Here is a 57,671-nt window from a genome sequence, read left to right as displayed (position 1 = left end):
CGCCACCCGCCTCCGCGCCCCGGCGTCGTACAGAGCCGTCCTCATCTCCCGACCTTGAGCACCCATCAACCATTCGGGGGCGCCAAAAACGACTGATCCGTGCTCAAGGTCAGCGATACTCCCCGATCGCAAGCACCAGGGCTGCGGTGAAGCAGGAGACGTTCACCTCCTGCTTCACCGGGGTCCGATGCCAACTACAAACCGAGCTGCCCCAGCCGGACGCTGATGCGGGGGTCGGTGGAGATTACTGGGGACTCCGAATGCACCCAGGGGTCGCCGTCGAAGTAGGTCTGGAAGATCTTCTCGGCTGTGCGGGTGGCCAGTGCCTGGGAGGTGAGGGTCGGGTTGGGGCCGCCGAGGCCGTTGGGGAGGGCTGAGTTGTCGGCGATGAAGAGGCGCTTCACCGCGCGCGACTCGCCGCGGGGGTCGAGGACCGAGTTGTTCTCGGATTCGCCCATCCGCATCGAGGACTGGACGTGCAGGATGAGCGGGGCCCAGTCGATGCGGTAGACCTTCTTGGCGCCGGCGCCGCGTAGGAGCTCGGCGGCCTTGCGGGCCATGAACTCGCGGTTCTTCAGGGTCCGCTTGGTGCGCTGACGCTGCTTGAAGGTGACCTTCGGGATCGGGCCGTTCTCGTCGGCGGGCAGCGCCGAGAGGGTGACGCGGTTCTGCGCCTCGACGTCGTCGTCGGTGATCACCAGCACGGTCAGCAGCTTGTCGATGCCACCGCTGAGCAGCTCCTTCAGCTCCGGCCCGGCCACGCGCCCGGCCGGTCCGTCCCACGGCCCGGTCGCGCCCCGGCCGTTCTTGTACTGTCCGCGGATCCCGCTGTCCGACAGCGAGGCCGAGAAGGCGCTCAGCGCCGGCGGCAGCCCGACGTTCTCCAGACCCCCGTACGGCGGGTAGTCCAGCCGCGCGCTCGATCCGACGCCCTTCGGGTTGCCGGTGTAGTCGTCGAACGACCCGATCATCCAGTCGAAGAAGTGATCGGTGTAGCCGCGGCCGACCCAGTCGTTCGGGTTCGGCAGGCCGCTGTTGAACCAGAGCCGCGGGTTCTCGGTGCAGCCACCGGCCATCACGACGACCTTCGCGTCCTCGCGATGCTCGTCACCGGTCACGTTGTCCCGCCACGTCACCCCCGACGCGGTCAGTACGCCGTTGCGCTTCTCGGCGTGCACGCGGGTCACATAGGCATCCGCGATCAGCTCGGCCGGGCGGCCACCAGTCGCCCAGACCTCGGCGGTCAGTGCCATCGGCACATAACTGTTGTCGGTCGACCGCTTCGCGAACTGGTTGCGCGGGGCCCCATTCGGCCGCATGCAGCCCTGGAAGCAGTAGCCGCAGAACGTGCAGCCCTTGGCCTGCGGGAAGTTCAGCAGGTTCTTGTCCGAGGTCTTCCCAGCCGTGCCCTGCGGCTGCAGGATCGCGTTCTCCTGCGGCCGGTACGACGGCCGGTGCGTGGTCTTCGTGGTCTGAACCGGGAGCCCCATCGTCTCGGCGCCCTTGAAGAACATCTGCTCCTTGTGGCCCATCGCCGCCGTCTGGACCGGCATCAGCGCCTCGACCCATTCGAAGTACGGAACCATTTCCTTGTACGTGAACGGGAACCGGTGCTTCACGTCGTACTCGTTGCGGTCGGCACCGTCGTACCCCTTGAACACTCCGGGGTAGGCGCGCGGGTAATTGCCGTAGAAGTGCTGCGTGGTGCCGCCGACACCGGACAGCTGCCAGACGAACGAGTTCTGCGGCCACTCCCGATACCAAGCGGGCTTCGACCGGTCGGTCGGGCCGAGCCGGAAGTAGCCGCTCAGCGGGTTGTTCGCGTCGTTCTCGAAGGTCGTCCACTCGTCCCGCGGCTTCGCGTGCCGAGGCCCGGCCTCCAGCACCAGTACGTCGAGCCCCTTCGCCGCGAGCTCCTTGGCGACCACGGGTCCACCACCGCCGGCCCCGATCACAATGACATCGCGCATCAGTCGTGCACCTCCGTACGCCCTTGGTAGTAGCCGATGAAGTCGTCCCAGCCCTCGACCGGACCGTCCGGCTGGTAGCCGGACAGCTGCCAGGAGACCGGCCGCTTCTTCAGCGTCCGGGTCTTCGGATCGAAGACGGCATACTCGCTGTAGGCGCCGAAGGTGCCGAACTCGATCAGCGCACCACCGACGAACTTCAGCAGCCCGGAGACCGATGCCTTCAACGGCTCGGGGAACTGCACGTCCAGCAACGCGACCAGATCCGCGTCGGTCTTCTCGATCAGCTCAAAAGCAGACGCCTTCTCGGCGTACGTCAGCCGCGCGAACGGCGACAGGTGCGGACCGTTCACTGCGAGTGGGTTGACCTGCGTCGCCATCAGGTTGAGCAGCATGGCGATCGGGAGCGACAGCGGAAGCGCCTCGTCGCTCTGCAGAACCGCTGCGAGCGCCTGGTCGAGCTTCCGGAGCTCCGGAGGCAGCAATTCCAGCCCGGGCAGCACGATCCCGGTGTCGGCCAGGCCGGTCACCATCGCCGCGCCGATCGGCTGCGCCAGCGCATCCGGGAACGGGACGAAGTTGTCCAGGGACTCGATGATGAAGTCGGTCGCGCCGGACTCCATCGCGCCGGGAGTCTTGCTGACCGTGCCCTGCGTGCGTGAATAAGCATCCGGGCCGGGCTGGCAGAAGACCGTCAACCCGTTCATGGTGTCGCGGGCGAGCGCCGCGAGGACGGGGCGGAGAAGATCCACCGTGGGCGGAAGAAGGGGATTCGTGGCGGCGTCGGCGGGGTTGAGCAGGCTGCGTGTCAGCAGCCCGCCTCCGCCCAGCGCCGCGCCCAGAATCCCGATCCGGGCGAGGAACGCCCTTCGGGCAAGAGGAACTGCTGTAGGCATACGGGTCCTTCGGCAGATGGGGGCCACGCCGGAGATCCCGCAGGGGGTGGAACCACCGGCACCACTGGTCCTACAACGACCAGTGGTGCCGACAGGTCACTCGTTTGTTGAAACCGGTACGGCTATCGGTCGCAGCCGGGCCCACAGGACGAACACGGCCGTGAACACCAGCATCCCGATTCCGCCCCACAGGTTGATGTTCAGCCCGTCGGCCTTGTCCACCTCGGCCGGGTCGGCGATCACCCCGAGGATCGTCAGCACGACGCCGTAGATCCCGATCAGGGCCGCGATCACGATCCGGATGTCGAACGCGCCTGGCTTCTTTTCGACAGGCACTGCTTTCTTCTCTGCCATCTCGAGCCTCTCCCGGTCAGCCGAAGACGATGTTCAGGACGATGACCATGGCCAACGAGATGCCGGCCAGCACGGTCGGCTTGCGGTACCAGCCGTGATCGCCCGCCTGCGCGGTCTCGGTCCGATCCTCCTTCGGGGTCAGCGAATACACCAGCCCCTTCAGCTCCGCGTCCGTCTTCGGGCGGGTCAACGCACTGACCAGGAGGCTCACCAGGATGTCGACCACGAAGGCCGCACCCGCTCCGACGAAGCTCGCGCCCTGCCCTGGCAGGTTGATCACCCCGGTCTCGGACAGGATGAACACCAGCACGGCTGTCGACGTACCGCTGACCAGACCGATCCAGCCGGCCGCGGCCGTCATCCGCTTCCAGAACATACCGAGGATGAACGTGGCGAACAGCGGCGCGTTGAAGAACGAGAACAGCTGCTGCAGGTAATCCATCAGGTTGCTGTAGCCGGACGCGATCGCCGCCGTACCGATCGCGACGATGGTGCCGCCGACGGTCAGCCAGCGACCGGTCCGCAGGTAGAACGCGTCGTCGCGGTCCTTGATGATGTACCGCTCGATCAGGTCGTACGTGACGACCGTGTTGAACGAGCTCAGGTTCGCCGCCATACCGGCCATGAACGAGGCCAGCAGACCCGTGATCGCCAACCCCAGCATGCCGTTCGGCAACAGGTCGCGCATCAGCAGCAGCAACGCGTCGTTGTAGGTCACCGACCCACTGCCGGTCTTCTTCAGCTCTTGCAGCTCCGGTACGGCGACCGCCGCGATGATGCCCGGGATGATCACGATGAACGGGATGAACATCTTCGGGAACGAACCGATGATCGGGGTCCGCCGGGCCGCCGACATGTTCTTCGAGGCCAGCGCTCGCTGCACCTCGACGAAGTTCGTCGTCCAGTAACCGAAGGACAGCACGAAGCCGAGACCGAAGACCAGACCGATCACCGACAGGAAGCTGTTGTTGAACCCACTCAGCTCGTTACCCGGCCAGGCGCTCAACTGCTCGGCGCCGCCAGGCGAGGCCGTGACCTTGTCGACCAGACCCTGCCAGCCGCCGACCTTGTGCAGGCCGATCAGTGTCAGCGGCAACAATGCCGCCACGATCACGAAGAACTGCAGGACCTCGTTGTAGATCGCCGCCGACAGACCGCCCAGCGTGATGTAGCTGAGCACGATCGCGGCCGCGATGATCAGCGAGAGCCAGATCGGCCAGCCGAGCAGCACGTTGACGATGGTGGCCAGCAGGAACAGGTTCACGCCCGCGATCAGCACCTGCGCGACGGCGAAGCTGATCGCGTTCACCAGGTGCGCGGGTTTGCCGAACCGGCGCAGCATGAACTCGGGAACGCTACGGACCTTGGAGCCGTAGTAGAACGGCATCATCACGACGCCGAGGAACAGCATCGCCGGGATCGCGCCGATCCAGAAGTAGTGCACGGTCGGCATGCCGTACTGCGCGCCGTTCGCGGACATCCCCATGATCTCGATCGCGCCGAGGTTGGCCGAGATGAAGGCCAGGCCGGTCACCCAGGCGGGCAGCGAGCGGCCGGACAGGAAGAAGTCCAGACTGCTCGAGACCGCGCGTTTGGCCAGGTAGCCGATGCCCAGCACGAAGGCGAAGTACGTCGCGATGATGACGTAGTCGACCGCGTTCGCATCGAGTCTCAGGACGGAGTCAAGTGGCAGCATCGGCCCTCCGGGTCAGTATGTGACGCACAGTGTTGTTACCGATTGGGAACGTTACTCCTACTTTCAATCACCAGGGACCTCGACCCGCGTCTCCACCCGGATCTCCACCCGTGGACGGTCCTGCCGCAGAGGGGTACCCACTTAGCGTCGGAGCATGTCCTTCGGAACCCTTCCCAACGCTCTCGTCATGATCGCGATCGTGGTCGCGGTCGTCGTCCGCCGACTCTCCTGGTCGGAGCTGAAGAACTCCGACGCCGACGCCTGGCGCGGTCCGCTGATCATGTGCGGCATCGGCATCTACCAGATGTACGGCAAACACCTCCAGCTCGGCCTGATCGACCTGGTTCTGCTGATCATCGGCGTCGCGGTCGCGCTGGTCGCCGGCTACGCCTCCGGCATGGTCGCTCAGGTCGAGCGGCGCGCCGAGAAGGTCTTCTTCCGGCTCGGCCTGCCCGGACTCGGCATCATGGTGGCGTACCTGGTCATCCGCCTCGGTCTGGCAGGCGTCGGGCACCTGCTCGGTGCGGCGGCTACCGTCGGCGGCGGTGCGCTGCTGCTGAGCATCGGCGCCAACCTGCTGACCCAGTCGCTGGTGATCCAGGGCAAGGCACACCGCCAGGCAGAGGAGTACAGCGTCAGTTGAGCACCTTACGGCGTCGGTTGGGCTTGAAGGCCCGGCTCCCGGGCGGCATGCACGGGGACAGCGGCTGGCTGGGCCGGGTGATGACGGCGGCGGTCGCCATCGGAGTCCTCGGTACGGCGCGGCCCGCGGAACGCTGGGTGTGGTTCGCCCTCGGCGCCGGGCTGGTCGTGTTCCTGGCCGGCACCCTGCTGATGACGGCGCGGCCGCGGCTCGCGCTCGCGCTGCTCAGCACGGTCGCGCTCGCGAACTCGCTGATCGCCGGTGTGCGGGACGCGAACGCCCTGGTGCTGGTCCTGGTCGCGATCACCACCATCGTGGTCGTCGACCTGAGCCGTTCGGGGATCCGGCCGATCCTTGCCGTCGGCATCGGTGTGGCGATCGGGTTCGCGCTCTCGGCCTGGTGGTTCGACCGGACCGGCAACTGGCTGCTGACCCAGTACATGTGGGCCGCGATCCTGATCGCCTTCGGCCTGAACCGCCGGCAGTACGAGGTCCAGGTCCGGCAGACCCGCGAACTGCTCGTCCAGACCCGCCTCGCCCAGAGCGAGCAGGCACGCGCCGCGGCCCTCGACGAACGCGGCCGGATCGCCCGCGACCTGCACGACGTCCTCGCCCACTCACTCGGTGCGCTGAGCGTCCAGCTCGAGGTCGCAGAGGCCCTCCTGTCCGAACGCCGCGACGTGGACGGCGCCTTGGAGCGGGTACGGCGCTCCCGCCGCCTCGCCGTACAAGGCCTGGACGAAGCGCGAAACGCAGTAGCCGCCCTCCGCGCAGACAACGTCCCGGAGCTGGCAGAGGCGCTACAGGCCCTCGCGAACCAACACGAAGCCGACCATGCCGCATCAGCCCATCTGACCGTCGCGGGCGCTCCCGTCAAACTCGACTCCGGCGTGACCGTCGCCTTGCTGAACGCGGCCCGCGAAGCACTCACGAACGCCGCGAAGCACGCCCCCGGCCAACCGATCGACATCGGCCTCGCCTACGGGCAACCGCTCGAGCACAACGGAGACGGCGAAGGCCGCAGCGGCGGTGACGGCAACTGGGTTCGGCTCGAGGTTCGTAATGCGGGCCCGACCAGGGGTGAGGGGTTTGGGCTTACTGGGATGCGGGAGCGGTTGGCCCTCGTGGGTGGGACGCTGACGGCTGGAGCTGATGGGGACGACTGGCTTGTGATTGCGGAGGTGCCTGGTGAGTGAGCGCATTCGCGTGATCGTGGCTGACGACCAGCAGGTTGTTCGGGAAGGGCTGGTGGCGCTGCTTGAGCTGCTCGAGGGGATCGAGGTAACCGGCGCTGCGGCGAACGGTGCCGAGGCGGTAGAGCTGGTTGCTCAGGGCAACGTCGATGTCGTGCTGATGGATCTTCGGATGCCGGTTCTCGACGGGGTCGGTGCGACCGCTCGGATCACCGCTGAGTACCCGGAGGTCGCCGTACTGGTGCTGACCACGTACGCCGATGACGCGTCGATCGCGACCGCGCTCAAAGCCGGAGCGCGCGGCTACCTGACCAAGGACGCCGGCCGGGTCGAGATCGGCGCGGCGCTGAGATCGACGGCTGCCGGCCAGTCCACCTTCGACCCCGAGGTAACCAAACGGTTGGTCGCCGGGCTAACCCCCGAGCCCGCGACCAACGACGGCCTGACCACCCGTGAAACCGAGGTCCTACGGCTGATCGCGCGCGGCCTCAGCAATCCGGAGATCGCGGCGCAGCTCTTCATCAGCGAGGCGACGGTGAAGACGCACATCAACAACACCTTCGCCAAGATCGGCGCCCGGCACCGCGCGGAGGCGGTCCGCTACGCCTACCGCCAAGGCATAGCTTCAGATCTTTAGCTCGGCAACAACCGGCCGGTGATCACTACCGGTGGAGTCCATCACCCAGGCCTTCGTCGGCTGGACCCCGCGAACCAGGATGTGGTCGATCCGCGCCATCGGGAACGTCGACGGCCAGGTGAACCCGAACCCGTGCCCGGCCGCACCCTGCGCCGAGCGCAGACCGGCGGTCAACGGCGCCAGGCTGCGGTCGGTCGCCGTACCGTTGAAGTCACCCATCACGATCACCCCGCCCAGCTTCTCGTCGGCGATCTGCCGCCCGAGAGCCCGGATCGTCTTGTTCCGCTGGTCCGAGGTGAATCCGCTGGTGCCGAACCGCACCGAGGCCAGGTGAGCGACGTACACCGCGACCTTGCCCTTCGGGGTATCCACCTCTGCCCGCAAGGCCCGGGTCCAGGCGAAGCCGACGTCGACCGACTCGCTCTCCTCGACCGGGTACTTCGACCAGAGCGCGACGGTGTCCCGCGTTACCTGATACGGATACTTCTTGGCGAAGGCAGCTTTGTAAATCTTGAGGTCCGCCGCGGTCAGCTCTTCCAGCGCGACGATGTCCGCGTTGGCCGCCAGCAGATCTGCGGCTGTCCGCTCCGGATCCGGGTTCGCCGCGTCCACGTTGTGCGACAGCACCCGCAGGTCGTAGGCACCACCGGTCGACTGCGGGATCAGTTGGTTGCCGAACATCCCGCCCCACACCACCGCGGGCAGCAACACAGCCACCCCAGCGATCGCGGAACGTCGTACCAGCGCGGCAAGAGCAAGCACCGGTACGGCGATGCCCACCCAGGGCAGGAAGGTGTCGAGCAGACTGCCCATGTTGCCGAACGAATTCGGCACCCAGCGGTGGAAGAGCAGCGGCATGGCGGACAGAACCGCCAGCACGGCTATGAACCAGCCGCGACGCCACTTGCCGTTCTTCCGCGCACGACGGGCGGCAACCCGTTGCGGCGGCCGTTTGGGCGCGAGTGTCGCGGTGCTGTTGGACATGAGCCGATTGTTGCGGACTCTCAGGCTCTGCCAAAGTCCGCACAGGCTTCTCTGCGGGGATTTCATCCTTGCGGACGACCGATCGGCGCCGAAGTGATTAGACATGTGTGAGAGCTCTGGTGCCTTGGGGGGATAACACTGACAATGCGGGGTATGCCGCCTGATCAAAGTGTGGAGCCGTTCGTCGTCAAGCGACATGGGCTGGGCACCACCAAGACGATGCTGCTGTTCTGCGCGCTGCTGGTCGGCGCCGAGATCCTGATCACGGTGCTCGCCGTGGTGATCGCGCGTGCTCAGGGCGACTCGGTGCGCGACGGCCTGGAGACGATCTGGCTGTCGTGGGGCGGCAGTCCGCTGATCTTCGCGCTGGGGATGCCGTTCCTGCTGCTGATCGGCGCGATCACCGCGCTGGAGGAGCGCCAGCAGGCCGACGAGGACGACGTACTGCTGTCCATCGACTCGGTCGGTGTCCACCTCGGCGGTACGCAACCGCGCACGGTCGGCTGGGCCGAGGTGCGCGGCATCTGCCGGATCGAGCGCCCGTTCGGGAGCGCCGAGGACGAGGAGTGGGAGCCCTATCTCGTCGTGCTGCTGCACGCCGACGAAGCACTCCCCCGCAGCTCCAAGGCCTGGGGCCCGTCACGACCCTGGCCAGGCTCACACGAGGTCATCGGACGTGCCATGCCGTACGACGACCTGGTGGCCGCCGTCGCCCGGTATGCACCGGACGTCCCGGTGACCGACCGCGGCCGCGTACCGGACTGACCCACTTCAGGTTTCACCTACGTCAGGTTTCACCCAGCGTTGAAACGGTGGTGGTCACCAGCCGCTCCCCTGACGATGTGCGTATGCGTCTCGCCCGAGTGGTCCTCGTCGCACTGTTGCTGGCCGGCCAGTTCGCTCTCCCTGCCCGCGCCGCCGAGCCCGCCGGTACCTGGAATCCGCAGGCCGCGCCGAATGCCGGCGTACCGGTTCCGCCTGGCGACGGGTCGTACTACATGTACGCACCTTCGGTCGTGCAACTCTCACCGACCGAGCGAATGGTCTACACCTGTGCCAATCGGGTGTCCGGCCAGACCTGGGACCACGTCGGCATGAACTACGGCACCCGCCGCACCGACGGCACCTACTCCTGGGGAGCCGTCCAGTTCCCCCTCGACCCGCAGGCGCCGGACACACCGTTCTGGGCGTCGAACCACATCTGCGATCCCGAGGTGGTGCGCGGCTCCTTCCGGTACGGCGGCCACACGTATCCCTGGGCGATGTTCGTCCTGGGCTATCCGGACCTCGGCAAGTACCCGAACGCGGACCCGGTCAACGTGATCGGTGTCGCGTACGCCGACCAGCCACAGGGGCCGTGGAAACTCAGCCGCAAGGCACTGCTCGACCGAGCGACCGACGGCCCGCTGAGCAGCTGGGGAGTCGGTCAGCCGAGTGTCACATCGATCGACGGCGCCGGCCGGTTGCTCGTGTTCTACAGCGGTGTGGCCAATGTGGTGCGGCGTGAGATCGACCTCAGCGACGCCGACAACCCGAAGATCGGCTCACGCGTCGAGCTCCCCACCGATGGCCTGACCCCGGAGCCCAACGGCGCGCCGTGGCTGCACAACGCGTCGTTCGTGTACGACGCGGCGCGGGACGAGTTCCTGGTGTCCCGCGACACCGGAGGCTTCAACGAGCGGGTCCAGTCGGACACCGAGATCAACCGGATCGCCGGCTCCGCAATCTGGTCCGGGACCGGCGCCTGGAGCGTGGTCGGCCGGCTGAACGAGTGCCAGAGTGGGTTCAGGTACAACCACAACTCGGGCATCGTGCGGAACGCGTACGGCATGATCGCGGACGGCTCCGAGATCGACGTCTACTTCGCGACCGAACCGCCCGGCGGCAACTACTGGGCGTACCGGCTGTCGCACGCGCAGGCTCCGCTCGCTTTCACCAGTGGGGCCAAGCCGGAACTGGTCACGCAGGAGAACGGCCGGCTGACCGTGCTCGGTCACACCGCCAGCCGGTGTGAGGCGAATGTGTGGAGTTCGACCGCGGCCGGACCGTGGACCAAGTTCGGCGCGAGCCCGGCCGGGCGACCGGTCGCGGCACGGCAGCCCGACGGCCGGGTCGCGCTGTTCTCCCGCGCGAACGACGGGTCGGTCTGGTCGAGCCTGCAATCGACACCGAACGGTAGCCAGCTCGGCTGGAGTCAGCTGGCCGGGTCGGCCAGTGCCGCCGACCCGATCGCCGGGCGGACGGCAGATGGCCGGCTGGTCGTCGTCACTCGGCGCAACGAAGCACCGGGCTCCCGGGTCTACGTGACCACCCAGCAGGTGCCCAATGGCGCCTTCGCGAGCAACTGGCAGGACCTCGGCGCCAGCCCGGCAGGTCAGCCCGTGATCGGTACGAACCAGGACGGGTCACTGGTGCTGTTCGCCCGGGCGGCAAAAGAGGCAGGAGGCCAGGTCTGGTTCAATCAGCAGACCGGTACCTCGTGGGCAGGCTGGCAGGTCGTGGGAGGCTCCCCCTCCTTCGACGGCGGACCATCCGTCGCCCGCCAAGCTGACGGCCGGCTGGTGCTCGTAGCGCGCCGCTGGGAGGGCCCGCTCTCCGTCGTCTACCGGTCCGTCCAGACAGCCACCGGCTTCACCCCGTGGACCAGCCTAGGCGCCGGGCCGGCCAACGACGCCGTACTGGTTGAGCAGGCCGGACGTCGCCTGGCCATGTTCGCCCGTGCGGCCGACGGCAGCATCTGGTGGACTCAGCAGGAAACCGACAACGGCGCCTTCGCCGCCTGGTCGTCCCTCGCCGGGTCGGCAGCAGACGACCCGGTGGCCCAGCTCCGCGCCGACAACCGTCTGGACCTGGTCATTCGCCAGCCCGACGGCCGCATCCTCCACCGCGTCCAGTCAGTCCCAGGAGCGACCACCTTCGACGATTGGCAGCCGATCAGATGAGGCTATGTTCGGAGGCATGACTGACATCAACAGCCCCGAAGAGCAGGCCCGGTACGAGCGAGGGCTCGCCGTCATGAGCACCATCGACGGCGGCGACGCCCCCGCGGTGATGGAGAGCCTGGGCGACATCGCGCCGGCGCTCGCCCATCACATCGTCGCCTTCGGCTTCGGCGACATCTACGCGCGCCCGCAACTCGAGCCAAAACAACGCCAGCTGGTCACCCTCGGCATCCTGACCGCCCTCGGCGGCTGCGAGCCCCAACTGGAGGTCCACATCAAGACCTCCCTCAACGTAGGACTCACCCCCACCGAGATCGTCGAAGCATTCACCCACGCCGCCGGCTACGCCGGCTTCCCACGAGCCCTCAACGCCATCACTGTCGCCAAACGCGTCTTCGCCGACCGCGGCCTCCTCCCCGTCACCCCCTAACGTCCGAAGATCCGGAGACCCCACCTACGGTTCCTTCGGACGTTACGCGCGCCCCTTCAACAACGTCCGAAGATCCGGAGACCACGCCTGCGGTTCTTTCGGACGTTAGCTCTGGGTGGTGAGGAGGGATTCGAGGTCGGTGAGGGTGGCCATGGCGCCGATGGGGCCGAGGCCGAGGAACCAGACCTCGTCGTTGACGCGCTTGGCGTGACCGGCCTTGACCGCCGGGAGCGCCTTCCAGAGGTTGCCGTTGACGACCTGGGACTCCTTGGTCCCGGTGATCGGGCCGAAGCTGGAGTAGAAGATCCAGTCGCCGTCGGCCTGGCCGATGTTCTCCTCGGAGACCTCGACCGCGAGGTCCTGGACGTCCTGCACCTTCGGCCGCGGCAGGCCGATGTCCTTCAGGATCACGCCGATGAACGACAGGTTCCCGTACAGCCGGATCTCGGCCGGACGGAACCGGACCAGCGAGATCGTCGGCGGCCCCTGGACCTTGCCCTTCACCTCGTCGGCGCGCTTCTGGTAGTCGTTCAGGATCTGGGTGGCCTTGGTCTCCTCGCCGACCGAGTCCGCGACCAGCAGGAAGTTCTCCTTCCAGGGGAACCCGGGCCGGATGCTCATCACCGTCGGCGCGATCGCGTTCAGCTTGGAGTAGAGGGTGGCGGCGCGCAGCTTGCTGCCCAGGATCAGGTCCGGCTTCAGGGCCGCGATCGCCTCGAGGTTCAGCTCGCTGACCCCACCGACGGTCTTGATCCCCTGCGCCTTGTCCGCCAGGTACGACGGGACGCCGTTCTGCCCGGTGTTGGTCGCCATCCCGACCGGCGTGATACCGAGCGCGAGCACATCGTCCAGCTCACCGCTGTCCAGCACCACGACCCGCTCGGGCTTCTTGTCCAGCTTGGCCTCGCCGAGCGCGTGCTTGACGGTCCGCGGGAACACTCCCGGCTGGGCGTCCGAGCCGAGCTTCGCGGTCTCGGCGTCGGCGGTCTTGAACAGCCGCCCGCCGGTCGCGACCTCGGTGTCACCGGCGCCGGTGTTCGCACTCTTCGTGTCACTTCCGCCACAGCCGGCCAGCGCCAGAACGGCGGCCGCCACGACGACTCCCATGAGTTTCTTCACGAACATTGAGACTACAACAAGTTTGGTTAGCCTCACCTCATCAGGTCCACCGGCCGCCCTGCTGCGAGGTCTACAACGATTTCCTTGTCCGGCAAGGCGATCCGGTGCAGTCCGGTGCGCGAGGCAACGACCGAGGCGGCGGTCAACTGTCCGCCCTGCCAGCTGACGTCGAGAACCAGGCCGCCGCGAGCGCGCAACCCGCGGAACGACCCGTCCGGCCACGCAGCAGGCAGTGCCGGCAGCAGCCGGATCACGTCGGTGTGGCTCTGGATCAGCAGCTCCGGGATACAGCCGGTCATGCCGAAGTTCGCGTCGATCTGGAAGATGTCGCCGTCACGGTGCAACAGGTTGTCCGACACCAGCCGAGCCAGGTAGTCCTGGATGACCTCCGACGCCTTCTCCGCCTCGAACAGCCTGGCCCACAACGCCACCAGCCAGGCCGCGGTCCAGCCGCCGTTGGTCGCGCCATCGGTCCGGACCGTCAGCGATCGCCGCGCGGCTTCCGCCCATTCCGGCGTACGGGCTGGGTCGATCTCTGCGCCGGGGTGCAGGCCGTAGAGGTGCGATTGGTGTCGGTGGTTGATCTCGGACGGCGTCCAGTCGGTCGGCCACTCGTGCAGCCGGCCGTCGGGCGTGATCCCGATCTCCGGCAACCGCTCCCGCGCCGCTTGGGCGCGCTTCTGAAGCTCGGAGCTCAACCCCAGCGCGGTTTCGGCCTCGGCGAGGTTGGCGAACAGCTCACGGATCAGCCAGATGTCGAACGTCGAGGTCAGGTCGACCGAGGCCTTCTCCCCCGACGGCAGGACGAAATGATGTTCGGGCGCTGTCGACGGAACGAACTGCAGTCGACCATCACCGTCCTCCACGAGCATCGACAGCACGAACTCCGCCGCACCCGCGATCAGCGGATAGGACCGATCCCGCAGCAGCTCCAGGTCCTGACCGAAGCGGTAGTGCTCCATCAGGTGCGCAGCCATCCAGACCCCACAGGTCGCACACATCGCCCAGACCGGATCATCACCTCCCGCACCAACCGGCCAGGTCGCACGCCAGATGTCGGAGTTGTGATGCGACACCCACCCAGGGGCGTCGTACAGGATGCGTGCCGTGTCGGCACCCGACCCGGCCAGGCCCTCAAGGAGGTCGATGAACGGCTCGAAGCATTCGCCCAGCCCGGTCACGTCCGCGGGCCAGTAGTTCATCTGGGTGTTGATGTTGTTGGTCCAGTCGCTGGCCCACATCGGCCGGCGATCCTCGTTCCAAATGCCTTGCAGGTTGGCCGCCTGCGTCCCGGGTCGCGAGGACGCGATCAACAGGTAGCGGCCGAAGTTGAAGGTGAGCGCGACCAGGTCCGGATCGTTGCCACCGGCAGCGACCGCCTTGATCCGCTCATCGGTGGGCAGCTCGCCAGCTGCCCCGAGCTGCAGTTCAGCCCGCTGGTAAAGGCTTTGATGATCCTCGACATGCCGCTCCCGCAGCTTGTCCAGCTCAACCGCAGCCAGTACGTCGGTTGCCGCGCGCAACGCCGTCCGCGGATCGCGACCGGGCGGAACCGACCACCCGGCGAACGTGCTCGCAGCGGCCAGCAACACCGTCACACTGCTGGATCCACGCACGGATATCCCGTCGTCCGACAGCGTGACTTCACCGCCGTCATGATGCACCTGCAACGCGATCCCGAATCCGATCCCATGACCGTCGTGGTACTGGATCGGATCCGGGCTCTCGCGATACTCGATCGTCAGCTCCGACGGTGCGCGACCGACAGCACCATAGATGCCGTCAGCAACGAAAGCGCTGATCGGATGCTGACTCTCCAGGCCGAGGTCCAGATCGACAGCTCCGGCCCGGTCGGCCGTGATCGTCCAGACCAGCACCTGGTCCGGCGCGGACACATAGGTCTCGCGCCGGAACCGCGTCCCCGCCACTGTGTAGTCGACCCCGACCACGCCGGTCCGCAGGTCGAGGCTCCGGCGATAGTCGCAGGCCTCCCCGACCGTGCGGATCAACAGGTCGGCGAGCGGCTGGTACGACTCGACCAGCGGACCCTGCAGATCCCGGGTCCGCTCGGTCGCTGCCAACCGATCACCGTCGGACAGCAACAACCGCCGTACGTCGGCCAACGCCTCCGGACCGCCCGTCACCTCGAGCTCGCGCGGCCCGTCGCCGGACCACACGTCGTCGAGATTCAGGGCGATCCGCTCCGCACCGACCCGGCCGAACACCTTCGCTCCGAGGTGCCCGTTGCCCACCGGCAACGCCTCGAACCAGTCCGGCGCGGGGGTACGGAACCACAGTTCGTGGGACATGAGTGCTACTTGCTCCCGGACTTGTACTTGTCGTAGGCCTGCTGGTTGATCTCCAGGTAGCGCGGCATCCCGGTGCTGTCGAGACCCTTCACGAACGCGTCCCAGTCGGTGTCGATGTTCTTCGACCCGGTGATGAAGGCGAGCTGGTTCTGGGTGACGTAGGTGCCCAGGTTCGTCTGCAGGGTGGCCAGCTCACCGCTCAGGCTGGGGTCCGGCCAGACCGAGGTCTGCGGGAACCACAGCGACTTGTCCTCGTGACCGACGTACTTCTTGGTCGTCTCCTGGTAGAGCCGCCGCTCGAGGCCCGCGTCGGAGTAGACGTCGGCCGGCACGGCCTGCTGGTTGCGGTAGTTCAGCGTGACGTTGTACTGCGCCATCGCGTCCCACGAGATGTTCTTCTTGTGCTCGGACTCGGTGAAGCGGTAGTAGTCGACCTTGGTCTTGTCGTCGAGCGCGATGTCACCAGGACGCGGCGCCGAGTAGCCGACCCCTTCGGGGCCCATGATGGCGATCTTGCGACCCTCGTCGCTGTAGATGTAGTCGAGCATCTTGATCGCGGCGACCTGTGCCTCCTTGCTGGCCTTGTTGGTCAGCATGAAGGTGTAGCCGGTCGAGCTCGGGTAGTTGTAGCCCGTGTAGCTCTTGCCGTCAGGCCCGGTCAGCGGCGGCACCGCGTCGTACTGCTTGTCGCGACCGTCCTTGGAGCCGAGCTGGACGAAGATGCCCGGGTAGAGCACCGGGACCGACCCGAGGACGACGGCCTTCGGGTTGTTGCCCTGGGCCTGCAGCGCCTGCGCGTTCTGGGTGAACGCGGCCTGGTCGATCAGGCCTTCCTTGAACAGCGAGTTGATGTACTTCAGGCCCTCCTTCCAGGCGTCGGTGTTGACCGGCGTGACGACCTTGTCGCCGTTCAGCGCGAGCAGCGAACGGTTACCGTTGTTGGCGCCGACCGGGTTGTAGGCGAACGCGTTCATCAGGTAGCCCATCAGGCTGCTGTCCTGAACGTCGGTGGTCAGCGGAATCTCGTCCGCCTTGCCGTTGCCGTTCGGGTCCTGGGTCTTGAACGCCTGCAGGACCTTGCGCAGGTCCTCGGTGGTCTTCGGCATCTGGAGGTTGAGCTTCTTCAGCCAGGCGCTGTTGATCCACAGCTTGTCCGGGTAGGTGCAGTGCACACAGTCCGACCACTGCGGCAGCGCGTAGATGTGACCGTCGGGCGCGGTCGACATCTCCTTGAGCGTCTTGTTCGAGTCGAGCTGCTTCTGGATGTTCGGGGCGTTGTCCTTGATCAGCTGCTCGAGCGGCTGCGCGACGCCCTGGGTGCCCAGCTTGAGGACCTCGGCCTGCGAGAAGCCGTCGACCCACGGGATCAGCATGAACAGGTCGGGGTAGTCGCCACTGGCCAGCGCGATCTGACGTTTCTCCTTGGCCGCGCCGGCGTCGTACGTCGTGGTCTGCCAGCGGAACTGGATCTTGAACTTGTCGCTCATGATCTTGCTGACCGGGTTGGTGTCCCAGTTGTCGTCCGGACCCTGCGGGCCGAACGTGTCGATGACGACCTTGCCGTCGGCAGAGGTCTCGTTCGCCGCCCCTTCGGTCTTGTCCGAGCTGCACGCCACGAGGGCGAGCAGGGCGGCCGCGGTCAGGGCCGCGACCTTGCTCACGGATGAGCGCATTGCTGTGTTCCTTTCTCAGGGGGCTGTATCAGCCCTTGACCGCGCCGACCATCACGCCCTTGGTGAAGTGGCGGGCGACGAACGGGTAAATGATCAGTACGGGCAGTGTCGAGACGACGATCAGCGCGTACTTGAGGACGTTCGCGAGCTGCTGACGTTCCAGGTTCTGGGCGATGTCGGCCGCGGACCCGGTGGTCGAGTTGAGGATGAGGATGTTCCTCAGGATGATCTGCAGCGGGTAGAGTCCCGGGTCCTTGAGGTAGATGAGGGCGTCGAAGTAGCTGTTCCACTGGAAGATCACGTACATCAGCGCGATCACCGCGATCACCGGCTTCGACAGCGGCAGCACGATCGACCACAGGAACCGCAGGTCGCTCGCCCCGTCGATGGTGGCCGCCTCGTGCAGCTCGTCCGGAATGGTCGAGCGGAAGAACGTGCGCGCGATGATCACCTGCCAGACCCCGATCGCGCTCGGGATCACCATCGCCCACCGGGTGTTCAGCATGCCCAGGTCCTGCACCACCAGGTACGTCGGAATCAGGCCGCCGGAGAACAGCATGGTGAAGATCAGCAGACTCATGATCACGTTGCGCCCGTAGAAGGTGCGGCGCGAGAGCGGATACGCGATCGCGATCGTCAGCGTGACACTGATCAACGTGCCACCGACCGCGTAGATCAACGAGTTCATGTACCCGCGCATGATCTGCGGGTCGGCGAACACGGTCTGGTACGCCTTGATCCCCGGCTCGATGGGCCAGAGCAGCACCCGCCCGCTGCTCACCGCGGCCGGGCTGCTGAACGAGTTGGACACGATGTAGATCAGCGGCACCGCGACCACGATCAACGCCAGCCAGAGCATGATCTTGACGCCGACCAGGAAGATCTTGTCGCCGCGCGTCTCCTCGATCGCCGTCCGCTTGGACGTGCTCGACGGCTGCTTCGCCGTACGGCGGAATCCTTGCAACGTGATGCTCATGACCAGAGTCCGTTTCCGGTGATCCGCTTGGCGACGAAGTTCACGACGACCAGCAGGACGAGGTTGACGACGGAGTTGAACAGCCCGATCGCGGTCGCCATGCTGAAGTCGGCGTTCAGCAGGCCGGTCTTGTACACGTACGTCGCGATGATCTCGGACTGCGCGGTGTTCAGCGGGTTCTGCAGGAGGAACGCCTTCTCGAACCCGATCGACATGATGTTGCCGACGCCGAGGACCAGGATGATCACCGCGGTCGGCATGATGCCGGGCAGGTCGACGTTCCGGATCCGCTGCAGCCGGCTCGCGCCGTCGATCCGGGCCGACTCGTGCAGTGCCGGGTCGATCCCGGACAGCGCCGCCAGGTAGATGACCGCGGAGTACCCGGTCGTCTGCCACACGTCGGACCAGACGTAGATGTGCCGGAAGTAGTCCGGCTTGCCGAGGAAGTCGACCGCCGGGACCCCGAACAACCCGATCGCGTCGTTCACGAACCCGAGCCGCGGCGACAGCACCAGGATCGTCATCGACACCACGACCACGGTCGAGATGAAGTACGGCGCGTACGTCACCAGCTGCACCGTCTTCTTGAACACCCCGACCCGGATCTCGTTCAGCGCGATGGCCAGGATGATCGGGATCGGGAAGCTCGCCAGCACGGTGTAGCCGGCGAGAAAGAACGTGTTCTTCACCAGGGACAAGAACACGGGGTTCTGGAACAGCAGCTCGAAGTTGTGGAATCCGACCCACGGGCTGCCCCACGCGCCCTTGATCGGGCTGAAGTCCTTGAACGCGATCACCGCGTTGCTGATCGGGATGTACTTGAAGATCACGAAGTACGCGAGCGGCACGACGATCAGCAGGTAGAGCTGCCAGTGCCGGCGCAGACTTCGGCGGGCCTGCGTCCACTGACTCGGCCTGGCCAGACGGGTGGGCTTCACCGCCTTCGCCGGAGCCGGCGCGGGCGGCGCCGCCGACTCGTTGTCCCGCACCTCGTACGTTGCACTCACTCCGCATCCTTTCCGTCACCGATCGGAGTGAAACCGATATCCGATAGGATTTCGCCTCACTCACCGGGAGGATGACACAGAACGACCGCCGGCGGAAGAGTCACCGACGGTGTCGATACCCGACCTTGACCGAAAAGGTCTGATCTCTTGCAGGCAAGGGAAAACCCGCGTTGCCCGAGGCAACCAACAAGGAAAACACCAGCAGGCCCGACGGCGAATTCCCATCGGACCGGGGCACCACTTCGGGCCACCCGGGGTCGCTCTGAGCCACCGACACCGGACCGCACCAGTATTTATTACCCTTGTGAACTATCTCGCAGTCAATCGTGTTCCCCGACCCATGTCAAGACTTGGCGGACGCCAACTACCGTCGGCGCGCGGAGGGTGGTCAGCGGTCGTCGAACGGCAGCTCTGCTACCGGAGGACCTTCTGACGACAAGACCTGACCCGACCATCACGGGGGAACGGCCGGGCCAGGCACTTTCGATACTACTCCGGTTCGGAGCATCGGGCCGGGTAAATGCGAGGCGGACGCGCCGGAAATCCGGCTACGATCCCGTCATGCGATCTCGCTCCTGAAAGCGCACCTCCGTAGCCGCCATCGCGGGACCGGTTTGGTCCGGACCCCTTGGCAGGCAGCCGTTGTGCGTCACGCCGCGATCGGCCCAGTCCCGGGCCGTGCCCCGTCACGCTCAGGAGCGACCACTTCATGCGCACTACTTATCGTTCGGCCGATCCGGTCCGGACCTATCGCACCTACAAGACCGTCTGGGCGTTCTGCGCCGCGCTCTGCTTCACGCTCAGCGCGGTCTACTACGTCCGGGATGCGGGCCTCAGCCCGCTCCAACTCGTCCTGGTCGGGACGACCCTCGAGCTCGCCTGCTTCCTGTTCGAGATCCCGACCGGCATCGTCGCCGACCTCTACAGCCGGCGACTCTCGATCGTCATCGGCGTAGCGCTGATCGGCTGCGGATTCCTGCTGCAGGGGCTGTCGCCGACGTTCCTGGCGATCCTCGGGGCGCAAGTGCTCTGGGGAATCGGGTACACGTTCACCTCGGGCGCCGATCAGGCCTGGCTGGCCGACGAGGTCGGCGCCGACCAGGTGGCCGGCGTACTGGTTCGCACGCAGCAGCTCAGCCTCGGCGGAACGATCCTCGGCACCATCTCCGCCGGAGCGCTCGGCCTGCTCGACCTGTCGCTGCCGATCAAGCTGTCCGGGATCGGGATGATCGTGCTCGCCGTCCTGCTCGCGGTGTTCATGCGGGAGGTCAACTTCCATCGAACGCCGGCCAGTGAGCGGGAGACGTTCAAGCAGATGGCCGACACGTTCAAGCACGGCTTCGCGGTCGCGCGGAAGCGTCCGGTCGTCCGCACGCTGGTGCTGATCAGCCTGATCTCCGGGCTGTCCAGTGAGGCGTTCGACCGGTTGTGGCAGGTGAAGATCCTCAGTTTCCAGTTCCCAACCGTGTTCGGGACCTCGGATCCGGCGTTCTGGTTCACCGTGCTCGGGCTGATCGGCACACTGCTCACCCTGATCAGCTCACTCATCCTGAACCGGCTTTCGCCCGAGCGCCTGACCGCCGCCCACCCGAACGGCGTACTGGCACTGCTCGCGCTGTTCCAGGTCATCGGCGTACTGGCCTTTGCCCTGCTCGGCAACCTGTGGCTCGCGCTGGCGGCTGTCTGGCTCCGAAGCATCGCGGACGCCCTGTCCTGGCCCGTCGAGTCCGCCTGGCTGAACCGCAACGTCGAGTCGCGTTCGCGGGCCACCGTGATCTCGTTCGTCTCGCAGGCGAACGCGATCGGCCAGGTCGCCGGCGGTCCCCCGCTCGGTGCCCTCGCCGGCCGAGCCGGCCTCCGCACCGCGCTAGTCGCCTCCGGCCTGCTCCTAGCCCCCATCCCAGCCCTCTTCGCCCGCCTCCGGACACCGGCGCCGGACCTGGATCGCGTCTGACCCGGACCGCCACCACTGACTAACCTCGCCCGCCCGGGCGGCCTACCGCTCGCGGGAGCGTGGCCCGGGACCTCCGGCCGGAGTTAGTCAGTGGTGCAGGTCCGCTCAGTCTTCGATCTTGATCTTCACCGGGACGCGGCGGGCGTCGTACGACGACTTGATCAGGCTGGCGACCGTGGTGACGAACAGGGTTGCGGCGATGAAGCTCAGCGAGGTGATGATGCCGATGTGCGGCAGGTGGATCGCGCCGATGTCGTCGATGTGCGAACCGTGCAACGCTTCCACGATCAGCTTCACCCCGATGAACGCGAGGATCACCGACAGGCCGACGTTCAGGTAGACGATCCGCTCCAGCAGGCCGCCGATCAGGAAGTAGAGCTGGCGCAGACCCATCAGGGCGAACGCGTTCGCGGTCAGCACGATGTAGGCGTCCTGGGTGAGCCCGAAGATGGCCGGGATCGAGTCGAGCGCGAAGATCACGTTCGCCATCCCGATCGCGGAGATCACGATCACCAGCGGGGTCAGCAGCCGCTTGCCGGTCTTCTCGTCGCGGGTCGCCAGCTTCGCGCCGTCGTAGTCGTGACCGAGCGGGAGGATCCGGCGCATGCCGCGCAGGACGGCGTTCTCCTGGAAGTCACCCTCGTCGTTCTCGCCCTCGATCGCGAGCTTGATCGCGGTGTAGACCAGGAACGCGCCGAAGATGTAGAACACCCAGCTGGCCGCGGAGATCGCGGCCGCACCGGCCAGGATGAAGACCGCGCGCAGCAGCATCGACACCACGATGCCGATGTACAGCACCTTGTCCTGCGCCAGCGCCGGCACGCTGAACCGCGCCATGATGATGACGAAGACGAACAGGTTGTCGACGCTCAGGCTGTATTCGGTGATGTAGCCCGCGACGAACTCGCCGCCGGTCTTCCCACCGCTGAACACGAACAGCCCGATCGCGAACAGCGCGGCCAGCCCGACGTAGAACAGCACCCACCGGGTCGCGTCCTTGATCGTCACGGTGTGATTCCGGCGCGCGATCACGATCAGATCGAACGCGACGATCGCGAGCAGACCGGCGATCGTGAGCACCCAGACAAGTGGGGGCATGACAGAAACCATGAGTGATCCTCCGGACGCGTGAGACTACATTGGTCCGGAGGTCTCTTCCGCCTGGATCTCTCCAGGCCGGCAGCACCGGTTCGGCCGCCCAGGCCTCCCGTGATGACGACACTGCCGTTGCGGAATACTCCCCTCCACAAACACGCCGACTCTATCCGATACCGATGCTTTCCACCGTGCACCAGGTCACAACCGGCGCGCTCTCAGTGATCGTATACCGCATACAGTCCTCAATACCAGTCCTGGTCTTCCAGGATTTAGTCACCTATGATGACTATCATGAACTTTGACCATCAGGCGATCATCGTCCAGGCGTGGAGTGCTCCGGAGACGACGTCGGTAGAGTTGCCGCCGGTGCGGGTGAACGAGGTGCTGCGTGCGCGGTACGACGTACAGCCCGCGTTCTCGTACACCGGAGCCGAGCTGTGGGACATGGAAACCCGGAAAGCCGCGGCCCCGGATCAGTACATTCCGACTGTGGTGCGGCCTTCGAGTGCGGAGAAGTTTCCGAGCACGTGGCACGGTCAGATCGAGGAGTTCACCCGGGTGTCGGATCAGCGGTTGTGGGCGGATCCGGCGCAGTTCGTGACCGTGATCGAGCACGTCCGGCTGGACCACGCGAACCGGCGTGCGTTCTTCGTCGGGGCCGAGCGGTTCGAGACGCCGGACGGGCGGATCCTCACGGCCGGCCAGGGGCAGCCGATCTTTCACGTCGAGCACTCGGTCGCCGGGCCCGAGGACGATCCGCTCAACCTCTGGCGGATCATCCATCTCACCGAAGCGCCCGACGACAAGCTGGCGGATGCGTTCGCCGACCTGGCAAAAGACCCTTACCTGCGCGTGTTCATCGAGGTACATCTGCGCGACGTCCTCGGACGCGACCTCACCCGTCGCTGACATCCGGTCTTGTAGGGTTCCCATCCAACCAATCGAGGAGGCAGTGGTGGAGCGCAGGGATGCGTCGACCGATCTGGGCGTCCTCGCGGGCCGACTCCTGTTCTCCGTACAGGGAGAACTGTTTCGCCGCCTGCACGAGCAGGGCTTCGACGACATCTCTCCGCGGCACGGCGCCGTACTCGCATATCTGCGCGCGGACGGGATCCGGGCGACCGAGCTGTCCCGGCTGTCCGGTCAGCACAAGCAGGTGATCGGCAAGAACCTCGACGAGCTCGAGGCTCTCGGGTACGTCGAGCGTCGCCCCGACCCTGAGGACCGGCGCGCCAAGCTCATCTTCCCGACCGACCGCGGCCGCGCCGAAGCGCTGGCCGCGGACCGGATCATGGCCGAGATCGGCGAACGCCACCGGCAGTCGCTCGGCCCGAAGGCCTACGACCGGTTCCTCGCGGACTTCCGCTTCGTGGTCGAGGCCCAGCGCACCGCCACCTGAAGAGCTTGCCCCTGCTGACCTTCATCACCTGGTCGGCATCAGCACGAAGACGGTCGGCGTCGCCCCGTTGTACCGGAGCAGCCGCTCACGCACGATCTTCAACCCCCGAACGCCGGCCACGGACTCACGAAACAACCGCTTGTCCTCGGTCAGCAGAACCGCCCGACCGTCCTCGGTGAGCACGCGCGCGATCTCACCGAGAGCGGCCGGATACAGCCGTTGATTGTCCCGGTGACTCCCGACCCGTTTCCCGAACGGCAGATTCGAGACCACCCGATGCACGCTTCCAGCCGGGTGCCGCAACTCCTCGGCGAGCCCGACGCTCAAGCTCGCGCTGCCGAGATTGCGCCGAGCCAGCTCGACCGACCCAGCGACACAATCCGAACCAATGACCTGTACGCCGTGCGCGTGCCTGCTCGCCGCCACCAGCAACGTTCCCGAGCCGCAGAACGGATCCAGCACCCGCTGGCCGTCCCGGATCTTCGCCAGCCGCACCATCACCTCCGCCACCACCGGATTAGTAGCCCAAGGCAACCTCTCCGACCGCCCGAACCGCTGCGGCCAATGCAACGGCCCGAGCTCCGCAACCCACCCCTGCTCGGAGTCGGTCACGTTCACGGTCCAGCCGCGCGGATCGTTCTTCCACCCCAGCCGCCGCTCGATCAACTCCACGAGTTCACGCTCGAACGGCGCCACCCGAAACCCCAACGCCCCCTCCCCCGCCAGCAGCCCGGACTCCTGCAGGGGCACGAGAAAGTCCACATCCCCGGGCCGGCCAGGCAGCCGGATCGCCGCCGACGAGTACAGCCGGCAGTCATAAATCTCCTGCAGACCGCCCCGAACCCGGCAGTCGACAGACGCCCGATGGGAACGAACATCCCGCACCGAGGCGAAGCCGCCGAGCTCAGCGGCCAGAAGGTCAACAGCTCCCTCCACACAACGAAGAGTGAGCTCCTCGTCGACCGAAGCGGACAGGTCGAACCGAGGCTCCCCCACCACGACCGCGACCCCATAGTTTGTCGATCAGCGGGGATCTACTGCCTCTGAGCGGCAGCAGATCCCCGCAAAAGCCGCTCCGACCTGCCTCGATCGCCGGCAGCTCGCTTTGTGGAACATCGTGGTCGCTGGGTGGACCTGGGTTCCACAAAGGCGGATCGCCCGCCTCCGGCGGCCGCTGAAGCCGTCGGGCGCGGCAGGGCGGTGGCTGAGGGGGATGGTGCGGTCGGCGATCGCGTTCACCTTGCCTGGGGCTGACGGGCTATGGCCGGGGCCGCAGCACCGTCCGCGATCAAGGTTCCCGTTGCTGGTGATCGTGGGCTGCGGGCGGCTGGGGGTTGGTGGTGCGAGCTGGGCCGGGGAGTCCTACTGGTCGATTTCGGGCGGTTCCGCTCCCCAGCCCGACAATGGGTTCACTCGCCACGGCCACAAGTTGGGGATGTGAACACTCAGCGGAGGGCGTGGACAGGTCATACCTTGTTCAAGGCCACTGGTTCTTGTTCAAGCCCCCGGATTGTGGCCGGGATCGGTCGCCGGGTGCTGCCGGCGGGCAGCGGTGGACCGGGGGCGCAGGCAGCAACCACCGCGACGGGTCAGGTACCAAGCCTCCTGATCGTCGGGAGCAACCACAACCCACAAGCCCAAGCAACCACAACCTCGGCCACCGGCCTCGCCATCCCCCTCAGCCGAAGACCACCTCAGCCACCCGTCTCAGTCGAACCGGCCGCAGCGGGGACCAGCCACCGGCCGCCCCCATTCCCCCACCGACCGCGCGCATGCGCTCGACTGCGGTCGGCGATCGCATTGACCTTGTTCGGGCTGTCGGGCTGTGTTTCGGGTCGCCTCAGTACCGTTAGGCAAAAAGTTTCCGTTTCTCACGAGGTCTGGGAGATTTCTGATCTGAGGAGTACAAAGAGGTCCTGTAGGTCTTACCGCCCCTAGACCTGGAGGACGTTATGGATGTGCAGTACGGACTTGTCGGCGAAGCATCATGGTTCTGTTGCGGGAACGCATGGGGACCCTGCGCGAGTACCGGGACCGGTGCTTGTGGGACGTGTCATTCGGGGAACTTCCAGCATGCGTGGACGAACACGTCGGACGCTTGCTACGCGATCACGCGGCCGGACAACTGTGGGGTTACTGGGGTATCCCGCAGGACGTGTGGGTTCCGGCACGCGACGACCAACCTGTGCAACGGCTCACGGGTGGTCACGTCGATCGCGGACTGTGGGCCGCGGACGCGGTCGTTCTGTGGTGAGCGCGCTTGCTGCGGAGGGACGTGTGCGTCCAACCGGGTGGTCGATCTGACCCCGGCGGCGTTCACGCGGATCGCCAGTCTCAACGCCGGGTTGATCCCGGCCGGCATCGATGTGGGATGAGGTGAGCTGAGATGACGACAACGATGGATCGACGCGCTCTGCTCACCCGTGCGGCGCTCGGCGCGACCGGTCTGGTCGCGGCGAGCGCGATGGGGTCACTGGCTCCGGAGGCCGCGTTCGCGGCATCCGCGCAGGTGCCGGATCCGGGCGCTCCGGACCCCAACTTCGCGGAAGGACTGATCACCGGACGCACCAAGGATCTCCTGCAGGTACAGGGATCCGACGGTCGGCAGCACAAGATCCAGCTGACCGGAGTGACGAGCGTCTGGAAGCTCCAGCCGACCACGATCGACCAGGCCATGATCGGCGACGGCCTGTACGCGCGCGGCGTCAAACTGCCGGACGGCGTACTGGCCGCAGAGTCGGTCTGGATCAACATCGTCAACCTGGACGTGATGATCAACTCGATCGGCCGCAGCGGACTCAACCTGGATCACTTCGGCCAGAAGGTCTTCGGCCACGTGCAGCCGGGGATCACCGCGGCCGTTTACAACGGCACACCGGCGATCTCGGACCTGTCGTTGCTGCGGGTCGGCCGGCACGTCCAGGTGATCGGCGCCTGGCGACCCGGTACGAACGAGATCGACATCGCGACGATCTACGCGGCGAACTGACCGGGGGGCCGCGATGTTCGCACAGCAAGTGGCGGCCGCCCAGCCGCTGCTGATCGGACTACTCCTCCTCTGGTCGTCGTACGGCAAGCTGACCAACCCAGCGGAGGCCCAAAAGACCGCCCTCCCGAAACTCCTCGGTGAGAACAAGGCCACACCGGCCTATCGCGCCGTCGGCGTACTCGAGGCGGTCCTCGCGCTGGCGCTTCTGAGTCCACCCGCCTGGACTGCAGAAGCGCTGGCGGCAACAGCACTCGGACTCGGATTCACCGGCTACCTGATCTACGCCAAGATCGTCGTCCCCGAAGCTTCCTGCGGCTGCACCGGTACGTCGGCCAAACCCGTGGGCGCACGTGCGATCGGACGCGCATTGTTGCTGACAGCAACTGCCGCGGCCGCACTGACGACATCCCAAGGGTGGTGGTCGGCCGGACCGGCCACGCTCCTCCTACTCGCCGAAGCGGCCGCGTTCGTCGCACTGTCGCCCGAGCTCGACCGCTACTGGCTACTACCCCTCAGGAGACTGCGCATCCGGCTCAGTCACCCACTCGCCGGCACCGCGAGCGACGCCGTACCGCTCGCTGCCACGGAACGCCGCCTACTCCTCAGCCCCGCCTACCGCGCGGTCACCGGATTGCTCCGATCGGACGTCCGCGACTACTGGGACGAAGAGGACTGGCGGTTCGTCAGCTACACCGCCCGGTACGACGGCCGCGCGGCGACCGCCGTCTTCGCCGTACCGCATGGCGATTCCACCCCGGAGACGGTCCGCGTCGCCGTCGTGGACGAGACGTCAGGGCAAACCCTCTACCGGCCGGCGCTTCTGAGCCTGGTCGGCTAGCTACCCAAGCCCTCGCGGAACTGATCGAGCATCAGTTCCGCGGGGGCTTCCTGCTGTCCCGATCTAGCGACGAGGCCGGGATGCTCGTACGATCTGACGAATTGGGAAAGCGCATGCCGAGCACCTTGGGCCACCTGTTGTGCGGACCGGCGTTCACCGGTTGACAGCAATCCGTCACGGGTGGTCTCATGCGGGAATATGGTTAGGAAACTTTCCTAATAGGCAATGGACCACCAGTACTGGCTCCCCTGCAGCTCCTCCGCCCCGGAACACCAGGAGACCTCGATGACACCTCGCACGCTCCGGCGCAGGCTCGTGTCGAGCGCGGCCGCATTCGCCGTCGCGCTGACGCTGACCTCCGCTCCCCCATCCGCCACCGCGGCCCCGACCGACTACCAGGCCGAGACCGCGACCATCTCCCAAGGCGTGGTCGAATCGAACCACGCCGGCTACACCGGCACCGGCTTCGTCAACTACGACAACCTCGTCGGCAGCTACGTCGAGTGGACCGTGACCGCACCGGCCGGCCCGGCCGACGTGACACTGCGCTACGCCAACGGGACGGCGGCCAACCGGCCGATGGACTGGACCGTCAACGGCGTCGCCGGCGCCGTCGGCATCACCTATCCCGGCACCGGCGACTGGCCGATCTGGGCGACCAAGACCGTCCGGCTCCAGCTCGCCGCCGGTACCAACAAGATCCGCGCCCGCGCCACCACCGCCGACGGCGGACCCAACGCGGACAAGCTCACCGTCAACCCGGTCAGCGACGACGTCACCCCGCCGTCCGCCCCGAGCAACCTCGCGGTCAGCAACATCAAGTCGAACGCGGCCACCTTCACCTGGTCCGCGGCCGGCGACAACGTCGGCGTGGTTCGCTACGAGATCAATCGCGGCGGCAACGTGCTCAAGGTGGTCGACGCCAACACGTTGACCGCGACCGTGGACACACTGACGGCCAACACGGCGTACGACGTCTCGGTCGGCGCGTTCGATGCCGCCGGCAACGCTTCGCAGCAGAGCAACGTGGTTGCCTTCAGCACCCCGCCGAGCGGCGACACCCAGCCGCCGACGGCACCGGGCAACCTGCGGTCGACCGGCGTGACCGCGAACAGCGTTTCCCTTGCCTGGAACGCCTCCACCGACAACAGCGGCAGCATCGCCGGGTACGACGTCTACCAGGGCGCGACCAAGGTGGCGACGACCGGCTCGCTGACGACGACCGTGACCGGGCTGACCCCGAACACGGACTACGGCTTCACGGTCAAGGCTCGGGATCCGGACGGCAACGTCTCCGCGGCGAGCAACGCGCTGACAGTCCGTACGTCGGCCACCGGCGTCGGCGGCATTCCGGCGTACGACAAGGACATCGCGAAGCTCGACCTCGGGTGGAGTGTGGCGTTCCTGCCGGACGGGTCGGCGCTGGTGACCGAGCGGGACCGGTTCGAGGTCGTGCGGGTGACGGCGACCGGCCAGAAGACGACTCTCGGCAAGGTGCCGGGCGCGGTGACGACCACCGGTGAGGGCGGTCTGCTGGGTCTCGCGATCTCACCGAGTTTCGCCAGTGACCACTGGGTTTACTTCTACCACACGGCCGCGAACGACAACCGGATCGTGCGGATGAAGTACGAGAACGGCGTGCTCGCCACCACCTCGTCGCCGGTGCTCACCGGACTGGCGAAGAACCGGTACCACAACGGCGGCCGGATCGCGTTCGGTCCGGACGGCAAGCTGTACGCGACGGTCGGCGACGCGAAGAACTCAGGCAACTCGCAGAACAACGGCTCGCTGAACGGCAAGATCCTGCGGATGAACGCCGACGGTACGGCGCCCAGCGACAACCCGTTCTTCAGCACCGGCGGCAACGCGCGCTATGTGTGGAGCCGTGGCCACCGCAACCCGCAGGGTCTCGCGTGGGACTCGCGCGGTCAGCTGTGGGCGGCCGAGTTCGGTGAGAACAGCCAGGACGAACTCAACCTGATCCAGAAGGGCGGCAACTACGGCTGGCCCGCCTGTGAGGGAACCATCGGCGACTGCGGCGGCTACATCGCGCCGAAGCGCACCTGGTCCACCTCGCAGGCCGGACCGAGCGGCCTGGAGATCGTCAACGACTGGATCTACATCGCCGGTGTCACCGGCCGCCAGTTGTGGGTCACGCAGATCAACTCCGCCGGCAACGGCGTCGGCACCCCGCAAGCCGTCTTCTCCGGCCGCTGGGGCCGCCTGCGCAGCGTCACCAAAACCCCCGACGGCGGACTCTGGGTCACCTCCACCAACAACGACATGAACGGTGGCTCTCCAGACACCATCGACAACGTCATCGTCCGCCTCAAGTTCGGCTGACCTTTGTCGCTCTAAGAACAGGACGTATACGTCCGATCCGCCCGGCCCGCTCAGCTGCTGAGCGTGCCGGGCGGTCTACGTAGCCCTCTATGTCCTGTTCTTAGGAGCTACACAATCAGCAGCGTCTTGCCGACTGTGGCGCGGGAGTCGATGGCGGCGTGGGCCGCGGCGGCCTCGGCCAGTGGGAAGGTCTGGCCGATGAGCGGCGTGAGGCTGCGGTCGGCGAGGAGTTGGAGGGCGCGGCGCGGGAGTTCGCGCCAGGCGACCGGGTCCGGCTGGTAGATGCCGACCACGGTGACGTCGTCGCGGTGATCCGCGCCGGCGAAGTCCCCGCTGGCCGCTCCGTAGCCGAGGAACCGCCCGCCCGGGCGGGTGATCGCATACGCCGCCCGGCCGATCTCGCCACCAGCGCCGTCGAACACCACGTCCACGCCCTCCAGCCCGTCGGACCAACCGGCCACCGAGTAGTCCACGGTCTCGTGAGCGCCGAGCTCGCGCGCACGCTCGAGCTTGGCCGCTCCCCGAGCCGCCGCGACCACGGTCGCACCAGTTGCCGAGAGCAACGGAATCAGCCAGCTCCCGAGACTGCCTGCGGCCGCGGTGATCAGTACGCGCTCACCGGCCGACACCGTGGCCAGGTCCAGCTGCGACAACGCTGTAGCACCGTCGTGCAGCGCGGCCAACGCGGTGGTCAGCTCCAGTCCGCCCGGCACCGGGAACACCTCGGACGCCGGTACGACGCTCTGTTCGGCGTACCCACCTCCGTCGTAGGCCCCGACACCCGCCGTACCGGCGATCACCCGCCGCCCAACCAGCCCGCCGTCCACCCCGGCGCCAACCGAGCGCACGACACCAGCCACCCCCGCGCCCAACACGATCGGCGGTTCGAGCTTGAAGTACTCCTGTCCCCATCCGGCCCGCAGCTGGGTATCCAGGAACAGCACCTCGGCCGCCTCCACGTCGATCAGAACCTCACCCGCTCCAGCCGCGGGCTCCGGCACCTCGACCACCTCGAGCACCTCAGGACCGCCGAACCGCGCAACACGAACCGCACGCACCGTGAACCTCCTCAACTAGTCAGGCTCACAACGTTAAAACCTCAACCATGATTGAGGTCAAGCGGTCCTCGGCCGGCCGAAGTCGGCGTACTGGGGGATGCCGGACTCCAGGGCGTGCAGGGCGAGGGTCAGACGGCGGTGCATGGAGGGGCGGATCCGGGGTGCGGCTTCTTCGAGCGTGAGGAAGGCGGTGGTGCGGACCTCGGTCGGTTGGAGGACGAGTTCTTCGTCGCCGGTCAGTACGCCGCCGTCGAAGACGAAAGCCAGCGCGTCATGCCAGACACCGCGCGCCGGATCCCAGTCGACGACCAGCAGCGGGCCGATCGGCAGCTCCAGCCCGATCTCCTCCAGCACCTCCCGCCGGCAAGCGTCGTACGGCGACTCGTCGGGCTCGGCGATCCCGCCGGGGATGTCGAGCGTCGGCTTGTACGTCGGCTCGATGAACAGGATCCGTCCACCCCGATCCCGGATCAACGCACCCCCCGCCACCCGCTTCCGCGGCAACCGCTCCGCGATCCCCTCATGAAACTCGGCCTCCGGCTCCCCCTCAGCCACCAAATCATCCCGTCGACTCATACCCCCAGTCTCCCCCGCCCCACCGAGCCGGGGGGTTGCCCACCGAAACCCTCGACAGGCAACCCCCCAACCGAAGGGACAACCCCCGAAGTGGGGGGTTGCCCACTGAACATCCGAGCAGGCAACCCCCCAGCCCAGCGGGCGTCCCCTGGTCTGGGGGGTTGCCGCGCTCGGTGGGGGGTTGCCCGCTGAATTGGGGGGATGCCTCACGGAAACTCCAGGGGGCAACCCCCCTGCGGAGTGGATATCCGCCCGGGTGGGGGGTTGCCTGGCGGCGGGTGGGTGGGGCGGGTCAGGGGTTTGTGCCGGGGGTGGTCAGGCCGGATTCGTAGGCTATGTGGACCAGTTGGGCTCGGTCTCTCGCGTTGAGTTTGGTGAGGAGGCGGCTTACGTAGGTGCGGGTGGTGGCGGCGGTGAGGTAGAGGCGGGTGGCTATCTCGGTGTTGGAGCGGCCGGCGGCGATCTCGGCGAGGAGTTCGCGTTCGCGGGTGGTGAGGGATGCGAGGCGGGTGGGGTCGGTGGTACGGCGGTCCGCGGCGAACTGGGAGAGGACGCGGCGGGTGACCGACGGGGAGAGCAGGGCGTCGCCGTTGGCGACTGTGCGGACGGCGGCTCGGAGGTCGTCGGGGTCGGTGTCTTTGAGGAGGAAGCCGGCGGCACCGGCTTGGATGGCGGCGAAGATGTGTTCGTCGGTGTCGAATGTCGTGAGCATGACCACGCGGGTGTCGCGCAACTGTTCGTCGGCAACGATCCGCCGGGTCGCCTCGATCCCGTCCACGCCCGGCATCCGGATATCCATCAGGACCACCTCGGGCCGCTCGGCGCGCACGGCGGCGACCCCGGCGGCACCGTCGCCCGCCTGGCCGACCACCGTGATCTCGGCATCGCGTTCGAGCAGTGCGACCAGACCGGATCGCATCAGCTGCTGATCGTCCACGACCACGACCCGGATCACGAACCCACCGCCAAAGGCAGCGAGGCCTCGACCCGGAATCCCTGTCCTGGCTGCGAACTGAAGGACACCGAGCCCCCGATCACGCCGGCCCGCTCCCGCATTCCCACCAGTCCACGCCCGGTCGACTCGCCGATCGTCGTACCGATCCCGTCGTCGGTGACCGTGATCCCGAGACACGTCGGCTGATACTGCAGCACGATGTCCGCGCGGGTCGCCGAGGCGTGCCGGAGTGAGTTCGTCAACGACTCCTGAACGATCCGGTACGCCGTACTGTCGACGACCGCGGGCAGCGGACGCGACTCCCCCGAGGTGTGCAGTTGCACCGCCAGCCCGCTCCCAATCGTTGCCTCGATCAACAAACCCAGGTGCTCCAGCGAACCCACCGGGCTGCGGTCCGCCCCCTCGTCGAGCAGCCCGACCATCGCCCGCAGCTCGCGCACGGCCGCGTTGCTCGTGGTCCGGATCGTGCCGAGCGCCGACCGCGTCGTCTCCGGATCATCGTCAAGGGCTTCCAGCGCGACGCTCGTCTGCACCGACACCACCGCGATCGTGTGCCCGATCGCGTCGTGCAGGTCGCGCGCGATCCGCAGCCGCTCGGCCTCCACCCGACGACGGGCTTCGCTCTCCCGCTCGGCAACCGCGTGCTCCGCCGTACGGCGATGCTCCGCCCGTAGCAACCTGGTCATGCGAACCGTGGCTCCGAGGGCGATCGCACTCACCATCAGCCCGGCCGTCGAGGCGAGCTCGAACCCGATCAGGTACCCAGCGCTCTCCCCCTGCGCGAGCCGGAACGCCGTACTGACCACAACCAGCCCGACAGCAGTCGCACCAGCGATCCGAAACTTCCCAGCCTCGGCGGCCGAATACAGAGCCGCCGCGACCGGCAGCGCGAGCCCAACCGGCGGGTACCCGAGCGCGTAGTACGCCAGCAGCCCAGCCACCGTCGCCGCCAACGCCAGCACCGGGAACTGCCGCCGGAGCAGCATCAACGCACCAAGCGCCACCGCGAACAGGTACGCGATCGCATCCGGTCCGCGCTGACCGCCCAGGTCCATCGCGATCGCCACCGCCACGGCCGCCGACGTCACCAGACCGAGCACGATGTCGATCAGCAGATCCGGGGGCACCCCGATCCGCGTGCTCCCCGCTGCCTGCGCCGTACCGGTGTGGTCCACAACTTCGAGGATAGTCAGGGTTCGGGCTCTGCGCAGTCGTCGGATGTTGACGATCGGGGCGCCGGATCGACAACAGCAGCCGGCTGTCCGCGGCGCCGCCGATCCCTAGTGTCGACGGCATGAGAACTGTAGGAGTCGCCGTCCTCGGTCTGTTCCTCGGACTGCTGGCCGGTTTGATCGTTTTCGGGGAACTGATCGGCCGCATCGTTGTCGCGAACAACGGTTCGGTCGAAGCGCCCTGGACCTTGGTGATCGGGTTCGGGCAGCAAGGGTTCGCGATCGCCGGTGTGATCGCCGCCATCGTCATCGACCGCCGGCTCCGGGCCGGCACCAGCAAGTGATCCAGCGCAGGACGTTGCTACAGGCAACTGTCGGAGGGCTGCTGCTCGGTGCGAGCAGCAGCTGCTCCGCCAGCAGCGGTGGCGGCGGCAACAACGAGACCGAATCCAGTGCCGGGACGCTCCTGCGCAGTACGGCGAAGCTTCCTGAACCGTTCACCGTGCCGCTGCCGATCCCTGCCGTCCTCAAACCGAGCGGCACCGGCCGCTACGACCTCACCCAGCGAGCCACGAAGGTCGAGATCCTGACCGGGCTCAAAACCGAGATCTGGGGGTACGACGGAACCTTCCCCGGACCGACGATCGAGTCCCGCCGGGGCGCGCAGATCGTCGTCCGGCATCGCAACAACCTCGCCGTACCGGCTGTGGTCCACCTGCACGGCGGACGGACACCGGCCGACTCCGACGGCTACCCGACCGACGTGATCAAGCCGGGTGCATCACGCGACTACACCTATCCACTCGACCAGGCAGCAACCACGCTCTGGTATCACGACCACACCATGGACTACACCGGCCCGCAGGTCTATCGCGGCCTGGCCGGATTCCACCTGATCCGCGACGACGTCGAGGACGCACTTCCGCTGCCACGAGGTGAGCGCGAGATCCCGCTGATGATCACCGACCGGGCCTTCGGGGAGGACGGCGCGTTCCTCTATCCGATGATGATGGAGGGGATGCCGGGCGTCACCAGCGAATACATGAGCGGCGTCCTCGGCGACTGCATCCTGGTCAACGGTGCACCCTGGCCGGTGCTCGAGGTGAGCGCGACGCGGTACCGCTTCCGGATCCTGAACGCCTCCAACGCGCGCCGCTACAAGCTGAAGCTCGACCCGCCCGCACCGATCATCCAGATCGGCAGCGACCAGGGACTCCTGGCCGCGCCGGTCGAACACAACGACCTCACGATCGCGCAGGCCGAGCGATTCGACGTCGTCATCGACTTCTCCCGGTACGACGTCGGTCAGCAGATCACCCTGACGAATCGGCTCGGATCCGGGACGACCAAGAACGTGATGCGGTTCGTCGTTGCCCGCAAGGGATCCGACGACAGCCAGATCCCGGACAAGCTGGCCGAGATCGAGCCACTGACGCGGTCCCAGGCCGTCGTCGAGCGCAAGTTCACCTTCGAACGCAACGGGCCGTCCCATCACGGGATGACCACCTGGGCGGTCAACGGGGAGGCGTTCTCCCCGGACAAGATCCTGGCCGAGCCGGCCCTCGGCACGGTCGAACTCTGGAAGATCCGCTCGCAGAACGTCCCGCATCCGGTCCACATCCACCTCGCGCCGTTCCAGGTCCTGAACCCTGGCAAGACGGCAACCGGCTGGAAGGACACCGTCGACCTGGCCAGCGGCGACGAGGCCGAGGTCCTGCTCCGCTTCGACGGGTATCGCGGCAAGTACGTCTTCCACTGCCACAACCTGGAGCACGAGGACATGATGATGATGGCCAACTTCCGCGTGCACTGAATCAGCCGACTGTGACGCGCGTCATGTCACACGGTGCTGGGTGAGCGGTGTCCTCAGGGTTGTCGAAAGGGGACCGAAATGACACCGCACATCGTCGTACTGGGAGCCGGGTACTCCGGAATGATCGCGGCCAACCTGGCTGCTCGTGATACCAAGGGCCACGTCACGCTGGTCAACGCGCGGGACACGTTCATCGAGCGCGTCCGGATGCACGAGCTCGCGTCGGGGAAGACGTTCCGGCAACGGCCGATCGCGGAGCTGCTGGCTGGTAGCGGGGTCGAGTTCGTCGTCGACGAGGTCGTGCACATCGACGCCGAACGGCGGGTGGTGGCGTTGAGCGGGCAGGAGCTCGCATACGACGTACTGATCTATGCACTGGGGAGCCGGGCGGATCTGGATTCGGTGCCGGGGGTCAGGGAGCACGCGTACACGGTGGCGGATGTGGCGAGTGCGCGGCGGTTGCAGGAGCGGCTGCAGAGCGACGGGTCGATCGCTGTGGTGGGTGGCGGATTGACCGGGCTCGAGGCGGTGACCGAGCTGGCCGAGACGTACCCCGGGCGGAAGGTTCAGCTGGTGACCGCGGGCGCGTTGGGTGAGGCAGTGTCGGAGCGTGGGCGGCGGCATCTGCACAAGGTGTTCGGGCGGCTGGGGATCGTGAAGGTCGAGCAGGCACGGGTGGTCGCGGTCGATGGTGGCGGTCTGCAGCTTGCGGACGGCGGCCGGGTGGACGCGGACATCGTGGTCTGGACGACCGGGTTCGAGGTTTCGGACGTCGCCCGGAAGGCCGGGTTCGCGGTCGACGAGCACGGGCGGATCCTGGTCGACTCCACGTTGCGGTCGGTGTCGCATCCGGAGGTGTCGGCGATCGGTGATGCGGCGGCGGTCCGGCCGGAGGGTCAGGACGAGCTGCGGATGGCGTGTGCGACCGGGATCCCGATGGCCGGCCACGCGGTGCGGGCGCTGACCGATCGGCTGAACGGGCGCGAGCCGCGGGGGTTGAAGTTCCGGTACTTCAACCAGTGCATCAGCCTCGGTCGCCGCGACGGGCTGATCCAGTTCGTCCGGGCCGATGACTCTCCCAAGGAGCTCGTGCTCACCGGGCGGCTGGCCGCGAAGTACAAGGCGAGCATCGTGTCCGGCGCGCTCTACACGATGCGGAACCCACTGCTGGCCAAGTTCAGCTGAGGCTCAGCCCTTGCCGCTGCGGAGGATCTCGGCGAGCGATTCGACCGGCGGCGGACCGACCGGAAGCGGCGGCCGGTCCGCCGGGCGGAGGGCGTCGAGCAGCAGGGCCAGGTAGCGCCGCCACAGGTCGGGCCGGATCGTCCGGCTCATCGTGAACGCCGGTCCGAGCATCGCGAAGATCGCGGCGATGTCCTGGGCCTCGACATCCGGGCGGATCGCGCCGGCCTGGTGCGCGCGCTCGAAGAGCTCGGTGACGGCGGCAACGATCCGCGGCCAGATCCGGGCCTGTTCCTCGTCGTCACCTTGACCGGTGAGTGTCTGGTAGAGCCCGCGATCCGCGGCTTGGCGGGCTCCCGTCCGCTCGAAGAACTCGACCAGCGCCTGCCAGGGATCCTCGATCGCGAGCGCTTCCTCGGCGTCCTTCACGATCTGCTCGGTCGCCTCCCGCAGCACCTCGGCGGCGATCGCGTGCTTGTTCGGGAAGTGCCGGTACGCCGTGCCCGTGCCGAGGCCGGCCTGTCGAGCGATGTCGTCGAGCGTGGCGCCGAACCCGTGCTCCGCGAACACCTCCCGCGCCGCGACCACAAGCCGCTCCCGGTTGCGCACCGAGTCGCTGCGGGCACTGCGTGGGGCGGGGCTACTCATCTCCCCATCCTTTCACCATCAGCTTTTGACGACGCCGTGGGCGATCAGGCTCTCGGCGCACTCGACCACGGTCTGCGCGGCCGGCCGGGCCGTCCATCCCAGCACCCGCTCGGCCTTCGCCGTACTGTGCCGGCTGCGGCGACCGAGTGAGATCGTGATCGCTTTCAGCGCCGGGTCGGAGATCGACGCCAGCCGGACGACGAAGTTCGGCAGCTGACGGGTCGACACCGACTTGGCCTGGTCGCCGAGCTTGGTCTTGAGCGCCGTCGCGATGTCGCGCATCCAGGCGAACTCACCGGTCCCGAGGAACCGCTGACCACCCGCCTCCGGCGACACCATCGCGCGGATGTGCAGGTCGACCAGGTCGCGGACGTCGACCACCTCGAGCCCGATCTTCGGCGTACCGGGCATCTTGCCGGTGAGCATCCGCTGGATGATCTGCGTCGTACCGACGTTGTTCGCGGTCAGGATCGGCCCGAAGACGGCACCCGGAAGTACGGTCGTGAGCTCGGTCGGGCCGTCGTACCCGGCCATGAAGTCCCAGGCCGCCTTCTCCGCCAGCGTCTTCGAGCGCCGGTACGCCGGGAGCGACGGGTCGTCGACCGTCCACAGCGTCTCGTCGGTGACGCTGTCCTCCTTGTACGACGTCGGGCTCGCCGCGTTGGCGGCCGACGTCATCACCACCCGCTTCACCCCGGCCCGCGTTGCGGCCTTCAGCACTCGCAGCGCTCCATCTCGCGCCGGGATGATCAGGGCATCGGCGTCGGTCGAGGTCTCGTCACCGAGCGGCGACGCCACGTGCAGCACGTAGTCGACGCCCAGCATCGCGTCATCCCACCCGGCGTCCTTCGTGAGATCGGCCGCCGCGAACTCCAACCGCTCGCTCGCCCCGACCGCCGCGCGCACCGCGTCCGCCTTCTCGAGGCTCCGAACGGTTGTCCGAACGTCGTACCCCCGCTCCAGCAAGGCCACGATCGCCCAGCCGCCGACGTACCCCGTCCCGCCGGTCACCAGCACCGTCTCGCCCATCGTTCCTCCTCCGTTCTAACTGGAGAACCTCTCTCCGTTTAGAACGGTAGCACCATCCGGAGAGAAGATCTCCGGTTACGCTGCGAATGTAACCGGAGACACATTCTCCGCTTCTCCCCTCGACCCGAAGGACTGCAGGTAGTCGCCGGATCGACCCGGAAGCTGGTCGCCCGGCGCACCCCACCCCGCCCGCATCCGACCACCTGCAGTCCTTCGTGCATCCCGCCACACCGCCCACCCAACCAACCGCCCGCTCGCCCGGCACCCTCACCCACCTCCACGGCTGGCCGGGCGGCACTTAGGACTGCAGGTGGTCGTGGATGGGTGGGGACCGTGCTGGGTCCGGGCAGGCGCAGCGGGTGCGAGCAGGACCACCTGCAGTCCTTCGTGCATCCCGCCACACCGCCCACCCAACCAACCACCCGGCACCCCACCCACCTCCGCAGGTAGCCGGGCGGCACTTAGGACTGCAGGTAGTCGCGGATCGGTGGAGACAGTGCTGGGTCCGGGCAGGCGCAGCGGGTGCGAGCAGGACCACCTGCAGTCCTTCGTGCATCCCGCCACACCGCCCACCCAACCAACCACCCGGCACCCCACCCACCTCCGCAGGTGGAGTGTTCCCGCTTTTTTGGACGCCGGTTTAGGCTGCCAGTTGGTTGATTTCTCTGAACCCTAGCTCGTATTCTCGGGGTGTCAAATATCCGAGAGTGGAGTGACGGCGGATAGTGTTGAAGTAGTCATCTACCCAGTCGATTGTTGCGGCCGTGAGGGTTTTAAGGTCCGGCCAGGGCCGGGTGTGGATGAGTTCTTTCTTGTAAGTCGCGAATGTTGATTCGGATACCGCATTGTCGTAACAGATCCCGGTCCGGCCGAGCGATCTGCGGATTCCGGCTTTTGTGCAGTACCGGTCGAATTCGCTGGATGTGTATTGTGTGCCGCGGTCGGAATGGAAGATGACACCGGCCGATGGTTTCCGGTTCGCGATGGCCATGTCGAGCGCGTCGGTGACGAGGCTGGTGCGCATGTGGTCGGCGATCGCGTAGCCGATGATGGCGCGCGAATGCAGGTCGATCACGGTCGCGACGTAGGCCCAGCCGGTCCAGGTCTTGACGTAGGTGATGTCTCCGCACCACTTCTGGTTCAGTTCGTCAGCAGTGAACGAGCGGTCGATCAGGTCTGGTGCGTTGACTGGATGGTCGCCGTGGACCGTGGTTCGCTTCCAGGCCTTCGGATGCCGGCCACGCAGCCCGGCCAGCCGCATCAGACGGTAGACGCGCTTGTGCCCGACCCGGTGCCCGGCAGCGGCCAGCTCCGCGCGCATCCGCCGCACGCCAGGGTTCCCGCGCGCCTGAGCATGCAGATGCCGCAGGAGCACCATCAACGCCTCGTCGTCGGTCTGGTGCTGCGACGGGGCAGCTTTGCGCCAGGCGTAGTAGCCCGACCTGGAGACACCCAGCTCGGCGCACATGAACGCCACCGGATAAACATCGGAATCAGCCCAATCCGCGACAGCAGCGAAAATCACTGCTTTCCTTTCGCGAACCAGGTCGCTACTTTTTTCGCGAACTCGACCTGCATCTGCAGCTCGGCAATCGCGGCCTTGTCATTCTTGGCCTGTTCCCGCAACCGGATCAGCTCCAGCCGCTCGGACTCACCCAACGGGCCATCATCAGGCACCGCCGGCTCCTCGGAGTCTTTAGCTTTCTTCACCCATCTACCCAACGTCATCTCGTGAACACCGATATTGCGCGCGACCTCAGCAACCGACCGGCCACCAGCAAGCACGAAACCCACCGCCTCGCGCTTGTACTCCTCACTGAAACTACGACGAGTCGAACCCATCTACAAACTCCCGACGAATCGGGCAGCTACCCCAGGTGTCCACCGAAGCGGGAACGGTTCAAGGTAGCCGGGCGGCACTTAGGACTGCAGGTAGTCGCGGATCGGTGGAGACAGTGCTGGGTCCGGGCAGGCGCAGCGGGTGCGAGCAGGACCACCTGCAGTCCTTCGTGCATCCCGCCACACCGCCCACCCAACCAACCACCCGGCACCCCCACCCACCTCCACGGCTGGCCGGGCGGCACTTAGGACTGCAGGTAGTCGCGGATGGGTGGGGACCGTGCCGGGTCCGGGCAAGCGCAGCGGGTGCGAACAGGACCACCTGCAGTCCTTCGTGCATCCCGCCACACCGCCCACCCAACCAACCACCCGGCACCCCACCCACCTCCGCAGGTAGCCGGGCGGCACTTAGGACTGCAGGTGGTCGTGGATGGGTGGGGACCGTGCCGGGTCCGGGTCGGCGGAGGGGGTGCGAACAGGACCACCTGCAGTCCTTCGTGCATCCCGCCACACCGCCCACCCAACCAACCGCCCGGCGTCCGCACCCACCTCCGCAGGTAGCCGGGGGGCGCTTAGGACTGCAGGTGGTCGTGGATGGGTGGGGACCGTGCTGGGTTTGGGTCGGCGCAGCGGGTGCGAACAGGACTATGTGCAGTCCTTCGTGCGCGTGCGAGGTGATGGGCGGGTGGGGTATGTCGGTTGACCGGGGGTGGTGGGGCGGGGTTGATTGGGTTGTGACTTCAGAGCGGACGGCAGCTGTTTTTGAGGCGTTGATCGGTGCTCCGGTTGCGCGGCGGGTTCTGGACCGCGGTGGACGGGAGCTCAGCTGGATCGAGGCGGGCCAGGGGCCGACCGTGGTGTTCGAGGCCGGGGCGACGTGTCCGGTGATCGGGTTCGCGGCGGTGTTCAAGGCGTTGGCGTCCGAGCACCGGGTGATCGCGTACGACCGGGCCGGGTACGGCGCTAGTGACGTGGCACCGCTCAGTGTGGAACTGCAGGTCGACGATCTGATCGCCGTACTGGACGAGAGCGGGCCGGCTGTTCTGGTCGGACACAGTTGGGGTGGGTTGCTGGTGCAGCTCGCGACGTGGAAGCGGCCTGAGCTGGTTGAAGGTTTGGTGCTGCTCGATCCTTCGCACGAAGGTTTCTGGTCGCCGCCGCCGGTGCTTCCGAGCGAGGACATCCGAGAGGCCGAGCTGCTGGTGGGATCACAGGAGCAGGCCGCGACGACAGCACGGGTCGCCGAGACAAGCCCGGAGGTCGGGGTGCTGCTGGTCGATGCTTGCCTGTCGTATCTGGCGACTGATGAGCAGATGGCGACTCACCTCGCCGAGATTCCAATGATCCTCGAGCACCTGCCGGAGCTGGCCGAGCGCCGTACCGGGGCTGTCTGGCCGGAGATTCCGGTAGCGGTGTTCACCGCGACCAAGGGCCGTCCCGAAGCCTTCATCCCGCGGGTCCTGGCACTTCAGAACGAGCTGGCCGCGGCCACCAACGGCAAGCACACCGTCGTCCCCGACTCCGGCCACTTCCTCCACCACGACCGCCCCGACCTCATCATCAACGCCATCCGCGAAGTCGCCGCAGGCTGACCCAATGGCAGCTTGCGGCCGCTGCGCGCCGTTCGGACCTGCACCGGCTTATCTTCAGGCCCGTGATCACGAGGCTCCTCAAAGCGGCGATCGACTTCCGCGGCCGCACACGGCGGCGGCACTTCTGGCTGCTCGTCCTGGTGGTGGTCGGCATCATCGGAGGACTCTCACAGCCGGCCGACAAACTCGACGACTCCGATCCGCTGGTCGTCTTGTTGTACATCCTCATCCCCATCGGCACTCTGCTCGTCGTGATCAGTGGCATCCGCCGATTGCACGACGTCGACCGCCGCGGCTGGTGGATCCTGTTGGTCTACACCCTGTGTGGCCCGATCTGGCTGCTCGGCTACTGGTTCACCGACAGCACGGTGGGCCCCAACCGCTTCGGCCCCGACCCGAAGAATCGTCACCCGAGAGAAGACCCTCAGACGATCGCGAGGCCACCGCAGTCTGAGGCGTAGATGGAACCCAACAAGCCGACCCACCTTTGGGCACGAACCCCGACTTTGAGAACCCACCAACCACCGATCGGGTCTGGAAACGGTTGGTGGGTGCACAAAGTAGGGTCTCGTGCTCAAAGAGCAGCCGACCCACCTTTGGGGGCAGGGGGCGAGATGAGTAAGGAACAGATCGTCGTACGGCGAGCGGGGGTGGCGGACGCACCTGGGATCCATCGCGTTCTGCGGCAGTTGCATCCGGAGTTGCCGGCGAGTACGACGTTGCCGCGGGTTCGGCTGGAGGCGCGGACGTTTGTGGTGGGCGAACCTGTTGCCGGGGTCGCGGTAGTGACGTTCGTGGACTACGGGGCCGGCGCCTACGGGATGCTGGAGGAGCTGGTGGTTGACCGGGCCAGCCGCGGGGCGGGGCTTGGGAGCAGGCTGCTTGCCGAGTGCCGGGAGTGGCTGGTGGGGCTCGGGGCCGAGGTCGTGTTCGTGTCGGCGATCGACGCCGAAGCCGCCGGCTTCTATCGCGCCAGCGGCTTCGTGGATTGCGTCGGGCCTTGGTTGTACTGGGGTCAGGGAGCGGTCGGCGGGGTGTAGGCGCCGGCGGGGAGGCCTACCTGGCGGAGGACGTCGGCGAGGTTGTAGTAGTCGTCGACGGAGCGGATCTTGCCGTGGTGGAGGGTGATGATCGAGGTGGCGGGGACGGCGAAGGACTTGCCGGCGGCCGAGTAGGGCGGGGTGAACGGGGTGTTCTCGGTGAAGGTGCCGCTGAAGGTCCAGGTGACGGCGATGCGGTCGCCCTGGACGATGGTGTCGTGGACGGTGACCTTGGCGGGGTTGATGCTGTCGGCGGTGATCGCGACCCAGGTCTTGGCGCCGGCGGGGCCGGTGAACGAGGCCTGGAAGGCGTGGTCGGTATAGACGCCGCGCTTGTCGAAGAGCTTGCTCATGGCAACGGGGTTCATCGTGGTCCAGGCGTTCGCCCACTGCTGCACGATGCGCGGGGTGTGGTGACTCATGCTCGTGGCGGCCGTGACCTCAACAGGTGCGGCAGTGGCTGGTACGGCGGCGATCGCAATCCCGGCGGTGAGTGCAGCGGCGGCGAGCAGGCGGGTGGTACGTGACATCAGGGGAACTTCCTTATCGGTAGGAGAAATCAGGGGACGATGACGACTTTTCCGGCGGCGGTGCCGGACTCTGCGAACCGGACGGCGTCGGCGACGTCGGCCAGTGGGAAGGCACGGGCGATCCGGGCGGTGATGTCACCGGCGGCGAGCTGCCCGAAGACGGCCTCGAGGTCGAGGCGCATGGCGGCCTGGTGCTGGGCGAGCCGGCGGCGGCCGGCCCAGATGTTGAAGAAGGTGGCGGACTTTCCGTTCGGCAGGACGTTCCACAGCAGGAGCCGGAGGATCAGCGCGAGCACCGGGAGCCGGGCGTTGCCCTCGTCCTTCATCGTGGCCGCCGTTCCGTAGGAGACCAGCGAGCCACCGCGACCGAGCATCGACCAGGACTTCTTGATCTCCGGCCCGCCGACATGATCGAAGACCGCCCTGACACCATCCGGCGCAATCGCCTTAACTGCGGCGGCGACGTCCACCGACCGATCGACCGGAATAGCCCCGAGCTCCCGGACATAGGGGAAGTGCCGCTTGGAGACGACCCCGATCACCTGCGCTCCGGCGTGCCGGGCGAGCTGGACCAGCAGCGAGCCGACTCCCCCGTTCGCACCCAGTACGACGATGGTGTCGCCCCGCCGTACCTTGGCAATCGCGAGCATCCGCCGGGCGGTCACGCCGTTCACGATCACGGCCTCGGTCTCCTCGGCGCCGACCCCGTCCGGCACCAGGGCCAGGTTGGCGGTGTCGAGCACCAGCCGGTCGGCCCAGCCGCCGGTCTTGGTCACCGCGGCGACCCGCTGGCCGACCGTGAACCCGGAGGCACCGGCGCCGAGCGCCTCGATCACCCCGACCACGTCGTACCCGGGAACGAAGGGGAACGGCGGCTGGTCGTAGTACTTGCCGCGCCGCATCTGCTGCTCGGCGAACGAGACTCCGGTCGCCTCCATCCGGACCAGCGCCTGGCCGGCTCCGATCTCCGGGGTCTCCCGCCGACGCAGCTGCAGCCCGTCCGGCTCTACGATTCCCGGCAGTTCGACCTCGGTGATCATCCTTTTGCCTCCCTCGGAGCGTCTTGCTGACGAGGTCAACGATGCCGCCGGGGCCGGACCCGGCGCGTCGGCGAGAACTACGTAGATTGCGTACGTACACAGCCAGGTCCACGATCACTCAGGAGAACCGACTCAATGCAGTTCGTAGCCAGGCAGAAGGAACTGCAGGCGATCGAGGCGCTCACCCAGGGCGCGGCCGACGGTCGCGGCGGCGCGGTCGTGGTGCTCGGCGAGGCGGGGATCGGCAAGTCCACCCTGCTCGAGACCATCACCGAGCGGCTCGACGGCTGGCTGATCCTGCGGGCCGACGGCACCGAGTTCGAACGCGACCTCCCGTACGCCGCTCTGCACCAGCTCTGCTCGCCCGTCATCGAGGCGCGGAGCGGGCTGCCCGACGTCCAGCGGCAGGCCCTGGAGTCAGTGTTCGGCCTTGCCGCCGGTACGACGCCGAGCCCGCTGCTGGTCGGTCTCGCGGTCCTGGGCCTCTTCAACGAACTCGAGCAACCAATGTGTTGCGTCGTCGACGACATCCAGTGGATCGACTCCGGGACCAGGCAGGTGCTCGCCTTCGTAGCGCGCCGGATCTCCGCCGAAGGGATCGCGATGATCCTGGCCGGCCGTCCGGACGGCGCCGGGTTCGCCGAGCTGCCGCAGCTGCCGTTGACGGGGCTGGACGAGCAAGAGGCCCAGGCGCTACTGCGGTCGACCGGCCGAGCAGGTCTCGACTCCGACGTACTGGACCGGATCCTGGCCGAAGCCCGCGGCAATCCGCTGGCACTGCTGGAGTTTGACGGTGCCGCGGACGGTCCTCGCAAAGGAGTCGTCGAGGCGTTGGAGGCCGAGTTCACCCGCCGGGTACGACGGTTGCCGGAGGCAACGCAGTTGCTGCTCAGCCTGGCCGCGGCCGAGCCGGTCGGCGACCTCGGCCTGCTGCGACGGGCAGCGAAGCGGCTCGAACTGAACCTGACCGACGTAGCCGAGGCCGAGAACGACGGCCTGGTGTCCCTCGGACCACGCCTGCGCTTCCGTCATCCGCTGGTCCGATCCGCGGCGTACCAGTCGGCGACGCCCGGCGTTCGTCGCAGTCTGCATTCCGCTCTGGCGGAAGCGACCGACGCCGAACGCGATCCCGACCGCCGGGCCTGGCACCGGGCGCATGCGGTCATCGACACCGACGAGGACGTGGCTGCCGAGCTCACCCAGGCAGCGGAGCGCACCGAGCTCCGCGGTGACTTCGCCTCCGCCGCCGCCTTCCTCGAGCGTGCGGCCCAGCTGAGCCCGGAGCCCGCCGGCCAGGCCGCGCGCCTGCTCGCCGCCGCCAGCCTGCGGCTCAAACTCGGCGCGTACGGCGAGGCCCGCGAGCTGCTCACCCAAGCCGAACGGCGGCCGCTCGAGCCGCCGCAACGCGCTCAAGTTCGGTTGCAGCGGGCAACGATCGACGTGTACGTCACGCGCAGCCCGCAAGCGACCGCAGACCTGGTCAGCGCCGCCGCCGACCTCGGACCGGAGGACGCAACCGGCACGTACATCGAGGCGTTCTCGTCGGCGATGTTCATCGACCGGCTCCCCGGCCGGCTGCGCCAACTAGGCACCCGCATCCGCGCACAGGTTCCGCCCAGTGCCGACCCGCGACCGGCGGACCTGCTGCTGAACGCCTTGCTCGACCAGACCATGCTGCCCGTCGACGAGGCCGTGCCCGCGATGCGCCGGGCGGTGGACTCCTTCCGTACGGCGGACCTCGCGGACCCGTGGTGGATGGAACTCGCCTGCATGATGGCGATCGACCTGGCCGACGCGGCGGCGTCCGAGGAGATCGCGGACCGGCAGGTGGAGCTGGCCCGGCGGCAGTCCGCGCTCGCGATCCTGCCGCAGGCGTTGAAGTTCCAGGCGATCGTGCAGACGATCTTCGGCCGGTTCGACGACGCCGAGGCTGCCTTGGCCGAGGCGAGCGCGGTCGACGAGGCCGCGGGCAGCATGAGCCTCGCCTTCGCCGATGTCATCCTCGCCGCTTGGCGCGGCAATGCCGAACAGGTCGTCGAGCTGCGCGCCTCGATCCAAGAGCGCGTCGGCCGCGACGAACTGGTCGCCGAGCTGTATGCCGTCGCCGTCCTGCGCAACGGCCTCGGCGACTACACGGCAGCACTCGACGCGGCCCTGGCCGCCTACGCGGAGAAGGAACTCGGCTCGTACGTCATCTGGTCGGTCGACGCCGAGCTCGTCGAAGCCGCTGCCCGCGCCGGCCGCCCCGAAACCGCCACCACCGCGCTCGCGCAGCTCGCCGACCTGGCCCGCACCGATCCGACTCCCTGGGCCGTCGCTCAGCATCGGCTCGCGCAAGCCCTCCTCGACCCGGCATCGCCGGACACGGACAGCCGGTACCGCGAGGCGATCGACCTGCTGGCGCAGACCGCCGTACGGGCTCAGCATGCTCGCGCACGGCTCGCCTACGGCGAATGGTTGCGCCGCGAAGGGCGTCGCGCCGAGGCTCGGGTCGAGCTCCAAGCGGCACACGAATCCCTGTCCACCATGGGCGCGGCCGCCTTCGCCGAACGCGCCGCCCGCGAGCTGTCGGCCACTGGTCAGCGCCCCCGTCGCGACGGCACGAATCCACTGGACAACCTCACTGCACAAGAGCGGTTGATCGCCACCAAGGTCGCCGCCGGCGAGACCTCGAAGGAGGTCGCGGCCACCCTCTTCCTCAGCCCACGCACGATCGACACCCACCTGCGCAACATCTTCCGCAAACTCGACATCACCTCCCGTCGCCAACTCCGCGACCTCTCTCTGTGATCTAGGTCACACGAGTCGTGCCAGGCCGGTGCGGCCCGTGGTGAGGTCGGGAGATGGACAACTACGAGGCCGCTCAACGGCTCGGATTCCCGGCAGCGGCGTGTGATCGATTCCGCGAGCTGCCGACAGGCGACGTACAGGTTCCGGACAATGCAGGTGAGTTACTCGAGTACTGCGGGGTTGCGGAACGCGACCGGGTCGAGATGCTGGCGGCTCGGCCGGAGGCGGATCCTGATTGGTGGGCGCTGACCTCGGCGCTGGCGGCTGGCCTCGAGGAGGATCTGGAGAAACCGCTCCCCTCGAACGGGCACACCGCTTGGCCGGTCGTGCCCAGATCGTCAACGTCGGTTGGGATGTGGGCGTGGGCCTGGGCGTTGCTGGCCGGCCTGCCTCGGCTTCTCGAGGCGCATCGGCGGCGCGGTGTGCCCGAGGCAGTCAGCATCGCGACCGTCAAGGCGCTCGGTGGGGTGATGGGGAGTCATCGCGAGATCTACGGCCGTTCGGGTGTCGGGCTGATGCCGCTGTGGGGGCCGCCGCTTCGCTTCCGGGGCGCGGACTACGAGATCGGTCGGCACTCGTTCACTCGCACCAATCTGGGTCTCGGCGATGGCGTCGCGGGTCATCTGCTGATGGTCCATGTGCCGCCCATCGGGCCGCTCGATCCAGCGGTCTCCGAGCAGTCGATCGCCGCGGCGGTCCAGTTCTTTCCGCAGTGGTATCCCGAGGAACCCCTCTACGGGTTGGTGTGTCCGTCCTGGCTGCTCGATCCACAGCTGGCCGAGTACCTTCCCGAGGATTCGAACATCCTCACCTTCCAACGTCGGTTCACGATTCTCCCGCTGCTCCCGCCCAGTACGCCGTACGAGGGTGATCACGAACTGATGCGGCTGGCCCTTCAGCTCGACCCGCCCGACGGCGAGCTGACGGCTGCGGATCTGGACCGCATCCCGCAGGACACCACCCTGCAACGAGCCTTCGTCAGTCATCTGAGGTCCGGCCGGCACTTCCAGCTGCGCATCGGGATCCGTCAGGTCTGATGCGGGCAGCCGCAGTGTCGGATCGGGCAGAAACGTTTCCAACGTCTTGAGTAAATCGGTCGCATAGTGTTCGATTCTGAGTGATCTGACCCGATTCATCCGCCCATGTCTTGAGGTCGACCATGTCGCTGCGCCGTGCCGTTGTATGGACCCTCGCCGCCCTTCCGATGCTGGCCATGCTTCCGGCAACGCCGGCGCCGGCCGCGGCTCCACCGCCGGATGTCTATCAGTACCTGGAGAATCCAGAACTGGTCGGCGAGGGACAACAGGCGCCGCACGCCGAGCTCCGGCCGTACGGCGATGCTGCCGCGGCGGTACGAGCAGGCAAGGAGTCGCCCTGGACGCGGTCTCTCGACGGCGAGTGGCGGATCCGGATGGCCGATCGGCCCGAGGACGTGCCTGCCGGTTTTCACGCGGACGGCTACGACACCAGCGATTGGCAGCAGGCCGACGTACCGCACACTTGGCAGACCGACGGTCTGGATCACCCGATCTTCCGCAACATTCCGACCGAGATGTGGCCGGACGACCCGCCGAACGTGCCGCATGATGTCAATCCGACGGCCGCGTATGTGCGCGAGTTCGACGTACCGAAAGACTGGCGTGATCGCCGAACGTTCCTGCGGTTCGAAGGCGTCACGAGTGCGTACTTCGTGTGGGTCAACGGGAAGTACGCCGGTTATGACCAAGGCGGGTATCTGCCGGCCGAGTTCGATGTCAGCTCGTTGCTCAAGGCCGGTCGGAACACGGTGGCGCTGCAGGTGCATCGGTGGTCCGCCGGTTCGCATCTGGAGGACTACGACCAGTGGCGGTTCGCGGGGATCTTCCGGTCGGTGTGGATGTACTCGACGCCGGACGTCCACGTGCAGGACGTCACGCTCAAGCCCAAGCTCGACGCCCAGTACCGCGACGCGACGCTGAACGCCGAGATCGAGGTCGCCGGCGCAGCAGCCGGCTACTCGGTCCGGGCCACTCTGCACGATCCATCTGGTCGGAAGGTTGTGAGCACGACCAGCAACGCGATCGTCAACGGCAAGCTCCAGCTGAGTGCACCTGTCCGCAACCCCGCCAAGTGGAGCGACGAGACGCCGAACGTCTACCGCGTCGTGGTCGAGCTCCTCGATCCATCCGGCCGGGTCACCCACACCACCAGCCAGCCGACCGGCTTCCGCACGATCGAGATCAAGGACAAGCAGCTGCTGGTGAACGGCAAGCGGATCCTGATCAAGGGCACCAACCGGGCCGAGACCGACCCGGACACCGGCCGGCACGCTACCACCGGGCGGATGCTCGAGGACGTCTCGTTGATGAAGCAGCTGAACATCAACGCCGTCCGTACGTCGCACTACCCGAGCGACCCGTATTTCTACGACCTCGCCGATACCCGGGGCATCTATATCGCCGACGAGGTGGACATCGAGACCCACCATCACGACGGCTGCCCGAACAACTGCCTGGCCGAGAAACCCGAGTGGCAGAAGGCGTTCCTGGACCGCTTCGTCGGCATGGTCGAACGGGACAAGAACCACCCGAGCGTGTTCATGTGGGACACCGGCAACGAGGCCGGGCTGGGCAAGGCGCACTATTCGATGGCCGAGTACGCGACCGCCAACGACCCGAGCCGACCGCTGTACCACCAGTCCAACGGTCCGGATGGCGACGCTCCCTTCGCACATGTCTGGGGACCGCGCTATCCGTCGCCCGACAGTCTGGAGGCGATGGCGAAGACGACTCAGAAGCCGATCATCATGGGCGAGTACGCCCATGCCAGCGGCAACGGCTTCGGCAACTTCAACGAGTTCTGGAACGTCGTACGGCGTTATCCGCAGGTCCAGGGTGGATTCATCTGGGACTGGGCCGAGCAGAACATCCATCAGCCGCTGCGTGTCACACCGGATGCCTCTGGCAACAACATCATGGCCTGGTTCACCGGGCTACCCCGGCAGGTCGAGGGTAAGCAGGGCAAGGGCCTCTACCTGTCCGGCCTGGACGACTGGGTCGAGGTGTACCGGGACCCGAAGTTCGACGAGGTGTCGGCCGGGCTGACGCTCGACCTCTGGGTGAAACCCGACAGCTGGACGGGTGACTTCACCATGATGGCCAAGGGCAACCGGCAGTACGCGTTGAAGATGGCGGATCAGAACACCTTGGAGTTCTTCGTCTACGGAAACGGCGACTGGCACACCGTGCGCGCCGCCGTACCCGCCGATTGGCGTGGCAACTGGCATCGCGTCACCGGCACCTTCGACGGTGGGGTGCTCCGGTTGCTGCTTGACGGCAAGGAGGTCGGGCGCACCGATTGGACCGGCACGATCGCCCGGTCGTACGACCCGCTCAACATCGGCCGGAACCCGGACTCCCAGGAGAACCCCTCCACGCGACCCTCGCATGGCACCTTCGACAACGTGCGGATCTACCACCACGCGCTGACCGAAGCGGAACTCGCTGCGGATCCGAAGACCACCGCCGTACTGGCGCTCGATTTCGACAAGGTCGAGAACAAGGGCCGCTACGAGACGTACGGCGCTGGGCCGGGTGGCGTGGACGGGCTCGTCAACACCGATCGGACGCTGCAACCCGAGACTCGCGAGCTCGCTTTGGTGCACGCGCCGATTCGCTTCGCCGAGGCTCAATCCGGCTCGGCTCGGCAGGGTCGCGTGACGGTGACCAACGAGCGCTCGTTCACCGGCACCGAGGACGTGCAGTTGCGGTGGACGGTGACCGAAGGCAAGCGGGTGCTGGCGAGTGGGCGGCAACCGATGAAGGTCGCGGCGGGAACGACGCAGACCATCCAGCTGCCGAAACCGCCCGCCAATCCGGGCGGCCTGGAACGCTGGCTCGACGTACAGGCCGTGCTTGTGAAGGCGACCTCGTGGGCGCCGGCCGGTCATGTGGTTTCGCTCGGTCAGTTCGCGGTTGGTGGCAAGCAGGTTCGCGGCGTCACCTCGCCGGAGCCGAGCGGGAAGCTCGCGGTGCGCCAGGCCGGTGCGGACACGATCGTGTCGGGTCGCGAGTTCAGCTACACCTTCAGCAAGACCGCTGGGACGCTCACCTCGATGAAGGTCCGTGGCCAGGAGTTGCTGGCGGGTGGGCCGAAGCTCGACGCTTGGCGAGCTCCGCTGGTCAACGAGATGGGCGGCGAGGCGACCTCGTGGCGCAACGCGGGACTGGACCGGTTGGTCACGACCGTTGCCGACTTCAGCGTTGACCAGACGACAGACGCGGTGACTGTGACAGCCCGCAGTATGGCGGCTGCGCCCGGGGTGACCGACGCGTCGTTCAAACAGACGATGGTCTACACCGTGTCGGGCAACGGCGAGGTCCGGGTGTCGCATCGCGCCGACCCACAAGGGAAGGCGCGATCGGTTCCGTACCTGCCGCGGATCGGGTTCGCGTTGAAGGTCCCGGATGCGTTCGAGCGGTTCACGTACTACGGACGCGGACCGGTCGAGAACTACAGCGACCGCAAGGACGCGACGCCGGTCGGGGTCTACTCGTCCACCGTGGCCGAGCAGTACTTCCCGTATTCCCAGCCGCAGGAACAGGGCAACCACAGCGACGTACGCTGGGCGACCCTGACCGATGGTAAGTCAGGCGGTTTGCTGGTGGCCGGCGATCTGAACGTCGCCGTGGATCAGTACGACGCGGCTGATCGTGCGGTCTACCCGCACGCCTTGCAACGCAACAAGGACGGTACGACGCTGCACGTCAGTACGGCGGTGACCGGGGTGAGCGAGACCTTCCACGAGCAGTTGCCGCAGTACCAGGTGGAGGGCGATCGTGAATTCGCCTACTCGGTTCTGCTCCGGCCGCTGAGTCGTGCCGAGGTTCGCGCCAACGGGCAGCCGCACGACCAGGTGACCTGCGCGCCGGATGCGACCTTGGTACCGAGCAAGCAGACGGTCGAACCCGGCGAGACCATCGACGCCACGCTCACCGTCACCAACCCTTGCCGTGAGCAACTTTCGGGCGTCTCTGCGGTACTGCGCGCCGCGGACGGCTGGACAGTCGCGCCGGGGACTGCGAGCCTCGGCACGATCCAGGCGGGGAAGTCGGTCAGTGTGATCGTCAAGATCAGCCGGAGCGCTGGGTCGGCGCGTGGTATTCGACCAGTCACCGCTGAGGTCTCAGCTCGTGCAGCACGCACTGTCGTTGCGAGTGCCCAACTCTCGGGCGCACCCGAACCACCCCGCGGTGACGTGGCCGTCAGCACGCTGGACTTCCTGTCCGAGCAGAACGGCTGGGGCCCGGTCGAACGCAACCGCAGCAACGGCGAGCAAGGCGATTCCGACGGACTACCGATCACCCTCGGCGGAACGACGTACCCGACCGGCCTCGGCGTCCACGCGGAATCCGTCGTCGACCTCTACCTGGGCGGCCACTGCACGTCCTTCACCGCCGACATCGGCGTCGACGACGAGGTCGGCGATGCGGGCAGTGTCGAGTTCGAGGTCTACACCGACAACACCCGCCGCTACACCAGCCCCACCCGCACCGGCAACGATCCACCCACCCCCATCACCGTAGACACCACCGGCGCCACCACCCTCCGCCTAAAAGTCACCACCGCCACCGACGGCAACGCCCACGACCACGCCGACTGGGCCACCCCCACCCTCCACTGCACCCCATAAGCCGACTCTGCGGGGATCTGCTGCCTCTGAGCGGCAGTAGATCCCCGCAAACCCACGTTTCCGCACGCTGAGATGCGGCCGGCGACACCCGCGGTGGTCGCCCGCCACCGCGGCCGGCGCCAACGAGCAGGTGGCTGGCCGATCCCGTGGCTGACGTGGATGGCGAGGTCAGCGCCCCAGGTGCCCGTCGCCCGAGCTTCCGGGCTTCGGTTGCGGTGCGGTGCGGTGCGGTGCGGTGCGGTGCGGTGCGGTGCGGTGCGGTGCGGTGCGGTGCGGTGCGGTGCGGTGCGGCAAACGAGGGGACCTCCCCGCAAGTTGCCCCTTCTCCCCTCAAAAATTGAGCAGAGAACGGTCAATCTCAACGGACATCCCCCGAAATTCCGCAGGCCCCCGGATGATCGCGGATCGCCTCTTCCAGCTCGCTAGGCACCCAACCCGAACCCAGTGCTCGACCACCGCGACGGATCACCCACCCGACCTCCTCATCGCCGAGAGCAACCACAACCCGTCAACCACAGACGACCGGGGAACGTCGGTCACCAGCCTCGCCATCCCCCTCAGCCGTAGGCGACGCCCGCCACACCGCTTCAATAAAACCGGCCGCAGCGGCGAGCAACCACCGCGCACACCGCCGGCCGACTCCCAGCGGCCGGAAGCGACGAGCACCTTCGGGACGGAGGGGCTACTGGGTTACACAGCGGATCAGCCACCGCGATCTCGCTCCCCCAACCGCAACAGGCACCATGTAGCGGTAGATCCCCGGGTGAATGTGCCCCGATCCCCGCCGCACCGGACAGGCCGGACACGAACACGGTGGCTGGCCGCCGCGGCGGCCGATCTACTGAAGCGCTAGGCGGGCCTCGCCTACAGCTGAGGGGGATGGCGAAGTCGGCGACCGCGTGCCCGCCGCCCGAGCTTCCGGGCTTCGGTTGCCGCCGGCAAGTTCGGTCGCCTGAGAGGTGCGCGTTGCGAGATCCACGGATACCTACCGCCGCTCCGTGACAGTAGAACTCCGTAAACCTGCAGGCACGCGCACTCATCACGCCTCTGCGGGGACCTACTGCCGCTCAGAGGCAGCAGATCCCCGTGAACCTGCGATCGCGCCCACTCATCACACCTCTGCGGGGACCTACTGCCGCTCAGAGGCAGCAGATCCCCGTGAACCTGCGATCGCGCCCACTCATCACACCTCTGCGGGGACCTACTGCCACTCAGAGGCAGCAGATCCCCATGAACCTGCGATCGCGCCCACTCATCACACCTCTGCGGGGACCTCCTGCCGCTCAGAGGCAGCACATCCCCGTGAACCTGCGATCGCCCCGACTCATCGCACCTTTGCGGTGATCTACTGCCGCTCCGTGACAGTAGACATCCGTGAACCTGCGATCGCGCCGACTCATCGCACCTTTGCGGGGATCTACTGCCGCTGAAAGGCAGCAGATCCCCGCAGAACCGGCGAAACCGTCGCGAACACCGGCAGAACTCCGTGGACCTGCTGACGCGCCCGCTCGACCGACGCCCGGGCCGAGCCAGCACCCGGGGGTTTGAACAGGTAGTGGTGGGCTGCCACAGGTCATTTCTTGTTCAAGGCCCCCACGCGATCTGCTCACCCCCGAGAGCTGGCGGCGACCGCGGCGCCCAGTGGACGAACTGTATTCACCAAGGGACGACGTTTCCGTGGCGGTCCAGGAACTGGAGGGCGGGGGTTCCGGCGTGCTTCTCCAGTACGTCGACTACTGCGGGGATGGTGTCGCGCGGGTCGAGGGGCGCGTGGGGTCCACCGAGCCGGGTCTGGTTGTGGCCGGGGTCGATGAGGAGTTTGGTGTGACCGTCGTCGGCGTACCGGGTGGAGTAACTGCGCATCAGCTGGTTGAGGGCGGCCTTGCTGGCTTTGTAGAGCTCGTAGCCGGCTTCGGTGTTCTGCGAGATGCTCCCCTGCTCCGACGACATCACGGCGACGGTCCCACCCGGTACGACGAGGTCGCGCAGGGTTTCGAGCACCCGTAACGGGCTCAGCGCGTTGGTGATCATCACCTCGGTGAACATCTCGGTCGGGACCTCACTGATCGGCAGATTGCCGCGGTCGATCGCCGCGTTGACGAACAGCAGGTCCAGCCGCTGACCGGACAGCCGCTCGCGCAGGGCAGCCAGCTGGCCGGGATCGTTCATCTCCAGTGTCTCGACAGTGATTTCAGGCGGCAGTTCAGCACCGGCGGTGCGAGTGGTGGCGGTCACTTGCCAACCGCGGCGAACGAGCTCGCCCGCGAGGACGAGCCCGAGGCCCCGGGAGGCTCCGATGACAAGAGCGTGGCGGTCGGACATCAGAACTCCTTGAGAGGCGACGAATTGTCTGGACGCGACGTTGCGTCTAGACAATAACACGTGCCTGATATCGTGCCGGCATGGATTCCCCACCACGCCGGGTGCACTCCGGCAGCCGCCGCGACGACGCGGCCCGGCTGGCGGTGCTGCGGGCCGCCGACGACCTACTCGTCGAGCATGGCTTCAGCGCCTTGACCATCGAGGCCATCGCCCGTCGTGCCGGGGTCTCGAAGCAGACGATCTACCGCTGGTGGCCGTCGAAGGTCGAGGTCCTGCTCGACACCCTGATCGCCGACAGCGTCAAACAGCTCCCCGTGCCGGACAAGGCAACGGCCGACAGCATCCGTGCGTACCTGCGCGCGTTCGGCCGCTTCCTCACCCGCGAGGACGCCGGGAAGGTCCTGCTCGCGCTGCTCGCCCAGGCGCAGCACGACCCCGCGACGGCCGCCAATCTCCAGCAGCGCTATCTCGGCCCCCGGCGCGCCCTGGAGCGCGAGTTGCTCACCCGCGCCGTGGATGCCGGCGAGGTCACCCTCAAACTCAGCGCCGACGCCACCCTGGACGCGCTCATCGGGCCGATCGTCTACTGCGCCCTCACCGGCGCCCCCATCCCCCGCGCCCTCGTCGACACCCTCACCGAAACTCTCCTCAACGCCTGACAGGGCGCTACGCTTTGTAGGCAGTTGACTACGATCCGCCGCCTCCAGGGTCTCTGGTGCACACATTCGGAGGTCGGAAGATGGTCAGATCGGTCCGTACGGCGGTCGCCGCGGCGGCGCTGGTGGTTGCGGGAGTGCAGTACGTCGTACTGGAGGCGGTGACGGCGGCGGCGTGGAAGAGCCCGTCGTACAGCTACGCGCACAACAACATCAGCGATCTCGGGGTGCCGTCCTGCGGTGGTGAGGTCGGCGGCCGGGTGATCTGCTCACCGCTCCACACCCTGATGAACATCAGCTTCATCACCCAGGGCGTCCTGTACGGCGTGGCCGCGGTGCTGCTGTTTCGCCTCCTGCCGGGCCGGCGCCCCTGGATCTACGCGGTCCTCGGCGTCATCCACGCCATCGGCTTCACCCTGGTCGGCCTGTTCCACGGCTCCCCCGAAGCCGGTCTCGACCACGGGATGGCGATCCACATCTTCGGGGCCGCGCTGCTGATCCTCTCCGCCAACGCCGCGTCGATCGTGGTCGGGCTCCGGCTCCGCCCCACCCACCGACGCTGGGGAATCACCGGCATCGCACTCGGCGTCCTCGGTCTGCTCTCGCTGATCGTGATGGGCGCGACCGGCAGCAGCAACATCTCGTCGGCATTCGAGCGCGGCTCCGTCTACCCCTTCATCGCCGCCGAACTCATCGCCGGCGTCGCGTTGCTCGCGCTGCAACGACCGGTCAACGCGGTCGCACCCCCGCTCGCCGTACCAACCGATTCGGAGCAGCACACGGTCTGACCGACCGCACGCCTCCCCTCAGCACCTGCGGCGTTGTTGGGACGGTGGGGTGGCAAGATCTGGGTGTGCAGATCGGGATGCTTGGGGCGTTTGAGGTTCGGGGGGACGACAGCGCGGTTGTTGACGTGCCGGGGGCTCGGTTGCGGGGGTTGTTGGTGGCGCTTGCGCTTGAGCCGGGGCAGGTTGTTCCGAAGGCGCGGTTGGTGGACTGGGTTTGGGGTGAGCAGCCGCCTGCCGAGGCTGCGAACGCGTTGCAGCGTTTGGTTTCCCGGTTGCGGAAGGTCTTGCCCAGTGGAGTGATCGACGGTACGCCGGACGGGTATCGGCTCGTGGTCGCGCCGGATGCGGTAGACGCGGTGCGGTTCGAGCACTTGGTCGGGCAAGGGCAGTTGCGGGCGGCGCTCGACCTGTGGCGTGGTGCTGCGCTTCAGGACGTCGGTCTACAAGACAGTACGGCGTTCGACGCGGCCGTCACGCGGTTGGAGGGCATGCGGCTGACCGCTGCCGAGGACTGGTTCGATTCCGAGATCAGCCGCGGTCGAGGTGCCCAACTGGTCACCGACCTGACCGACCTGGTGGCCGCCAACCCGGTCCGCGAGCGCCTCGTCGCGGCCCTGCTGCGCGCCCTGGCAGCTAGCGGCCGGGATGCCGAAGCGCTCCTCGTCTACGAACGAACGCGCGAGATGCTCGCCGACGAGCTCGGTGTAGACCCCTCCCCCGAGCTCGCCGCGCTGCACGTCGCCCTCTTGCGGGGCGAGCTCGGTCGCCGCGAGGAGACCCCGAAGTCCAACCTGCGCGCCGAGCTGACCACCTACGTCGGCAAGAACGAGGACGTCACCGCCGTCAGGTCACTCGTCACCAGCCACCGACTGACGACTCTGATCGGCCCCGGCGGTACAGGCAAGACCCGGCTGGCCATGGAGACCGCGCGGACCCTGCTCAAAGAGCTGCCGGACGGCGCCCGGGTCGTCGAGCTCGCAGCGATCGGCCCCGCCGACGACGTCGCCGCGGCAACCCTCGCAGCCCTCGGTCACCGGGACGCGCTGCTCGGCGGCGCACCGGATGCCGACTCGGTCGATCGCGTCATCAGCGCGATCCGCGACCGGGAGCTGCTGCTGATCCTGGACAACTGCGAGCACGTGATCGAGTCGGCAGCGGCCTTCGCGCATCGCGTGCTCGGCGAGTGCAGGCAGCTACGGATCCTCGCCACGAGCCGCGAACCCCTTGGCATCACCGGCGAAGCGCTCTGGGCGGTCGCGCCGCTGACCCTGCCGACCGAGGGCGATGATCCCGCGGAGATCGAGTCCTCGCCTGCTGTGCAGCTCCTGCGGGACCGGGCGAGCGCCGTACGGAAGGATCTTGGGACCGATCCGGCAACCCTTGCCACCATGGCCCGCGTCTGCCGAGCATTGGACGGGATGCCGCTAGCGATCGAGCTCGCCGCCGCGCGGTTGCGGACGATGACGCTCGACCAGCTCGCGCACCGCCTCGACGATCTGTTCCGCCTCCTGACTGGCGGCAGC

47 protein-coding genes (1 of these 47 running past the window's edge) are annotated in these 57,671 nt (G+C 67.2%); 24 read left to right on the top strand and 23 right to left on the bottom strand.

Translation table 11 applies throughout. The annotated features are described in order from the left end of the window. Window positions 1-194 precede the first annotated feature (194 nt). The 4 genes from OG474_RS31765 to OG474_RS31750 all read right to left on the bottom strand — a co-directional run bounded on the left by OG474_RS31765 (window position 195) and on the right by OG474_RS31750 (window position 4,910). A complete protein-coding gene (locus tag OG474_RS31765; protein WP_405057285.1) occupies window positions 195-1,970 on the bottom strand; it encodes a GMC family oxidoreductase N-terminal domain-containing protein in 1,776 nt (591 codons plus the stop codon). Then, the gene (locus OG474_RS31760) at window positions 1,970-2,863 is read right to left on the bottom strand and encodes a hypothetical protein (RefSeq protein WP_405057284.1); all 894 of its coding nucleotides are present in this window, start codon (window positions 2,861-2,863) and stop codon (window positions 1,970-1,972) included. The genes OG474_RS31765 and OG474_RS31760 overlap by 1 nt, the downstream gene beginning before the upstream one ends. A 96-nt stretch (window positions 2,864-2,959) precedes the next feature. After that, on the bottom strand, window positions 2,960-3,199 hold the full coding sequence (locus OG474_RS31755; RefSeq protein ID WP_405057283.1) for a hypothetical protein: 240 nt from the start codon (window positions 3,197-3,199) through the stop codon (window positions 2,960-2,962). A 34-nt stretch (window positions 3,200-3,233) separates the two neighbouring features. Next, the gene (locus OG474_RS31750; protein WP_405064634.1) at window positions 3,234-4,910 is read right to left on the bottom strand and encodes a sodium:solute symporter family protein; all 1,677 of its coding nucleotides are present in this window, start codon (window positions 4,908-4,910) and stop codon (window positions 3,234-3,236) included. Between the two features lie 157 nt (window positions 4,911-5,067). Here OG474_RS31750 and OG474_RS31745 point away from each other — a divergent pair, with 157 nt between their 5' ends. The 3 genes from OG474_RS31745 to OG474_RS31735 are packed head-to-tail and all read left to right on the top strand — an operon-like array spanning window position 5,068 to window position 7,386. Next, the gene (locus tag OG474_RS31745; RefSeq protein ID WP_405057282.1) at window positions 5,068-5,556 is read left to right on the top strand and encodes a hypothetical protein; all 489 of its coding nucleotides are present in this window, start codon (window positions 5,068-5,070) and stop codon (window positions 5,554-5,556) included. Continuing rightward, complete coding sequence (locus OG474_RS31740) at window positions 5,553-6,752, top strand: sensor histidine kinase (protein WP_405057281.1); 1,200 nt, start codon at window positions 5,553-5,555, stop codon at window positions 6,750-6,752. Before OG474_RS31745 ends, OG474_RS31740 begins: the two co-directional genes overlap by 4 nt. Then, window positions 6,745-7,386 carry a response regulator gene (locus OG474_RS31735; RefSeq protein ID WP_405057280.1) on the top strand — a complete coding sequence of 214 codons (642 nt, stop codon included), beginning with the start codon at window positions 6,745-6,747 and terminating at the stop codon, window positions 7,384-7,386. The genes OG474_RS31740 and OG474_RS31735 overlap by 8 nt, the downstream gene beginning before the upstream one ends. Here OG474_RS31735 and OG474_RS31730 read toward each other — a convergent pair. Next, on the bottom strand, window positions 7,375-8,370 hold the full coding sequence (locus OG474_RS31730) for an endonuclease/exonuclease/phosphatase family protein (RefSeq protein WP_405057279.1): 996 nt from the start codon (window positions 8,368-8,370) through the stop codon (window positions 7,375-7,377). The genes OG474_RS31735 and OG474_RS31730 overlap by 12 nt on opposite strands. 153 nt (window positions 8,371-8,523) lie before the next feature. Here OG474_RS31730 and OG474_RS31725 point away from each other — a divergent pair, with 153 nt between their 5' ends. The 3 genes from OG474_RS31725 (at window position 8,524) to OG474_RS31715 (ending at window position 11,742) form a co-directional block, all read left to right on the top strand. Continuing rightward, window positions 8,524-9,135, top strand: coding sequence for a hypothetical protein (locus tag OG474_RS31725; protein ID WP_405057278.1), 612 nt, complete (start codon window positions 8,524-8,526; stop codon window positions 9,133-9,135). Between the two features lie 83 nt (window positions 9,136-9,218). Beyond that, window positions 9,219-11,312, top strand: coding sequence for a hypothetical protein (locus OG474_RS31720; RefSeq protein WP_405057277.1), 2,094 nt, complete (start codon window positions 9,219-9,221; stop codon window positions 11,310-11,312). 16 nt (window positions 11,313-11,328) lie between these two features. Then, window positions 11,329-11,742, top strand: coding sequence for a carboxymuconolactone decarboxylase family protein (locus tag OG474_RS31715; protein ID WP_405057276.1), 414 nt, complete (start codon window positions 11,329-11,331; stop codon window positions 11,740-11,742). A 105-nt stretch (window positions 11,743-11,847) separates the two neighbouring features. On the opposite strand, the gene OG474_RS31710 is transcribed toward OG474_RS31715, so the two are convergent. From OG474_RS31710 to OG474_RS31690, 5 genes are read right to left on the bottom strand one after another with little or no spacing between them, the layout of a single operon-like run. Further along, window positions 11,848-12,861 carry an ABC transporter substrate-binding protein gene (locus tag OG474_RS31710; RefSeq protein ID WP_405057275.1) on the bottom strand — a complete coding sequence of 338 codons (1,014 nt, stop codon included), beginning with the start codon at window positions 12,859-12,861 and terminating at the stop codon, window positions 11,848-11,850. 32 nt (window positions 12,862-12,893) lie between these two features. Beyond that, window positions 12,894-15,170, bottom strand: coding sequence for a glycosyl hydrolase family 95 catalytic domain-containing protein (locus OG474_RS31705; RefSeq protein ID WP_405057274.1), 2,277 nt, complete (start codon window positions 15,168-15,170; stop codon window positions 12,894-12,896). Between the two features lie 5 nt (window positions 15,171-15,175). Then, the gene (locus OG474_RS31700; protein ID WP_405057273.1) at window positions 15,176-16,843 is read right to left on the bottom strand and encodes an ABC transporter substrate-binding protein; all 1,668 of its coding nucleotides are present in this window, start codon (window positions 16,841-16,843) and stop codon (window positions 15,176-15,178) included. Between the two features lie 28 nt (window positions 16,844-16,871). Continuing rightward, entirely contained in the window at window positions 16,872-17,819 is a 948-nt protein-coding gene (locus tag OG474_RS31695) for a carbohydrate ABC transporter permease (protein ID WP_405057272.1), read from the bottom strand. After that, window positions 17,816-18,826: an ABC transporter permease gene (locus tag OG474_RS31690; RefSeq protein ID WP_405057271.1), complete on the bottom strand. Its 1,011-nt coding sequence runs from the start codon at window positions 18,824-18,826 to the stop codon at window positions 17,816-17,818. Before OG474_RS31690 ends, OG474_RS31695 begins: the two co-directional genes overlap by 4 nt. Before the next feature lie 709 nt (window positions 18,827-19,535). Between OG474_RS31690 and OG474_RS31685 the strand changes: the two genes are divergently transcribed. After that, entirely contained in the window at window positions 19,536-20,780 is a 1,245-nt protein-coding gene (locus tag OG474_RS31685; protein WP_405057270.1) for an MFS transporter, read from the top strand. Between the two features lie 105 nt (window positions 20,781-20,885). Here OG474_RS31685 and OG474_RS31680 read toward each other — a convergent pair whose 3' ends face one another. After that, window positions 20,886-21,878 (bottom strand): TerC/Alx family metal homeostasis membrane protein, encoded by a 993-nt coding sequence (locus OG474_RS31680; RefSeq protein WP_405057269.1) that lies wholly within the window; start codon window positions 21,876-21,878, stop codon window positions 20,886-20,888. Window positions 21,879-22,169: 291 nt separating this feature from the next. On the opposite strand from OG474_RS31680, the gene OG474_RS31675 reads away from it, so the two are divergent. Together OG474_RS31675 and OG474_RS31670 are read left to right on the top strand one after the other, a co-directional pair. Further along, window positions 22,170-22,787, top strand: coding sequence for a hypothetical protein (locus OG474_RS31675; RefSeq protein ID WP_405057268.1), 618 nt, complete (start codon window positions 22,170-22,172; stop codon window positions 22,785-22,787). A gap of 46 nt (window positions 22,788-22,833) precedes the next feature. Then, a complete protein-coding gene (locus OG474_RS31670; RefSeq protein ID WP_405057267.1) occupies window positions 22,834-23,277 on the top strand; it encodes a MarR family winged helix-turn-helix transcriptional regulator in 444 nt (147 codons plus the stop codon). Between the two features lie 24 nt (window positions 23,278-23,301). Here OG474_RS31670 and OG474_RS31665 read toward each other — a convergent pair whose 3' ends face one another. Then, window positions 23,302-24,213 (bottom strand): TRM11 family SAM-dependent methyltransferase, encoded by a 912-nt coding sequence (locus OG474_RS31665; RefSeq protein ID WP_405057266.1) that lies wholly within the window; start codon window positions 24,211-24,213, stop codon window positions 23,302-23,304. A gap of 1,450 nt (window positions 24,214-25,663) precedes the next feature. Here OG474_RS31665 and OG474_RS31660 point away from each other — a divergent pair. The 3 genes from OG474_RS31660 (at window position 25,664) to OG474_RS31650 (ending at window position 29,447) form a co-directional block, all read left to right on the top strand. Further along, window positions 25,664-26,266: a cell wall protein gene (locus OG474_RS31660; RefSeq protein WP_405057265.1), complete on the top strand. Its 603-nt coding sequence runs from the start codon at window positions 25,664-25,666 to the stop codon at window positions 26,264-26,266. 13 nt (window positions 26,267-26,279) lie between these two features. Further along, window positions 26,280-27,104, top strand: coding sequence for a MauE/DoxX family redox-associated membrane protein (locus OG474_RS31655; protein WP_405057264.1), 825 nt, complete (start codon window positions 26,280-26,282; stop codon window positions 27,102-27,104). A 285-nt stretch (window positions 27,105-27,389) separates the two neighbouring features. Next, on the top strand, window positions 27,390-29,447 hold the full coding sequence (locus OG474_RS31650) for a PQQ-dependent sugar dehydrogenase (protein WP_405057263.1): 2,058 nt from the start codon (window positions 27,390-27,392) through the stop codon (window positions 29,445-29,447). Between the two features lie 107 nt (window positions 29,448-29,554). On the opposite strand, the gene OG474_RS31645 is transcribed toward OG474_RS31650, so the two are convergent. From OG474_RS31645 to OG474_RS31630, 4 genes are all read right to left on the bottom strand, one after another. Beyond that, the gene (locus OG474_RS31645) at window positions 29,555-30,505 is read right to left on the bottom strand and encodes a zinc-binding dehydrogenase (RefSeq protein WP_405057262.1); all 951 of its coding nucleotides are present in this window, start codon (window positions 30,503-30,505) and stop codon (window positions 29,555-29,557) included. A gap of 57 nt (window positions 30,506-30,562) precedes the next feature. Further along, window positions 30,563-31,081: an NUDIX domain-containing protein gene (locus OG474_RS31640; RefSeq protein ID WP_405057261.1), complete on the bottom strand. Its 519-nt coding sequence runs from the start codon at window positions 31,079-31,081 to the stop codon at window positions 30,563-30,565. 292 nt (window positions 31,082-31,373) lie between these two features. Then, on the bottom strand, window positions 31,374-32,036 hold the full coding sequence (locus OG474_RS31635) for a response regulator (RefSeq protein ID WP_405057260.1): 663 nt from the start codon (window positions 32,034-32,036) through the stop codon (window positions 31,374-31,376). After that, window positions 32,033-33,211, bottom strand: coding sequence for a histidine kinase (locus OG474_RS31630; protein ID WP_405057259.1), 1,179 nt, complete (start codon window positions 33,209-33,211; stop codon window positions 32,033-32,035). The genes OG474_RS31635 and OG474_RS31630 overlap by 4 nt, the downstream gene beginning before the upstream one ends. 119 nt (window positions 33,212-33,330) lie before the next feature. On the opposite strand from OG474_RS31630, the gene OG474_RS31625 reads away from it, so the two are divergent. The 3 genes from OG474_RS31625 to OG474_RS31615 all read left to right on the top strand — a co-directional run bounded on the left by OG474_RS31625 (window position 33,331) and on the right by OG474_RS31615 (window position 36,206). Then, entirely contained in the window at window positions 33,331-33,552 is a 222-nt protein-coding gene (locus OG474_RS31625; RefSeq protein WP_405057258.1) for a hypothetical protein, read from the top strand. Continuing rightward, window positions 33,549-35,021, top strand: coding sequence for a multicopper oxidase family protein (locus OG474_RS31620; RefSeq protein ID WP_405057257.1), 1,473 nt, complete (start codon window positions 33,549-33,551; stop codon window positions 35,019-35,021). Before OG474_RS31625 ends, OG474_RS31620 begins: the two co-directional genes overlap by 4 nt. Before the next feature lie 78 nt (window positions 35,022-35,099). Continuing rightward, entirely contained in the window at window positions 35,100-36,206 is a 1,107-nt protein-coding gene (locus OG474_RS31615; RefSeq protein ID WP_405057256.1) for an NAD(P)/FAD-dependent oxidoreductase, read from the top strand. A 3-nt stretch (window positions 36,207-36,209) separates the two neighbouring features. On the opposite strand, the gene OG474_RS31610 is transcribed toward OG474_RS31615, so the two are convergent. The 4 genes from OG474_RS31610 to OG474_RS31595 all read right to left on the bottom strand — a co-directional run bounded on the left by OG474_RS31610 (window position 36,210) and on the right by OG474_RS31595 (window position 39,722). Next, the gene (locus OG474_RS31610; RefSeq protein ID WP_405057255.1) at window positions 36,210-36,851 is read right to left on the bottom strand and encodes a TetR family transcriptional regulator; all 642 of its coding nucleotides are present in this window, start codon (window positions 36,849-36,851) and stop codon (window positions 36,210-36,212) included. Window positions 36,852-36,869: 18 nt separating this feature from the next. Continuing rightward, window positions 36,870-37,880 (bottom strand): NAD-dependent epimerase/dehydratase family protein, encoded by a 1,011-nt coding sequence (locus tag OG474_RS31605; RefSeq protein WP_405057254.1) that lies wholly within the window; start codon window positions 37,878-37,880, stop codon window positions 36,870-36,872. A gap of 640 nt (window positions 37,881-38,520) precedes the next feature. Beyond that, window positions 38,521-39,405 carry an IS3 family transposase gene (locus tag OG474_RS31600; RefSeq protein ID WP_405056218.1) on the bottom strand — a complete coding sequence of 295 codons (885 nt, stop codon included), beginning with the start codon at window positions 39,403-39,405 and terminating at the stop codon, window positions 38,521-38,523. Beyond that, window positions 39,402-39,722 carry a transposase gene (locus OG474_RS31595; RefSeq protein ID WP_405056219.1) on the bottom strand — a complete coding sequence of 107 codons (321 nt, stop codon included), beginning with the start codon at window positions 39,720-39,722 and terminating at the stop codon, window positions 39,402-39,404. The genes OG474_RS31600 and OG474_RS31595 overlap by 4 nt, the downstream gene beginning before the upstream one ends. A gap of 731 nt (window positions 39,723-40,453) precedes the next feature. On the opposite strand from OG474_RS31595, the gene OG474_RS31590 reads away from it, so the two are divergent. The 3 genes from OG474_RS31590 to OG474_RS31580 all read left to right on the top strand — a co-directional run bounded on the left by OG474_RS31590 (window position 40,454) and on the right by OG474_RS31580 (window position 42,351). Continuing rightward, the gene (locus OG474_RS31590; RefSeq protein ID WP_405057253.1) at window positions 40,454-41,311 is read left to right on the top strand and encodes an alpha/beta fold hydrolase; all 858 of its coding nucleotides are present in this window, start codon (window positions 40,454-40,456) and stop codon (window positions 41,309-41,311) included. 62 nt (window positions 41,312-41,373) lie between these two features. Beyond that, window positions 41,374-41,772, top strand: coding sequence for a DUF805 domain-containing protein (locus OG474_RS31585; RefSeq protein WP_405057252.1), 399 nt, complete (start codon window positions 41,374-41,376; stop codon window positions 41,770-41,772). 153 nt (window positions 41,773-41,925) lie between these two features. After that, the gene (locus OG474_RS31580) at window positions 41,926-42,351 is read left to right on the top strand and encodes a GNAT family N-acetyltransferase (RefSeq protein WP_405057251.1); all 426 of its coding nucleotides are present in this window, start codon (window positions 41,926-41,928) and stop codon (window positions 42,349-42,351) included. Here OG474_RS31580 and OG474_RS31575 read toward each other — a convergent pair. Continuing rightward, the gene (locus tag OG474_RS31575) at window positions 42,327-42,881 is read right to left on the bottom strand and encodes a nuclear transport factor 2 family protein (protein WP_405057250.1); all 555 of its coding nucleotides are present in this window, start codon (window positions 42,879-42,881) and stop codon (window positions 42,327-42,329) included. The two genes, OG474_RS31580 and OG474_RS31575, sit on opposite strands and share 25 nt — an antisense overlap. Window positions 42,882-42,910: 29 nt before the next feature. Then, window positions 42,911-43,921, bottom strand: a complete 1,011-nt coding sequence (locus tag OG474_RS31570; protein WP_405057249.1) for a medium chain dehydrogenase/reductase family protein — start codon at window positions 43,919-43,921, stop codon at window positions 42,911-42,913. 135 nt (window positions 43,922-44,056) lie between these two features. Between OG474_RS31570 and OG474_RS31565 the strand changes: the two genes are divergently transcribed. The 3 genes from OG474_RS31565 (at window position 44,057) to OG474_RS31555 (ending at window position 52,382) form a co-directional block, all read left to right on the top strand. Further along, window positions 44,057-46,711, top strand: coding sequence for an ATP-binding protein (locus OG474_RS31565; protein WP_405057248.1), 2,655 nt, complete (start codon window positions 44,057-44,059; stop codon window positions 46,709-46,711). Window positions 46,712-46,764: 53 nt separating this feature from the next. Next, on the top strand, window positions 46,765-47,748 hold the full coding sequence (locus OG474_RS31560; RefSeq protein WP_405057247.1) for an acyltransferase domain-containing protein: 984 nt from the start codon (window positions 46,765-46,767) through the stop codon (window positions 47,746-47,748). A 122-nt stretch (window positions 47,749-47,870) separates the two neighbouring features. Further along, on the top strand, window positions 47,871-52,382 hold the full coding sequence (locus OG474_RS31555) for a glycoside hydrolase family 2 TIM barrel-domain containing protein (protein ID WP_405057246.1): 4,512 nt from the start codon (window positions 47,871-47,873) through the stop codon (window positions 52,380-52,382). Between the two features lie 1,656 nt (window positions 52,383-54,038). Here the strand turns inward: OG474_RS31555 and OG474_RS31550 are convergent. Continuing rightward, on the bottom strand, window positions 54,039-54,704 hold the full coding sequence (locus OG474_RS31550) for an SDR family NAD(P)-dependent oxidoreductase (protein ID WP_405057245.1): 666 nt from the start codon (window positions 54,702-54,704) through the stop codon (window positions 54,039-54,041). Between the two features lie 80 nt (window positions 54,705-54,784). On the opposite strand from OG474_RS31550, the gene OG474_RS31545 reads away from it, so the two are divergent. The 3 genes from OG474_RS31545 to OG474_RS31535 form a co-directional block, all read left to right on the top strand. After that, a complete protein-coding gene (locus OG474_RS31545; protein WP_405057244.1) occupies window positions 54,785-55,363 on the top strand; it encodes a TetR/AcrR family transcriptional regulator in 579 nt (192 codons plus the stop codon). An 80-nt stretch (window positions 55,364-55,443) separates the two neighbouring features. Next, window positions 55,444-56,148, top strand: coding sequence for a DUF998 domain-containing protein (locus OG474_RS31540; RefSeq protein ID WP_405057243.1), 705 nt, complete (start codon window positions 55,444-55,446; stop codon window positions 56,146-56,148). A 77-nt stretch (window positions 56,149-56,225) separates the two neighbouring features. After that, window positions 56,226-57,671: the 5' end (the start) of a BTAD domain-containing putative transcriptional regulator gene (locus tag OG474_RS31535; protein ID WP_405057242.1), read on the top strand. Its footprint extends 1,638 nt past the window's final position; only the first 1,446 of its 3,084 coding nucleotides appear in the window; the start codon lies at window positions 56,226-56,228; its stop codon lies beyond the right edge, outside the window.

This window comes from Kribbella sp. NBC_01505, from assembly GCF_045040285.1.
In the GTDB taxonomy this organism is placed as follows: Bacteria; Actinomycetota; Actinomycetes; order Propionibacteriales; family Kribbellaceae; genus Kribbella.
This window is presented reverse-complemented; position numbering and strand designations above follow the sequence as displayed.

Bases quoted from the DNA above. Each gene is read 5' to 3' on its own strand.
- OG474_RS31765 (WP_405057285.1), bottom strand. From the start codon at position 1,970: ATGCGCGATGTCATTGTGATCGGGGCCGGCGGTGGTGGACCCGTGGTC.
- OG474_RS31760 (WP_405057284.1), bottom strand. From the start codon at position 2,863: ATGCCTACAGCAGTTCCTCTTGCCCGAAGGGCGTTCCTCGCCCGGATC.
- OG474_RS31745 (WP_405057282.1), top strand. From the start codon at position 5,068: ATGTCCTTCGGAACCCTTCCCAACGCTCTCGTCATGATCGCGATCGTG.
- OG474_RS31730 (WP_405057279.1), bottom strand. From the start codon at position 8,370: ATGTCCAACAGCACCGCGACACTCGCGCCCAAACGGCCGCCGCAACGG.
- OG474_RS31725 (WP_405057278.1), top strand. From the start codon at position 8,524: ATGCCGCCTGATCAAAGTGTGGAGCCGTTCGTCGTCAAGCGACATGGG.
- OG474_RS31720 (WP_405057277.1), top strand. From the start codon at position 9,219: ATGCGTCTCGCCCGAGTGGTCCTCGTCGCACTGTTGCTGGCCGGCCAG.
- OG474_RS31715 (WP_405057276.1), top strand. From the start codon at position 11,329: ATGACTGACATCAACAGCCCCGAAGAGCAGGCCCGGTACGAGCGAGGG.
- OG474_RS31705 (WP_405057274.1), bottom strand. From the start codon at position 15,170: ATGTCCCACGAACTGTGGTTCCGTACCCCCGCGCCGGACTGGTTCGAG.
- OG474_RS31700 (WP_405057273.1), bottom strand. From the start codon at position 16,843: ATGCGCTCATCCGTGAGCAAGGTCGCGGCCCTGACCGCGGCCGCCCTG.
- OG474_RS31695 (WP_405057272.1), bottom strand. From the start codon at position 17,819: ATGAGCATCACGTTGCAAGGATTCCGCCGTACGGCGAAGCAGCCGTCG.
- OG474_RS31685 (WP_405057270.1), top strand. From the start codon at position 19,536: ATGCGCACTACTTATCGTTCGGCCGATCCGGTCCGGACCTATCGCACC.
- OG474_RS31680 (WP_405057269.1), bottom strand. From the start codon at position 21,878: ATGCCCCCACTTGTCTGGGTGCTCACGATCGCCGGTCTGCTCGCGATC.
- OG474_RS31675 (WP_405057268.1), top strand. From the start codon at position 22,170: ATGAACTTTGACCATCAGGCGATCATCGTCCAGGCGTGGAGTGCTCCG.
- OG474_RS31660 (WP_405057265.1), top strand. From the start codon at position 25,664: ATGACGACAACGATGGATCGACGCGCTCTGCTCACCCGTGCGGCGCTC.
- OG474_RS31655 (WP_405057264.1), top strand. From the start codon at position 26,280: ATGTTCGCACAGCAAGTGGCGGCCGCCCAGCCGCTGCTGATCGGACTA.
- OG474_RS31650 (WP_405057263.1), top strand. From the start codon at position 27,390: ATGACACCTCGCACGCTCCGGCGCAGGCTCGTGTCGAGCGCGGCCGCA.
- OG474_RS31640 (WP_405057261.1), bottom strand. From the start codon at position 31,081: ATGAGTCGACGGGATGATTTGGTGGCTGAGGGGGAGCCGGAGGCCGAG.
- OG474_RS31625 (WP_405057258.1), top strand. From the start codon at position 33,331: ATGAGAACTGTAGGAGTCGCCGTCCTCGGTCTGTTCCTCGGACTGCTG.
- OG474_RS31615 (WP_405057256.1), top strand. From the start codon at position 35,100: ATGACACCGCACATCGTCGTACTGGGAGCCGGGTACTCCGGAATGATC.
- OG474_RS31610 (WP_405057255.1), bottom strand. From the start codon at position 36,851: ATGAGTAGCCCCGCCCCACGCAGTGCCCGCAGCGACTCGGTGCGCAAC.
- OG474_RS31605 (WP_405057254.1), bottom strand. From the start codon at position 37,880: ATGGGCGAGACGGTGCTGGTGACCGGCGGGACGGGGTACGTCGGCGGC.
- OG474_RS31595 (WP_405056219.1), bottom strand. From the start codon at position 39,722: ATGGGTTCGACTCGTCGTAGTTTCAGTGAGGAGTACAAGCGCGAGGCG.
- OG474_RS31580 (WP_405057251.1), top strand. From the start codon at position 41,926: ATGAGTAAGGAACAGATCGTCGTACGGCGAGCGGGGGTGGCGGACGCA.
- OG474_RS31575 (WP_405057250.1), bottom strand. From the start codon at position 42,881: ATGTCACGTACCACCCGCCTGCTCGCCGCCGCTGCACTCACCGCCGGG.
- OG474_RS31570 (WP_405057249.1), bottom strand. From the start codon at position 43,921: ATGATCACCGAGGTCGAACTGCCGGGAATCGTAGAGCCGGACGGGCTG.
- OG474_RS31565 (WP_405057248.1), top strand. From the start codon at position 44,057: ATGCAGTTCGTAGCCAGGCAGAAGGAACTGCAGGCGATCGAGGCGCTC.
- OG474_RS31560 (WP_405057247.1), top strand. From the start codon at position 46,765: ATGGACAACTACGAGGCCGCTCAACGGCTCGGATTCCCGGCAGCGGCG.
- OG474_RS31555 (WP_405057246.1), top strand. From the start codon at position 47,871: ATGTCGCTGCGCCGTGCCGTTGTATGGACCCTCGCCGCCCTTCCGATG.
- OG474_RS31550 (WP_405057245.1), bottom strand. From the start codon at position 54,704: ATGTCCGACCGCCACGCTCTTGTCATCGGAGCCTCCCGGGGCCTCGGG.
- OG474_RS31545 (WP_405057244.1), top strand. From the start codon at position 54,785: ATGGATTCCCCACCACGCCGGGTGCACTCCGGCAGCCGCCGCGACGAC.
- OG474_RS31540 (WP_405057243.1), top strand. From the start codon at position 55,444: ATGGTCAGATCGGTCCGTACGGCGGTCGCCGCGGCGGCGCTGGTGGTT.